Consider the following 57,671-nt stretch of genomic DNA (forward strand, 5'->3'; position numbering starts at 1 on the left):
ATGGCGCCAGTCAGCGCACCACCGACAATACAGCAGGGCAGTACGCGCATCGGATCGCGCGCCGCGAACGGAATCGCCCCTTCAGAAATAAAGCACAGCCCCAGCACCAGCGCGGCCTTTCCGCCTTCCTGCTGGCCCTTATTGAACTTCCGCCGCGCCACCAGCGTTGCCAGTCCCATTGCCAGCGGAGGCACCATACCGGCCGCCATGATCGCCGCCATCGGGGCATAGGTTTGTGAGCTGAGCAGCCCCACGCCGAAGGCATAGGCCACTTTGTTCACCGGGCCGCCCATGTCGGTACACATCATGCCGCCGAGGATCGCCCCCAGCAGAACCGCATTCGCTGTGCCCATGTTTTGCAGCCAGTGGGTCAGGCCTTCCATGATTTTCGCGACCGGCGTACCCACCACGTAAATCATCAGCAGGCCGGTAATCAGGCTGGCCACCAGCGGAATGATCAGGATAGGCTTCAGCGCCTCCATACTCTGCGGCAGCTTCACCTTACTACTGAGGAACTTCGCCGCATAACCGGCAATAAAGCCGGCGATGATGCCCCCGAGGAAGCCGGCGTTAATGCTGGTCGCCAGCATCCCGCCGATCAGGCCCGGCGTCAGGCCCGGACGGTCAGCAATCGAGAAGGCGATAAAGCCTGCCAGCACCGGCACCATCAGCGCAAAGGCGCTACCGCCACCGATCTGCATCAGCGCGGCGGCCAGCGTGCCCTTCTCTTTAAACGCTTCAATGCCGAAGGCAAAGGAGAGCGCAATGGTCAGACCACCGGCGACCACCATCGGCAGCATGTAGGAGACCCCGGTCAGCAGGTGACGATAGGCGCCGGCGCCGCCCTGCTTGCTTTCGCTGGCGGTGTCGCTGCTGGATGCGCTGCGGCTCTCCGGCTGCCAGGGTCTGGCGTCGGCAACCGCCTTATCCAGCTCCTGCGCGGTCTTCTTCAGCGCCAGACCGGTAGAAGTACGGTACATCGGCTTCCCGGCAAACTTCGCCAGATCAACTTCGATATCCGCCGCCACGATCACCAGGTCGGCCGCGGCGATCTCTTCCGCCGTGATGGCGTTACCGGCGCCCACCGATCCGCGGGTTTCAACTTTTACCCACCAGCCGCGTTTTTTCGCTTCGGTTTCAATCGCCTCAGCGGCCATAAACGTATGGGCCACGCCGGTCGGGCAGGCGGTGACCGCAACAATACGTTTGGCACCGGTCGCGGCCGGGGCCGCCGGGACCGCGCTGGCGGCCGGGGCGGTCCAGAGCGCAGCCTGCGCCTGTGCCTGTTCGAGGAAGCGGTGCGGTTCCCGCAGCGCAAGGGCTATCTCGCCCTGCCACAGCGTTTTACCGCTCAGCTCCGCCGGAATATGCTGTCCGGCTACCGCTACCCGCTCGGCGTCGGCGACGCTGTCGGTAACGGTGATGCCCGCCTGGGCTGCGGCGGCGCGCAGCTGGGTAAGCGCCAGGGCCTGGGTTGCCGGCCCGAGCGACGAATCAACGATCAGCAGCGTTTTCATTCTACCTCTCCTGCTGTTAATGAACGGGTTTCAGGTCGACGCGCGCCATCATCGCGGCCAACTGAGTACGATCGGTTACGCCAACATTGCTCTGGCTGACCGCCAGCGCGGCCACGGCGGTGGCCAGGCGTAGCGTATGCTCACTGGATTCACGCATCAGCAGACCGTAAATCAGTCCACCGACCATGGAATCACCGGCGCCTACGGTACTGACAACCTCACAGGCCGGGGGTTTCGCCAGCCACTCACCGGAGGCATTGACCCACAGGGCTCCTTCGGCACCGAGGGAGATCACCACGTGCGCGATACCCTGCTCGCGCAGTTGATGCGCCGCGGCAATCACCGCCTCCAGCGTCGGCAGCGGATGGCCAGCCCAGATTTCCAGTTCGCGCCGGTTAGGCTTCACCAGCCAGGGCGCAGCTTTTAATCCGGCGACCAGCGCCTCGCGGCTGCTGTCGAAAATGATGCACGGGCACTGGCTACGCAGCTGGGTCATCCACGCGGTGAAGGCCTCCGGCGCCACGCCGCTCGGCAGACTGCCGCTGACGCAGACCATATCAAACTGCCCCAGCCAGCTGAGAGAGTCGGCGCTGAAGCGCTCCCACTCCTGCTCGCTAACCTGAAAACCGGAGAAATTCAGGTCGGTCACTTCGCCATCTTTCTCTGTCAGCTTGACGTTAATCCGGGTGCGTCCCGGCACGACCTGAAAGCGGTTAGCGATGCCCAGCTCGCTGAACAGCTGCTGAAACCCCTCCTGGTTATCGCGGCCAAGAAAGCCGCCGACGGTGACGTCAATGCCGAGATCTTTCAGCACCTTCGCCACATTAATTCCCTTGCCCGCGGCGTGCAGGCCGGTGGTTTTCACCAGATTCACTTCGCCGCGCTCAATGTCCGGGGTATAGCCCACCAGATCGTAAGCCGGGTTCAGGGTGATGGTGGCGACGCGTCTGCTCATGCTGCCCCCTCACCGAGGCCGGCATTAATGGCCTCACCGATGGCATCCAGCGCCTGCTGCGCATCACTGCCGCTGGCGGTGAAACGCAGCCGGTGGCCTTTTTTCACCCCCAGCGCCACCACTTTCATCAGGCTGCGGCCGTTGGCCGGCTTACCGCTACCATCGAGGTTGGTGACAGTGATTTCACTCTGGAATTGTTTAATCACCGTCACCAGCGCGGTGCCCGGGCGGGCGTGCAGGCCGTGCTCATTGCGGATAGTGTATTCGGCAGTCAGCACGTCAGCGGACTCGGCCACTTCGCTGGTCAACAGCGCCAGCACCCCGGAGGCATCGGCGCTAAGCAGGCGTTTGGCCTGGCTGGTCATCAGCAACCCGCTGAGGTAGTTCAGGACGCTCTCCGGCTGAGAATCGATCATCGCGACGGTTATCAGCAGGGCGGCCTGCTCGCCGTCCACGGTGAAGGGCACCGCGGCGCGGCTGACCGCCACGGCGTTGCCAAGATTGCCGTTGGCGCTATCGCTCAGCCAAACGCCCTGCCCCAGATTGAGAGGAGGCTGGCCCACTACGCTGCTGACGAACTGACCATCCACCGCGCCCGCCTGCTGCAGGCGGCCGGCGTTAATCGCCTGCAGAGTCAGCAGATCGCTGGCCGGCACATCCACGGTGATCAGTGACGCGTCAAACTGCAGTTCGGCAGCCTGCTTTTCGCCCATCAGCAGGCTGCGCAGCGTGTCGGCAGAGGAGGTGGTCTTGAGCTGTTCGGCCACGCCGTCATCGCTCAGCACGTGGGTCAGCTGACGCAGCAGCGCGAGGTGTTCGTCCGATTTCGCGGCAATGCCGATCACCACGTAAGCGGTTTGGTCTTCGCCCCAGGCAACGCCCTGCGGGAACTGAAACACCTGAACCCCGGTGTTCAGCACCAGGTCACGGGTATCGGTGGTACCGTGGGGAATGGCAATACCATTGCCCAGATAGGTGGAGGTTTGCTGCTCGCGGGCGAGCATGCCGTTGACGTACCCTTCGGCAACGTTGCCGGCGGCGGTCAGCGCCGCGGCCACCTCACGGATGGCCGACGTCTTATCGCTGGCCTGACTATTCAGGTGAATAGCATTGAGATCAAGCTGGAACATAATTCTCCTCTCCGCTGATATGAATCGTTTCAGCGTGATCGCGCATGCGCTCGCGCGATGCGCGGCGTGCCGCCTGTCAGGAGAACGCTGAAACGTTTCAAGTATTGTGACTGACTCACCGTCAATCTGACAAGTTTTGTCCGGTCTGGCATCACAAATCTTTGACCTCACGCACACTTGCGTCGCCAGAACGGCGATTTTTCCGCCGCTAAGCTGAACGCGCTGACGCGGCGGAAAGACGCAGGCGCTGATGCGATACGGGCCCTGAGAGAGGATAAAAAGTGCGTTTTTCACCTCGTAACCGGCCCTTTGCCGCGCGGGTGGCTGCCAGGCCAGCGCTATCCGGCGTACACTGCCCTCTTTTTACGCATCCCGGATAACCATGTCTCTGCCGCTGGCGCAATGGCGCCGCCTCGATCGCCCCTCGCTGGCCTTTCTGCTGGTCGCCTTTTTTTCCGGCGTCGCCGGCTCGCTACAAATCCCCACCCTCAGCCTGTTTCTCAGCAGCGAGGTGCAGGTGCGCCCGCTGCTGGTCGGCCTGTTTTTTACCGTTAATGCGCTGATGGGTATTGCCGTGAGCCAGCTGCTGGCGCGCGGTTCGGATCGCCGCGGCGATCGCAAGCGCCTGATCTTTTTCTGTCTGCTGCTGGCGATGCTGGCCAGTCTGCTGTTCGCCTTTAACCGCGACTATCTGGTGCTCCTGCTGCCGGGCGTGCTGCTCGCCAGCCTCGGCAGCGCCGCCACGCCGCAGCTGTTTGCCCTCGCGCGCGAACACGCGGACGGCCGCGGCCGCGGCAACGTGATGTTCAGCTCAGTGCTGCGCGCGCAGATCTCGCTGGCGTGGGTCATTGGCCCACCGCTGGCGTTTGCGATCGCCATGCGTTTCGGCTTCACCGCCCTCTACCTGCTGGCGGCGGTCACTTTTTTGCTCTGCGCGCTGCTGGTCGCCGCCGGCCTGCCGTCAATGCCGAAAACGCCGCTGCCCTCCACGCCGCCGCTGCAGGCCCCGCGCCATCAGCGCCGCGCCGTGCTGCGTCTGTTTATCAGCTGCGTGCTGATGTGGTCCTGTAACGGCCTCTACCTGATTGTGATGCCGCTGTACGTAACCCAGCAGCTGCAGCTGCCGGAGAAGCTGGCCGGCCTGATGATTGGCCTCGCGGCCGGGCTGGAAATTCCGGTGATGCTGATCGCCGGCGCGCTGGCCGCCCGGGTGGGTCTGCGGCGACTGATGCGCACGGCGGTGGCCAGCGGGATCCTGTTCTACGCCGGGATGCTGCTTACCGATACGGTTTTGCCGCTGCTGCTGCTGCAGCTGCTCAATGCGGTATTTATCGGCATTCTGGCCGGGATTGGTATGATCTATTTTCAGGACTTCATGCCGGGTCAGGCCGGGGCCGCTACGACGCTGTTTAGCAATACCAGCCGGCTGGGTTGGGTGGTGTCCGGCTCGCTGGCCGGCAGCGTCGCCGAAGTAGGGGGCTATCACGCCACCTTCTGGCTGGCGCTGGCGATGAGCGTGGCCACCCTGTTTTTCCTGTGGCGGCTAAAAGAACCGTCGCCGCCCTCTCCTTCTGCGCTTTCCTGAGGGCGGGCGCCTCAGGGTGCCGTGAGCTGCTCAAGCTGCAGCAGCCAGACCATGGCCTGCTCGCGGTGCGCACCGCACATCTCAGCCGAAGGTTGCAGGCTGGCGCAGACCGCCGGACGCGACGGATGCCCAAACAGCAGGCAGCGGCTGTCGTCGCCCAGCTGAACGCAACGGGTATTGGCCGGCTTGCCCTGTGGCATGCCCGGTATGGCGGAAGAGATTGACGGTGCGGTGCAACAGGCACCGCACCCGCTGCGGCATTCCATTGGATGCCCCCGAATGAGAGAAACTGGCACACAGGCTAACAGCATTTTATCTCTTCTGCTTGCCACAATTTTCACGGACGAGTAACGTGTCGCCACACGGTTGCCGCGAGGGGAAATACGCATGCCAAAAGCGAACGAGATTAAGAAGGGTATGGCCATCAGTTATAACGGTAAGTTATTGATGGTTAAAGATATTGACATTCAGAGCCCGAGTGCTCGCGGAGCGGCCACGCTGTACAAAATGCGCTTTACCGACGTGCGCACCGGGATGAAGGTAGAAGAGCGTTTTAAAGGCGATGATCTGCTCGAGACGGTCCAGTTGAGCCGTCGGGCAGTGACGTTCTCTTACCTTGACGGCGATGAGTACGTCTTTATGGATGAGGAAGATTATACCCCTTACAGCTTTAAAGCGGCGCAGATTGAAGAGGAACTGCTGTTTATTCCTGAAGGCGGTATTCCAGGTATGCAGGTGCTGACCATGGAGGGACAGGTGCTGGCGCTGGAACTGCCGCAAACCGTGGATATGGAGATTGTCGATACCGCCCCCGGAATCAAGGGCGCGTCGGCCAGCGCGCGAACCAAGCCGGCGGGCATGAGCACCGGGCTGGTCATTCAAGTACCGGAATACCTGAGCAGCGGCGACCGTATTCGTATTCACGTGCCGGAGCGCCGCTACATGGGCCGCGCCGAGTAATTCCCAAGGCGGGCCGGTGATGTCCTGCCCGGTCCACGCGTCAGCGGTAGTTGACGGTAAGGACGCCGAGGCGCTGCTGCGCATCCAGCCAGCGCAGGCGGGCATCGCCAATCGACAGCGGAAGGGTCTGGGCCGTGCGCGCATCGAGCAGCAGCGTTTTGCTGACCGGTGTGCCCTGGTGATAGCAGGTGGAAATCAGCTGCTGTTGCCGTGACTGAAACTCGCAGGGGGATTCCACCACGGTGCCGACAAAAGTAATGGTGCCGGATGCCGCGGGGGCCGCACGGTGCTCTGCGGCGCTGAAGGTCGTCCATGAGGTAAGAAGCACCCCCAACATCGCCGGGAAATATGCCTTCATCTGAACCTCACTGAGCAAATCTTACGGATGTAATCGATGCGTTACTTATCGACGGATTACTCTTACACTTTAGTTCAATCATTTCAGTTATCGCGGAATAGACGATGACCTACGTCAACCTGGTGACCGGTTTTCTTGGCAGCGGTAAGACCACCACGCTGCGCCACCTGCTGGCCCACAAGCCTGCCGGAGCGCGCTGGGGGGTGCTGGTTAATGAGTTCGGTGAGGTGGGTATTGATGGCGCACTGCTGGCAGAACAGGGGGCGGTGCTGAAAGAGATCCCAGGCGGCTGCATGTGCTGCGTGAACGGCCTGCCCATGCAGGTAGGGCTGAATATGCTGCTAAAACAGCACCGTCTCGATCGCTTGCTGATCGAGCCGAGCGGCCTGGGGCATCCTAAACAGATTCTGGCGATGCTAAACGCGGAGAGCTATCGCCCCTGGCTGACGCCCCAGGCCGCACTCTGCGTGCTGGATGCCCGCCAGCTGAGCGATCCGCGGACGGTGAACAATGAAAACTTTCGCGATCAGCTGGCCTGCGCCGATATCCTGATTGCCAATAAGCAGGATTGCGCCGATGCGGCCGCACGCCGGGCGCTGGCGCACTGGTATCAGCACGCCGGCGAGGGCCGCCTGCTGGTGGAAACTGCGCACGGCGCGATCGATGCGCAACTGCTGATGCAGCCGCGGCGCCGGCAGCGGCCGCTGCCAACCCCGGTGCACCATCACGCGCCGCCGGATGGCCTGCCCTCGGTGCTGCGCGCCCTGCAGCTGGGTGCACAGCAGCCCTGGCGTCGCGCCCGCAGCGAAGGACAGGGCTACGTCTCCTGCGGTTGGATCTTTGAACCGGATACCCTGTTTGATCGCGCCGCCGTGCTGGCATGGATCCGCGCGGCTCCGGTCGGTCGGGCTAAAGGCGTACTGCGCACGCCGGAAGGGATGCTGATGGTCAATCGCCAGGGCGACGACCTGAACGTGGAACTCCGTCAGGCGGCAGCGGAAGAGAGCCGTATCGCGCTGATTCATCACGGCGAGGCGCCGTGGAACCGCCTGCAGGCGGAGCTGTTGAAACTTCGTTTAACTCACCTGGCGTAGACTACGCCGTTATTTTTTTTTGCTGGATAGATTATGACGCGCACACGACTGCCACTGATCCTCTTTTGTAATGCGTTGGGCCTGGCCCTGTTCCTTTCCTGGTATCTGCCCGCCAGGCACGGCTTCTGGTTCACCATCGACTCCGGCATCTTTTTCTGGTTTAACCACCACATTGTGACCAATAAAGCGCTGCTGTGGCTGGTGGCGATCACCAACTATCGCGCTTTTGACAGCATCTCGCTGGTGGCAATGGGAGCGCTCTACTACAGCTTTTGGCGCAAAGAGACCCCGCAGGGGCGCCGCCGCATGCTGGTGATAGGCTTCGTGATGCTGCTGACCGCCGTGGTCCTGAACCAGCTGGCGCATCTGCTTCCGGTTAGCCACCCCAGCCCGACGCTGACCTTTGAGAACGTGCATCGGGTGGCCGACCTCACCGGCATCAAAGCAAAAGACGCCTCGGCCAACAGTTTCCCCGGCGATCACGGTATGATGCTGCTGATCTTCGCCTGCTTTATGTGGCGCTATTTTGGCGGTCGGGCATTTGCCATTGCGCTGGTGATTGCCGTGTGCTTTGCCCTGCCGCGCGTGATGATTGGTGCCCACTGGTTTACCGATATTGCCGTCGGCTCGCTGTCGGTCGTGCTCATTGGTAACAGCTGGTGGCTATTAACGCCGGCCAGCGATCGGGTCATTGACGGGCTCAATCGCGCCCTGCCCGGTCCGTATAAACCAGACTGAATCCAACGCCGACCTGAGGGTCGGCTTTTTTATGGGGTATTTCAGGTAACGACGGCAAAATAATTAGGCAGCTTATCAATAGCCCATCAAGAAAAAAATACGATGGCCCGGTGAGCAATAACGGCAGCATGCCGACCGCCGCCGATTGCGACGCTCCCGTGCCTGCCCCGTGCCCGCTGAATCGCCCGTCGCGAACCCGCAGCCATCCCGTCGTGATACCCCGCTGATTCACATCAAAAAAAGCAATAAAAAAGCAGAAAAAAACCCTACCCAAGCGCCAGCGAATCCGGTAACCTCGTTTCCAGCCCCTGTTTCAGGCCAACAATTACCATTAATTGCCAGATTACCGTGCGCATTCACACAATTTAGCAATTAAAAAATTGTTTCCCGTCAGGTGTGCCATTACTCTCATTGCGTTTTGCTCAATCATAACGACAGCGTCGTTAAGGACCTCAAGGGATAACAAACAACATGGTCAGGTCTCAACCAATACTGAGATACATCCTGCGGGCACTCCCCGCCGTCGCCCTGGCGACACTGCTTTCGGCCTGTAGCACCACCGGCAACCGCGAAGCGCACACTGAGACCCATGCAGTAAACCACCAGAATGGTTTTTTACTTCAAGCGTCTCAGGATGAATTTGAACAGATGGTACAAAACGTGGATATTAAATCCCGTTTAATGGAGCAGTACGCGGACTGGAAAGGCGTTCGCTATCGCCTTGGTGGCACCACCAAGCGCGGCATCGACTGCTCCGCTTTTGTGCAGAACACCTTCCGTGAGCAGTTTGGTCTTGATCTACCGCGTTCAACGTCAGAGCAGCAGGACAGCGGCCGCAGTATTCAGCGCAGTAAGCTGCGTCCCGGCGATCTGGTTCTGTTTCGCGCCGGTTCGACCGGTCGCCACGTGGGCATTTACCTCGGCAATGATAACTTTGTCCATGCCTCAACCAGCAGCGGCGTGATGATTTCTAATCTGAACGAAAGCTACTGGAAAAATCGCTATCGCGAAGCGCGTCGCGTTCTGAGCCGCACGCAAAGCTAACCCTTTTCCCTGGGGTCCGCACTACGAGAGTCAAAAAAACGCTGCCGCGGCAGCGTTTTTTTTTGTCCGTTGGTCCGCCGGAAATAAAAGCGTTTCGCTATCAGAAATAGAGAGACAGCGCAGGCTGACAGGGTATATGCTGCCGTCACCTTGACCTTATCTGGCCTGTTCCGCCTCCGGCAACGCGCAGGAGAATCAGTGATGCCGCTTGCTCATATCTTTGCAAAAACCGTCGTTCACCCACGCCGCCGGCTGTGGCTGAGCCTCGGGGCAGGCAGCCTGTTTATGATCCTGTTTCTGCTCATTGCAACGCTGTTCACCTGGCAAAAACGGCAGCACAGTAATGAAGCGCTGGCCGCCAATACCCGTCACTACCTCGAAGGGATCCTTAACGACGTCATGCTGCTGGTGCAACCGATGCAGTCCTGGACCGCGGGCGACTGCGCGTCGGTGCTGCCACAGCTGACCGAGCGCGGCGCCCTTGCACCAAATGTCCGCGCCATTCTTCTGGTACGCGACGAAAAGGCCTTCTGCTCCTCCGCCACCGGCCATTTTCAGCTCGACATCGCCGCGATTGCGCCCGGCCTGAACTGGCAGCTGCCGCGGGACATGTCGCTGATTCCCGGTACGCCGCTGCTGCCGCAGCGGCCGGCGCTGGTGCTCTGGTCGCGGCACCCCAGCGTACCGGGCCAGGGGGTACTGACTACCCTGAATATCAATTTACAGCCCTGGCTACTGCTGGTCTCACAGCAGCATGAGGTGACCGGCATCGCCCTGAGCACGCCGTACAGCGCGATGGGTACCTGGCAAAACGGCATTATGCCGCTGGCGGCGCTGCCCGATAATGCGCTCTATCACACTGCCATCCGCGGGTATCCGCTGACGCTGTGGCTGTATGGCGAGCACCTGACTACCCGCGATCTGCTACTGCTGCTGCTGGGGGGCGTCCTGCTGTTTGTGCTGGTTACCCTCAGCACCTGGCTATTGCTCAGCCAGCGGCTGCGCCCCGGACGTGAGATCCTGATGGGGATCAAGCGGGATGAATTCCACGTTGAGTATCAGCCGGTCATCGACGCCCGCAGCGGCCAGCTGATTGGCGTGGAAGCGCTGATGCGCTGGACCCATCCCGAACAGGGGCGCATCCCTGCGGATGCCTTTATTGCGTTCGCTGAGGGCCAGCGGCTCATTGCCCCCCTGACTCGCCATCTGTTTAGGCTGATCGCCCGCGATGCGCCGTTGCTGAGTCAGCACCTGCCGCCGGGCTGTAAGCTGGGTGTGAATCTGTCGCCGCTACACCTCAACGACGACGACTTTAAACTGGACGTGCGCCAGTGGCTGGGGACGATGCCGGCCGGACGCTTTACCTATATGTTCGAAGTGACCGAACGCATCATGGTTGGCGGAGACCATATGGTGGCGCTGTTTGACTGGCTGCACCAGCAGGGCATTGAAATCGCTATTGATGATTTCGGCACCGGTCACAGCGCGCTGATCTATCTGGCGAAGTTCCATTTTGATTATCTGAAGATCGATCGCGGCTTTGTGCAAAGCATCGGCCATGAAACGGTAACCTCCCCGGTGCTGGATGCGGTGCTGAACCTGGCGAAAAAGCTGCGGTTACACACCGTGGCCGAAGGCGTCGAAACCGCCGACCAGGCGAGCTGGCTGGTGGCGCACGGTGTCACTTATCTGCAGGGCTATTATTACGCGCGTCCGATGTCACCCACGGCGCTGGCCGAGTGGCTGGCACGTCAGCCAGCGAAGGATGTCAGCAACGGTAAATCGCATTAATTGCGCGCCGCGAAGCTGATACACTGGCTCACGAACGGCGGGGTCTGCCCTGCCAGAGTTGATTCAGGGAGATAACGCCGCCATGAAAGCCCGCTTCATATTCCTGCTGTTCCTGCTAATGGGCCAGGCGCACGGCGAAACGGTTCGCGAGGGCACCGCCTTTGCCCAGCTTGGCACGCCCAAATACGCCCCCGGCTTTACCCACTTTGACTACGTTAATCCGGCGGCCCCCAAGGGGGGCAGCATCGTGCTGTCGGCGATCGGCACCTGGGACAGCTTTAACCGCTTCGCCTCGCGCGGGGTACCCGGCGCGGCAACCGACACCCTGTACGATAGCCTGTTTACCGGTGCAGAGGACGAGGTTGGCAGCTATTATCCGCTGATTGCCGAGTCCGCACGCTATCGTGACGATTTCCGCTGGATGGAAGTCAGGATCAACCCGCAGGCGCGCTTTCACGACGGTTCGCCGATTACCGCCAGCGATGTCGCCTTCACCTTTGGCCTGTTTATGCGCGAAGGCGTGCCGCAGTTTCGGGTGTTCTATAAGGGCGTCACCGTGACCGCGATTGACCGCTTAACCGTGCGGATCGCGCTACCGCAGGCAAATAAAGATATGCTGCTCGGGCTGCTGACGCTGCCGGTGATGCCGGAATCGTTCTGGAAAGATCATCGCCTTGATGCCCCACTCTCCGCGCCGCCGCCCGGAAGTGGCCCCTACCGCATTACCGCCTGGAAACCCGGCCAGTCGATAACCTACAGCCGGGTGACGGATTACTGGGCCGCCGCACTGCCGGTTAACCGCGGGCGTTACAATTTCGACACCATGCGCTACGACTATTACCTTGACGATAACGTCGCGTTTGAAGCCTTCAAGGCCGGCGCTTTCGATTTGCGCAGTGAGGGGTCAGCGAAAAAATGGGCCACTCAGTACCGCGGAAAGGCGTTTGATGCCGGGTACATCGTGAAGGACGCCCAGCCGAATACCGTCACCACCGACACCCGCTGGCTGGCATTTAACGTCGAAAAGCCCCTGTTTCAGGACCGCCGCGTGCGTGAAGCGCTGGCGCAGGTCTTCGACTTTAACTGGATGAACAGGGTGCTGTTCTATCAGGCCTATAAACAGCCTGACAGCTACTTCCAGAATACCCGTTATGCCGCCCGCGGCCTGCCCGATGCGGCCGAGCGGGCACTGCTGGAACCGTTTAAAGATCGGCTGCCGCCGGCGCTGTTTCACGCGCCCTTTACCCTACCCCACTCCGACGGCAGCGGCTACGATCGCCAAAATCTGCTGCGCGCCACCGCGCTCCTTGGGCAGGCGGGCTGGGTCGTGAAAAATCAGCGCCTGGTCCATGCCACCACCGGCCAGCCGTTCCGCTTCGAGCTGCTGTTAATGAGCGGTGCCGCCAGCGAATGGGTGCTGCCGTACCAGCATAATCTCCGCCGGCTGGGCATTGAGATGCAGCTGCGCCAGGTGGACAGCTCGCAGTATTTGAAGCGGCTGCGCAGCGGTGATTACGATATGATCCCTACCCCTTATCAGGCGACGCCCTTCCCCAGCGCGGACCTGCCGATCCGCTGGCAGTCGCAGTACATTGACTCCAGCTACAATCGCCCGCGGGTGAAAAGTCCGGTGCTGGACGCACTGCTTGATCAAATCGTTGCCCGCCAGGATGACGAACAGGCGCTGCTGCCGCTCGGACGGGCGCTCGATCGGGTGCTACTGTGGAACCATTACCAGATTCCCATGTGGTATAACGCCGATGAGCGTACCGCCTGGTGGAACAAGTTTTCCCGACCGGCGGAGAGGCCCCGCTACGCGCTGGGACTGAGCAGCTGGTGGTACGACGCCGGGAAAGCGGCGACGCTGCCGGCACAGCGACGCTAAGGAGAGAGAGAGTGGGCGCCTATTTGATTCGACGACTGCTGCTGGTGATCCCCACCCTGCTGGCGATCATTACCCTGAACTTTTTTATCGTGCAGATTGCCCCGGGGGGGCCGGTAGATCAGGCCATCGCCAACATCGAATTCGGCCAGCAAACCGGCCTGCCGGGGGGCGGCGAGGCGGCTTCGCCGCGCGCGTCGCTGAACGGCCAACCCGGCGACAATCAGTATCGCGGCGGCCGCGGACTCGATCCGGAGGTGATTGCCGAGATCACTCACCGCTTCGGCTTTGATAAACCGCTGCACGAACGCTATTTCCGCATGCTATGGGACTATCTGCGGCTGGATTTTGGCGACAGCCTGTTTCGCAGCGCTTCGGTGCTTGACCTGATTAAAGAGCGCCTGCCGGTGTCGATCACCATCGGGCTGTGGAGCACGCTGATTATCTATCTGGTGTCGATCCCGCTGGGGATCCGCAAAGCGGTGCGTAACGGCAGCGCCTTTGATGTATGGAGCAGCGGGCTGATTATCATTGGCTATGCTATCCCGTCGTTTCTGTTTGCCATCATGCTGATTGTCCTGTTCGCCGGCGGCAGCTATTTCGATCTGTTTCCTTTGCGCGGACTGACCTCGTCGCAGTTTGATAGCCTGCCGTGGTATGGCAAAATCGGCGACTATCTGTGGCATATTACCCTGCCGGTGCTGGCAACGGTGATTGGCGGCTTTGCCACCCTGACGATGCTGACAAAAAACGCCTTTCTGGATGAAATTCGTAAGCAGTACGTGGTCACCGCCCGCGCCAAGGGGCTGGGGGAGCAGCAGATCCTCTATCGCCACGTGTTTCGCAACGCCATGCTGCTGGTAATAGCCGGCTTTCCCGCCACCTTTATCAGCATGTTCTTTACCGGTTCGCTGCTGATCGAGGTGATCTTCTCCCTTAACGGACTGGGGCTGCTGGGTTACGATGCCACCCTGCAGCGCGATTATCCGGTGATGTTTGGCACCCTCTATATCTTCACGCTGGTCGGGCTGCTGCTGAATATCCTCAGCGATATCACCTACACGCTGGTGGATCCGCGCATTGATTTCGAGAATCGCTCATGAGTCGTTTAAGTCCCCTCAATCAGGCGCGCTGGGCGCGATTTCGTCATAACCGCCGCGGCTACTGGTCGCTGTGGCTGTTTGCCCTTCTGTTTCTCCTTAGCCTGTTCGCCGAGCTACTGGCGAACGACAAGCCGCTGCTGATTCACTACCAGCAGCGCTTCTGGTTTCCGCTGGTGGTCAACTACAGCGAAGCGGACTTTGGCGGCCCGCTGCACACCGCCGCCGACTATCAGGATCCGTGGCTGAAAGCGCGGCTGGAGCGGGACGGCTGGGTGCTGTGGGCACCGATCCGCTTTGGCGATAACAGCATTAACTTTGCCAGCCAGCAACCCTTTCCCTCGCCGCCCTCGGCGCAAAACTGGCTCGGTACCGACGCGAACGGCGGCGACGTACTGGCGCGGGTACTGTACGGCGCGCGCATCTCGCTCCTGTTTGGCTTCGCGCTGACGCTGGCTTCCAGCGCGATCGGCATCACCGCCGGCGCGGTACAGGGCTACTTTGGCGGCCGGGTGGATTTGTGGGGCCAGCGCTTTATTGAAGTCTGGTCGGGAATGCCGACCCTGTTTTTGATTATTCTGCTCTCCAGCGTGATTCAGCCCAGCTTCTGGTGGCTGCTGGGCATCACCGTGCTGTTTGGCTGGATGGCGCTGGTCGGCGTGGTGCGGGCGGAATTCTTACGCACGCGCAACTTTGACTATATCCGCGCCGCGCAGGCGCTGGGGGTGAGCGACAGCCGCATTATGCTACGCCATATGCTGCCCAACGCGATGGTGGCCACCCTGACGTATGTGCCGTTTATCCTCTGTGGATCGGTGACGACCCTAACCTCGCTGGATTTTCTGGGATTTGGTCTGCCGCTCGGCTCGCCGTCGCTCGGTGAGCTGCTGCTGCAGGGGAAAAATAATTTGCAGGCGCCGTGGCTGGGGCTGACGGCCTTTTTCTCTCTGGCAACGCTGCTGACGCTGCTGATTTTCATTGGCGAAGCGGTGCGCGACGCCTTCGACCCTTCCAAGGCGCATTAATATGACGCAACCTTTGCTCTCTCTCGATGCCCTGAGCCTCGCTTTCCGCCAGGGCCGCAGCGAACGCCGGGTCGTTGACGCCCTCTCCTTTCAGCTGCACGCGGGCGAAACGCTGGCGCTGGTCGGCGAGTCGGGATCCGGCAAAAGCGTCACCGCGCTGTCAGTGATGCGCCTGCTGCCGACGCCGCCGGTGGTCTACCCCGGTGGGCGTATTCTGTTTGACGGCCTGGATGTGCTTACCGCCGACGAACCCACGCTGCGCGGTCTGCGCGGCAACCGCATGGCGATGATTTTCCAGGAGCCGATGGTGTCCCTCAATCCGCTGCACACGCTGGAAAAACAGCTGGCGGAGGTGCTGTCGCTACACCGCGGCCTGCGCCGGGAGGCCGCCCGTGGCGAAATTCTTGACTGTCTCGATCGCGTGGGGATCCGCCAGCCGCTGCAGCGGCTGAACGACTATCCGCATCAGCTGTCCGGCGGTGAGCGGCAGCGGGTGATGATTGCGATGGCGCTGCTGACCCGGCCCGAGCTGCTGATTGCCGATGAGCCGACGACCGCGCTGGACGTCTCGGTACAGGCGCAGATTCTGACCCTGCTGCAGGAGCTGAAGCGGGAGCTGAATATGTCGCTGCTGTTTATTACTCACAACCTGACGATTGTTCGCCGACTGGCGGATCAGGTGGTGGTGATGCGCAAGGGGCGCGCGGTGGAGCAGAACGCCGCCGCCGCGCTGTTTACCGCGCCGCAGCACCCTTACACGCGCGAGCTGCTGCATGCCAATCCGGAGGGGCGCCCGCTGCCGGTGAGCGCCGCGCCCCCGCTGCTGCGGGTGACGGATCTCCGGGTCGCCTTCCCGATCCGCCGCGGCCTGCTGCGGCGCACCGTCGACAGCGTGCAGGCGCTAAAGTCCCTCAGCTTTTCGTTGCGTCCGGGGGAGAGCCTCGGCCTGGTGGGCGAGTCAGGATCCGGTAAAAGCACCGCCGGGCTGGCGCTACTGCGGCTGATTGCTTCGCAGGGGGAAATTTGGTTCGCCGATCGCCCGCTGCATACCCTTAACCGCCGCCAGATGCTGCCGCTGCGGCGGCAGATTCAGGTGGTGTTTCAGGATCCCAACGCTTCGCTCAATCCCCGGTTGACGGTGGCGCAGATCGTCGCGGAGGGGCTGGAGGTGCATCATCCACAGCTAAACCGCGCCGCGCGCGACGCCCGGGTGATAGCCGCACTGGAGGAAGTGGGTCTGCCGGCGGAGAGCCGCCACCGCTATCCGGCGGAGTTCTCGGGCGGACAGCGCCAGCGCATCGCCATTGCCCGCGCGCTGATCCTTGAGCCACAGCTGGTTATTCTTGATGAACCCACCTCATCGCTGGATCGCTCGGTGCAGAAGCAGATCCTGAATCTGCTCAGGCGTCTGCAGCAGGAGCGCCAGCTGGCGTGGCTATTTATCAGCCACGACCTCGAGGTGGTGCGCGCACTGTGCCATCAGGTGGTGGTACTGCGCCGGGGCGAGGTGGTTGAACAGGGTGAGACCGAAGCGGTGTTCAGCGCTCCGCAGCAGGCTTACACCCGCCAGCTGCTGAGCTTCCGTTAAGCGCTTCATCGCGTCCGCCGCAGATGCTTTCGGCGATTGCCACGCCGAGATTTTTTAACCGACAGTTGGCGGCGCTCTCGTCGCTGCGGTGCACAAACAGGCACGGCTGCCCCAGCCACTCCGCCACAAAACAGGCGATCTGGATCTCGCTCAGGGTCTGCTGCAGGCCCTGCATGACCTCCCAGGCCAGCGCGCCCTCCAGCCCCAGCAGCTGTAGTCCGATGTAGTCATCGCCGCTGGCGGAAGCCAGGGCCAGCACCGGAAAGCCGGGACGATCGGCCGATACCCGCCAGGTTTGCGGTAAGCGTTGTACGACGGAAAGATGCAAAAGTGTCACCTGCGAAATTGTTAATAACAGCATGCAATAAGTTCACATTATAGCAACAATTTCACAAAAAACTCGCCCTGCCGACAGCGGGGGTTCAGCCCGCGCTTTTTCGCGGGCGGCTGGCATACAGCGCGAGCAGAATCGACGCGGTCGCGCAGAGGGTAATCGACCAGACCATCGGCCAGGCGCTGTGCGCCTCTGCGCTCGCCAGTAGCGCCCCCACCAGCGCGCCGATGCCAAAGCGCAGCGTACCGGCCAGCGAAGAGGCGGTGCCGGCCATGTGGGGAAACTCATCGAGGATCACCGCCATCGCATTGGAGGAGACCATCGCCACGCAGCCAATGAACAGCGCCACGCCAAACACCAGCGGCAGAAACCCGAGGTTAAATGCGCTGACGATAAGTAGCCAGATCCCCATGGAAAACTGAATCGCCAGCGCCAGGCGGAACATATTCAGCGGGCCTACGCGGCGCACAACGCGGCTGTTGATCAGCGTGACGATGAACAGAAACACCACGTTCAGCGCAAAATAGTAGCCAAACTGCTGCGGCGGTATGTGATTCAACTCGATATAGACAAACGGCCCGGCGTTCAGAAACGAGAACAGTCCGGCAAACGAAAAGCCGCTGGCCAGCATATAGCTCAGCACCCGCTGGTGGCGAAACAGGGTGGCGAAGTTACCGACGGTGGTGCGCAGATGAAAGCGCTGTCGCCGGCTGGCCGGCAGCGTTTCGCGAATTTGCGTCACCACCAGCAGCGTGGTCACCACCGCGGCGGCGGCAATGGTCCAGAAAATGGCATGCCAGCTGAAGGCCAGCAGCAGCCAGCCGCCGAGGATCGGCGCCAGCAGCGGCGCGACCGTGGTCACCAGCATTACAAATGACATCATGCGCGAAAACTCCTCTTTCGAGTAGCTGTCGCGCATCACCGCGTTAATCACCACGCTGCCCGCCGCCGCCGCCAGCCCGTGCAGAAAGCGCAGCTGAATCAGCTGATCGATACTCTGCGCCAGGGCGCAGCCGCCGGCGGCCACCGCAAAGATAAGCGTGCCAACGGCAATGACCGGCTTGCGGCCGATGCTATCGGCCAGCGGCCCGTACAGCAGCTGGCCGAGCGCAAAACCGAGAATATAGGTGTTGAGGGTCATCTGCACCCGCCCGGCGCTGACGCTAAACTCGCGGGCGATGTCCGGAAACGCCGGCAAATACATATCGATAGACAGCGGCATCAGCATCGCCAGCAGGCCAAGGATAACCACCAGCCCCAGCGACGAATTTTTTTCCTGACTCACATCCCCTCTCTCCGGCCCGCCCTGGCGCGCCCGTTAGTTTCCTAAAAGCCGGCAATTTCCGCGGCAGTCAGCGGACGGTATTCGCCCGGCTCCAGCGTCTCGTCCAGTACCACATCCCCGATGCGTTCACGGTGCAGCGCGGTCACGTGGTTGCCCACGGCGGCAAACATGCGCTTCACCTGGTGATAGCGGCCTTCGCTGAGGGTGATACGCACCTGCTGCGGCGAGAGGATCGCCAGACTGGCGGGTTGGGTCAGGTTTTTTTCGTTATGCAGCTGGATGCCGGCGGCGAACTGCGCGGCGACGTCGTCGGCAATCGGCTCGGCGAGGGTCACCAGGTAGGTTTTTTCACAGTGGTGGCGCGGTGACGTAATGCGGTGCGACCACTGGCCGTCATCGGTCATCAGCACCAGTCCGGTGGTATCGATATCCAGCCGTCCGGCGGCGTGCAGCTTGTACGCCACCGGCTCTTCGAGGAAATAGAGTACGGTCGGATGTAGCGGATCGTCCGTCGAGCAGACGTAGCCCTGCGGCTTATTCAGCATAAAGTAGCGCGGGCCGGTCTGCATCTGCAGCAGATTACCGTCATACGCTACCTGACTGTCGGCGGTCAGCTTAACGGCGCCGTCGCGGACGATCTCGCCGTCAACGGTGACGCGTTTTGCCCGCAGTTCCCGCGCGGCAATCGCCCGGCTGATCTCTAATTGTTGGGAGAGAAACTTATCAAGTCGCATGAATGGTGTCTGGCCTGTTGTGTTAACTGTTGCACGGACGCGATGCGTCCGGAGGATGATGCAAGACTGGGGTTGCAGAAGCCGTCAGTATAGCGTCTGTTGCCCGCCGGGCACAGTCTGCTTTTCCGCTGTCCATCATTTTCATGGCATACTGCCCTTTTTGTTAAGCGGTATTGCGGATGTCCTGGAGCCTGCGCCCCTATCAACAGGAAGCGGTGGATGCCACCCTCAACTGGTTTCGCCGCTCGCATGAGCCGGCGGTGATCGTCCTGCCCACCGGGGCGGGCAAAAGCCTGGTTATCGCCGAACTGGCGCGGCTGGCCCGCGGTCGGGTGCTGGTGCTGGCCCACGTTAAGGAGCTGGTCGAGCAGAACCATGCGAAATATGAGGCCTGGGGGCTGTCGGCCGATATTTTCGCTGCCGGGCTGGCGCGCCGCGACGCCGCGCGTCAGGTCGTGTTTGGCAGTGTGCAATCGGTCGCGCGCAACCTTGAGGCCTTCGACGACGCCTTTTCGCTGCTGATCGTCGATGAGTGTCACCGCATCGGCGATGATGAGCAGAGTCAATATCAGCAAATTTTGCAGCATCTGCGGCGGCGTAATCCCCGCCTGTGCCTGCTTGGCCTCACCGCCACCCCCTACCGCCTGGGGCGCGGATGGATATATCAGTATCACTACCACGGCATGGTACGCGGCGATGCGCAGACGCTGTTTCGCGAATGCATTTACGAACTGCCGCTGCGCTACATGATCAAGCACGGCTTCCTGGTACCGCCACAGCGACTGGATATGCCGGTGGTACACTATGACTTTTCGCGCCTGCAGCCGCAGAGCAGCGGACTGTTCAACGAGAGCGAGCTGAATGCTGCACTGCGTCAACAGGCGCGGGTAACGCCGCACATTATTCAACAAATCCTCACCCTGTCCGAAGGGCGTCGCGGGATCATGATTTTTGCCGCCACCGTCGAACACGCTCGCGAAGTGCTGGGGCGGCTGCCGGCCGATCGCGCCGCGCTGATCAGCGCCGACACCCCGGGTCCCGAGCGCGATGCGCTGATTCATGCATTTAAAGCGCAGCAGCTGCGTTATCTGGTTAACGTTGCGGTACTCACCACCGGCTTTGACGCACCGCACGTCGACGTGATTGCCATCCTGCGCCCGACCGAGTCGGTCAGCCTCTATCAGCAAATCGTCGGCCGCGGCCTGCGGCTCTATCCGGGTAAAACGGACTGTCTGGTGCTTGATTATGCCGGTAACGGCCACGATCTGTTCACCCCGGAGGTAGGGGCGCCAAAGGGCAACAGCGATAATCAGCCGGTACAGGTTTTCTGCCCCGCCTGCGGCTTCGCCAATCTGTTCTGGGGCAAAGCCACGGAAGAGGGACTGGTACTGGAGCACTTTGGACGCCGCTGTCAGGGCATTATCCACCGCGACGACGACGATCGGGCGCAGTGTGATTACCGCTTCCGCTTTAAATCCTGCCCGCATTGCGACGCCGTAAATGACATTGCCGCCCGCCGCTGCCACGCCTGCGACGCGGTGCTGGTGGATCCGGATGACATGCTGAAAGCGGCGCTGAAGCTGAAAGACGCGCGGGTGCTGCGCTGCGGCGGCATGACGCTGGAAGCCGGGGGAGACGCCAAAGGCGAGTGGCTGAAAGCCACCTATTTCGATGAAGAAGGACTCAGCGTCAGCGAACGCTTTCGCCTGGCCACCCCGGCCCAGCGCAAAGTCTTTGAACTGCTGTTTATGCGCCCACATCAGCGCGCTCCGGGCGTCGATCTTGGCTGGCAGCGCGCGGCGGACGTGGTGGCGCTGCAGCCGCTGCTGCGCCATCCCGACTTCGTGGTGGCGCGTAATAAGGGGCACTTCTGGCAGGTCCGCGAAAAAGTATTTGATTACCAGGGACGCTATCGCCGCGCCCATGAATTGCGTTGACCGGCAAAGCCCGCTATAATCCCGCCCGCTTTTGCACCCGCAAAAGCAGCACTATTTAACCTGTAGCTGGGTCGCCTGTTACAGGCCATTGACTTTAAGAGAAATGACAATGTTCACTATCAATGCAGAAGCACGTAAAGAGCAGGGTAAGGGTGCGAGCCGCCGCCTGCGCGCAGCGAACAAATTCCCCGCGATCATCTACGGTGGTAACGACGCTGCGGTTTCTATCGAACTGGATCACGACTACGTGATGAACATGCAGGTTAAGCCTGAGTTCTACACCGACGTGCTGACTCTGGTTGTCGACGGTAAAGAAACCAAAGTAAAAGTTCAGGCTGTTCAGCGTCATCCGTTCAAGCCGAAACTGCACCACATCGACTTCGTTCGCGCGTAATTGCCGAACCGGGTTGAGAAGAAACGCCGCCTTTGCGGCGTTTTTTTTTGGCTTATTTTCCGCTGGTGCGGCGCTGCAGCTGGTCACGCAGGTTTGGCGGCGTGCCCTTGATGGTCAGGGTGTCAGTCGCGGGATCCCAGAAAATGCGCTCGCCCAACAGCAGCGCATCAAAATTCAGGGTCAGGCCACCGCCGCTGCCGGCAAATTTGGTCAGCTGACGCAGGGTACTGCGGTCCGCCGGAAAGTGCTCTTCCAGCGCATAGCCCTGATCGCGGGTAAACGCTTCCAGGCTTTTCTCACCGAGCGGCGCCAGCTCGCTGGAGAGCTCCGCCAGCGCGATCTCTTCACCGGCCTGCAGCTGCTCGTTGCAGTAGCTGTAGACTTGCTGGCGATACTGCTGACGCTCCTGCTTGTCGGCCCCGGACTCGGCACAGTAGTCCTCTACCGCCTGCAGCAGGCCTTTATTCTGCGCTTTGGTGTCCAGCCCGACGCTGGCGCCCAGGAAGTCCATAAAGAAGTCGGCCACTTTGCGCCCGACGCGGCCGCGCAGAAAGGTCAGATAGCGGGTAGATGTCGGCAGGGTTTCCCACTCGGTGAGATCGATACGCGCCACGATATCGGCGTGGTGCAGATCAAGGTACTGCGTGGCGCTGATATCCAGCTCATCATTGACCCGCATACTCTGCTGACTACTCAGCACCGCCACCAGCAGGTACTCCACCGCGAGGTAGCGATAGTGGGCAAACAGCACAATGCCCCCTTCAGCAAACGGGTATTTCGCCAGCTCATCGCGCAGGCGCCCGGTAGCAGCGCGGCTGAACGCCAGAAAATCGTCCTGCCCCTGACGATGATGCTTCAGCGCCTCCGCCAGTTCGCTGTCGTCGTTAAACAGACCATAGGCTTTATTTTTAGCGCTGTAGACGCGGTGCAGTTCGGCCATCATCTCACTGACGGCGGCCGTTTCCGGCAAAAGGGACTCGCGCAGGACCAGCTCCAGCGTCTGTTCGTCGCGTTTGATCAGCTGGTGCAAGGCTATCTGGTGGATATCCAGGCTCATGATTCACTCTCCTGTTGGCTCAGGGGGCGTATTCAATCACTCCCGGAGATGGCTTTCAACGCGTTTTCTGCACACCGCAGCGGCGCGGCGCGGGCGCTACCTCGGCCCCCACCTTGCGGACGCGGCCTTTTTTTGGCTATAAAAATGCAGATAAACGCGCGGTGATACGTTAAGATAGCGCCCTTTAATATCCAGATAATGTGTTCTTATGCCACAATCATCCCGTTACAGCGACGCACGCGTCGAAGCTCTGCTTACCGAGCTGGCCAGCGTGCTGGAAAAAGATAATGCCCCGACCGATCTCTCGCTGATGGTGCTGGGCAACATGGTGACTAACGTCATCAACAACCAGATATCCCCTGCTCAACGCACCACGCTGGCGCGTTCATTTGCTGAGGCGCTGCAAGCCTCGGTGCGTGAAGACAGCGCCCATTAAATACTGAGGGTGATGCGATCCCGCTATGGTCAATAACCGGCAGCGATACCGAGAAAAAGTCTCCCAGATGATCAGCTGGGGGCACTGGTTCGCCCTGTTTAATATCCTGCTGACCCTGGCACTCGGCAGTCGTTATCTGTTCGTCTCTGACTGGCCAGGATCGCTGGCCGGACGCATCTACGCTTACACCAGCTGGGTCGGCCACTTCAGCTTCATTGCATTTGCCGCCTATCTGCTTATCATCTTTCCGCTGACCTTTGTGGTGATGTCGCAGCGGCTGCTGCGCTTTCTGTCGGCGATTGTCGCCACCGCCGGCCTGACCCTGCTGCTGGTGGACAGCGCGGTGTTCAGCCGCTTCCACCTGCACCTTAATCCGGTGGTGTGGGAGCTGGTGGTTAACCCCGATCAGAGCGAGCTGGCGCGCGACTGGCAGCTGATGTTTATCAGCATCCCGGTGCTGTTCCTGGTGGAGATGCTGTTTGCCACCTGGAGCTGGCAGAAGCTGCGCAGCCTCAATCGCCGTCGCTTCGGTAAGCCGCTGGCGGCGCTGTTTATCGTGGCCTTTTTTACCAGCCACCTGATGTATATCTGGGCGGACGCCAATTTCTATCGGCCAATTACTATGCAGCGGGCTAACCTGCCGCTCTCCTATCCGATGACCGCGCGCCGCTTCCTCGAACGTCACGGCCTGCTCGATGCGCAGGCCTATCAGCGCCGGCTGGTGGAGCAAGGTAATCCGGAGGCGCTGTCGGTGGCCTATCCGCTGAACGACATCACATTCCGCGACGGCGGCACCCGCAATAATCTGCTGGTGGTCACCGTCGACGGGCTGAACGCCAGCAGCCTGCCGACCGCGCTGCCAAATCTGCAGCGCTTTGCCGAGAGCAACGTCAATTTCCGCCAGCATTTCAGTGCCAGCAATCAGGATGAGGCGGGGCTGTTCGGGCTGTTTTACGGTATCTCACCGAGCTTTATGGACGGCGTTCTCGCGTCGCGCATTCCGTCGGCGCTGTTCAGCTCGCTCAGTCAGCAGGGCTACCAGTTTGGCCTGTTCTCGACCGAGGGCTTCAGCGCGCCGCTGTATCGCCAGGCCCTGCTGGCCGACTTCTCGCTGCCCGCCAGCGAACAGCAGAGCAATGCTGACACCACTGCCCAGTTCCAGCGCTGGCTGGAGGCGCAAAAGCGCGGCCAGACGCCGTGGTTCTCGTGGCTGTCGCTGAGCGCCGGCGACGACCTGGGGGATAATCTGAAAACCGTCCAGCGCCGCTACCAGCGCAGCGCAGCGGATGTGGATGCCCAAATTCAGCGCGTGCTGGATACGCTGCGTGAGCGCGATCTGTTGGACAACACCGTGGTGGTTATCACCGCCCGCCGCGGCGTGGTGCTGGACCGGCTGGATCCCTCCCCCGGCGACCGCGCACAGCTGCAGGTTCCGCTGGTTATCCACTGGCCGAATACGCCGGCACAAACCATCACCCGCCTGACCGACCATCAGGACGTCATGACCACTCTGATGCAGCGCCTGCTGCACGTGCGCAACGCCCCGGCGGATTACTCGCAGGGCGAAGATCTGTTTGCCGCGCAGCGCCGCCACAACTGGGTCGCCGGCACGGAGGAGAACCAGCTGGTGGTCACTACCCCGACCACCACCCTGATGCTGGACAATAACGGCGGCTACCGCGCCTGGGACGCTGCAGGCCAGGCGTTGAAGGATCATAAGCCGCAGCTTACGCTGCTGCTGCAGGTACTGACCGAACAGAAACGCTTTATCGCCAACTAGCGGGCGCCCGCCGCCCGCGAATTGCTTAAATCTAGAGCGGTCAACACGTTAGGGGCTTGCAATCGCGCGAAGAAACGGTAGTATTACCCCCCACAAGTCGGCACGTAGCGCAGCCTGGTAGCGCACTGTCATGGGGTGTCAGGGGTCGGAGGTTCAAATCCTCTCGTGCCGACCAAATTATCCCAAACTAAAAAGGGCTAATCGCAAGATTAGCCCTTTTTAGTTGTGCACGGCGGCGTACTACTGCTATCACCTTGCGCCGCCCTGTTTCTAATACCCTGCGCATTCTGCCGGCTCGGCACCATAGCACTCCGTGCACGCTTGCCACTCTGTCAAACGCGCCCGGGAGTGTGGGTAACGGAAGCCGCAGCGGGCGTTACGCTGTCTGTTGAGTCACCCCTCGGTCGAACGGAGCGTATGCCAGCGCGCCGCAGGCGGCCAGCACTGGCGGCATGACGTGCACCACGTCTGGTATCTGTCGCAGCAGCGTCAGCGCGCCGCTGCCCCCTCAGGGAGCGCGGGCTGGCGTCGATACCGACAAGCCGGCTAAGGCTCTCGTTGAGCAAGAAAGAGGGTGGCCGGACCGGATACTCACGTGCGACGGACAGGCAAAAGTCCCGCCGCGGTGGCCGGCATTTTTCATCGCCGGCTGCATTTTTCTACGATTGTCCTGTTCAGCACGTCATTATCGGGCGCTCCCATACGATCTTCCCGATGCAGAGATCACGCCCGGTCTTCCCCTTGCGGGCTAAGCCTGCCTCCCGGAGCGACATAAAAATCGTGCGCCTTCTGCGCATCTTCATCACCCCGATGATTCCAGCGGGATCCCACGCTTTGAGAAATGAGTACCTGACGTACTGATTTTATATGCTTTATATCAACGTGACGATCCGGTGAATGACACCGCGTGACCTGTTTCCGTTCAGTCAGGGGATAATGCCTTGCTCATTGATAGGGGTCATCTACACCACAACTGCCCGTCCAGCCGTTGTGCAATAAGGAGCACCGCTGTTACCCGGATGTTCAATACCGGCAGGTGTAACGCCTCACTGTTAGAGACTTTCCGGGCATGAGCGGAAGACGTTCGGCCTGGACGGTTGATGTGAGATAGCCCTCAGCCCTGAAGGCATGTCGCTGGCGACCTGCAGGTTTGGTCGCGCGGCGCCCCCGGGAGCGGCCCGTCGGATCGGGTGGCTGCCCCCCGGGCAGGGGATCCCCCTGCCAGAAACGTCCCGACCCACTGTTCGCCACGGCCTGCGCCGCGCCGCCGGGTGACGCCACCCGCACTCCGGGCGCGCAGCACCGCGTCTTGCTCACACGACCAACGACCCGCGCTCTTTCCCCCGTCATCCGCGTTTAGCAGCGGTCATCCGGGCCTCAGGGGCGCCATCATCAGGATGCCTGCCTGCATATCCCCTCTTTTCACCTCCGGCTGACCGTTCTCTTCCGCGAGGCATCGCCGGCATTGGCCGCCCGGTGCCCCCTTTTATCGCTCTGCCGGCGGCGAGCTACTGCGCGACATAGCCACCGTCAACCAGCAGGCTGGTACCGGAGATATAGCTGGCGGCATCGCTGGCGAGAAAGGCCACCGCGCTGGCAACCTCTTCCGCCCGGCCCAGTCGTCCCAGGGGATGCAGCGCAATCAGCCGCTGCCGTTCACTGTCGCTGAGCCCCTTCAGCAGCGGCGTATCAATGTAGCCCGGGCATACCGCGTTGACCCGGATCCCGTGTTTGGCGTAGTCCAGCGCCAGCGTTTGCGTCAGCAGTTTTACCCCGCCCTTTGAGGCGCTGTAGGCGGTAACGCCGGCGCGACCGACCCAGGAGTGAATGGAGCCGGTGTTGACGATCGCCCCTCCCCTGCCCTGGTCTAACCAGTAAGCAATCGCGTATTTATTAAGCAAAAATACCCCACTGAGATTCACCGCCAGCGTCTGCTGCCAGTCGAGGTAGCTGAGCGCGGTCGCCGGACCGTCTCTCGCTATGCCAGCGTTGGCACAGACCACATCCAGCCCGCCAAATGCCTCCACGGCAAACGCAATAACCCGCTGGTTATCCTGCTCGCGGGTGGCATCGAGCGGGAAAAACCGCGCCTGCCCACCGCCCTGACGCAGCGCTGCCGCGACGGCCTCGCCTTTCTCTTCGCTGACATCGGCGATCACCACCGCCGCCCCCAGCTGACAACACTGCCGCGCAATCGCTTCGCCGATGCCGCTGGCCGCTCCGGTGATGATAACCACCTTACCGCATAATGAGATCATGGCTGTTTCTCCCGTCCTTGTGAGGGCATCAGGCCGGCCAGTGGCCGGTCGTCGCCGATGGCCTGGTATAGCAGCCCGCCGCGTCGCTCACCAGCCGGCAGACACATTTGCATAAGGTTTACTACGCGCTGAGGCGATTGCCCACAGCAGGACACTTTTTAACGTTACTTATTTGATTAAACAGTAAATGTAATCGGAATTCGGGCGTCAGCGGCTGGCCTGAGGTCAACGCCGCGCTGACAAGAGGAGGGCGTCGGCCGCCATGATCACCGTCCACACGGCGGGCGATCGTCGTCGCGGCGCGAGCGGGCCCGCGTGGGACGGGCCATGATCCGCAGCGTGGCGCGAGCGGATATCCGCTATCTGAACAGGGTCTTTGCGCCGCCAGCGACAGCCGGACCGCCGCCCGCGCGGTACGCGCTATACCAAGCCGGGCGGCGCCTTTACGCTGTCCGCTCCGCCGCCGCCGTGACGACACCCGGCGGCGGCGGAACGGGACGCGTTAGCCCTGCCCGTTTTCATCCCCCGTCCGCTCAGCGGCGGCAGTTTGACACCGTTTTGTCGCCGGCCTCCTCTTCCAGACGCCGGCGCCGGAGGGTGTCATCGGCTCTGTCACCACCACGTCACCGCACGCCGGCATGCTACAGACTCAACGGCGGCGGCGGTCGCGTCCAATACCCGTTATTCAGGCCAGTGCTTCGCTTCACGCCGGGACGCTGCGGCTGCCGGGCGTCGTGAGCAAGGTGGCGCTGGCGTTCAGCGCCGGCAGCGAAGCGTTTTTGCCGCGGCTGCGCCCTTGGCGCAAAGCTTATCCGCAGCGAACGATTATTCAGCGTCTCGCGCAAAGGCTTATGATTCCCCCGCCTGCGCAATCCGCGCCGCGTCCAACGACGCGGCGCACGCCGGCGTTGGGCAAACTCAGGGGTGCCCCACCGGCTCCCCGGTGCGGGACACCGCATCGCGGCTGGCCTGTTCCCGCGCCTCGCCGCGCAACTCGCTGAGCTGGCCGGCGCGCATCTCCAGCAGCCGATCCGCTTGGGCAAAATAGTGGTCGTCGTGGCTGATCGCCAGTACGGTTTTCCCTTCCGCTGAGAGCCAGGGCAGGATCTCATGATAAAACACCCGACGGAAATGCGGATCCTGATCCGCCGCCCATTCGTCGAGCAGCAAAATGTCGCGGCCTTCACAGGCGGCCAGCAGCAGCGCCAGTCGCTTACTCTGTCCTTTTGATAGCGAGAGCGACAGCACCTGGTTGCCCGCCAGCCGCAGTCGCGTCGCCATCTGCAGGCGCTGAAGCCAGGCGTCGACCCGCGCCGGATCCGCCGGCGCCCCCTGCGCATCAATCAGCCGGTCAAACAGGTGCACATCGGTAAACACCGCGGAAAACAGGCTGCGGTAATCCGGCATCATCGCCGCCGTCACCGGCTGGCCATCCAGCAAGATCTCCCCGCTGTGCGGGGTATATAAGCCGGTCAGCAGCAGCGCGAGGGTCGATTTACCACTGCCGTTGCCGCCAATCAGAAAAACCCGCTCGCCGCGCCGCAGGGTCAGATTGATCGGTCCGACGCGAAAGCCGCCGTCGGAGTAGTCAAAGCAGAGATTGCGCAGCTCCAGCGTGTGCCAGTCGGCGGGGGCCTGCACCGGCGCGAATCCCGGCTGCCACGGCGCCAGATCGAACGCCTCCAGCTTGCGGTACGCCACCTGGGCGCTGAGCAGGGTCGGCAGCGCACCCACCGCCGCCAGCAGCGGGGTGCGCAGAAACAGCAGGGTCAGCGAGTAGGTTGCCGCCACCGCCGTATCGGCCCAGCCGAGGCCGTTGGCCATCCAGAAAGCCATGCCAATGGCGCCGAGCATCATGATATTTGACCAGTTTACCGCGCTGAGGTGAAAGGTGTCGGCGCGCACAATGTGGTGGCGGTATTCGCGAGCATTGGCCTGATAGACCTGCTGGTAGATTTGCGCCGCGCGCGTGCGGTTGAGGGTCAGCTCCTTACGCCCTTCGATCAGTGTCTGATAATCCGCGTACAGGCGGGATTCCGCCTCGCGGGTATCGGCAAGGTGGCGATAAACCCGCGACACCAGCAGCCAGCTGCCGACCAGCGTCACCGCGACCCACAGGGCGGTGATCAGCATCATTTTCGGCGACAGCCATGCCAGGTAAACGGCGGAGGCCAGCGTCAGGATCACCCCCTGCAGCAGCTCCGGCAGGCGCACAAACGCCACGGTAATATTGCGCACATCGCTGGTCACCCCGGCCAGCAGCTCGGCGTTGCCTATCTGCTCCAACCGCTCCAGGCGGGTATCCAGCATTCGCTTAATGAACTCGCCGCGCAGGCGCCAGACAAAGTGATGGCCGAGCAGCGTCAGCGCCAGCTGGCCCGCCAGCGTGACCGCCATCAGCACCAGCAGCAGCGCGATAAAACCGGGCAGTACGCCGCCGGCTCCCCCGGTGGCCACAATCAGCTTTTGATTGATGAACGCAATCAGGCCAATACCCAGCCCGGCCCCCAGCAGATTGAGCAGCAGCACGGCCAGAAAAGCGCCGCGATACTGACGATACACCACCCCTAATAACGCCATAACCCGGCTCCTCAGCAAATCAGCAGCAGGCAGTTTACTGGCGGCACCGGCGAGTGCAACCGTTATTGAGCAGGGGTTAGCGCACCTTACGGAAGGTTAAATTGAAGCGGTACTCACCGGTCAGCGGATGGCGATCGGGTTTCAGCGGCAGAATACCGTGATAGCGCAGGCGCGACGGGCCGCCCCACACCACCACGTCACCGTGCTCCAGCAGCAGACGCTGACAGGCGGCTTCGCGGGTCAACCCGCCAAACAGAAATACCGCCGGCAGGCCCAGCGATACCGAAACGATTGGCTGGCGCAGATCGCGCTCGTCTTTGTCCTGATGCAGGGTCAGTTTTGCGCCCGGTGCGTAGCGGTTAATCAGGCAGGCATCGGGGGTGAAGTCGGCAAAGCCCGCATCGTCAGCGGCCTCGCGCGCCAGCTGGCGAAACAGCGCGGGCATCGGCGGCCAGCGGCGCCCGTTGGCCGCATCGGCGGACTCGTAGCGGTAGCCGTGGCTGTCGCTGCCCCAGCCCAGTTCGCCGCAGTTGGTCATCGCCACCGACATCACGTGGCCACCAGGGGTGATGCGGTGCCAGAAGGGGTTGGCGGCGGCTATCTCATCAATCGCCTGTAAAAACGCGGCCCCCCGATCGCGCACCCGCCGGCGGAACACCACCGCTCCCTCGGCGAGCGGCTCCTGCCAGGGCGCTTCGCCGGCAAACAGATCGAGCATGATTCACCTGCTAATTACTGGATGGATCCCCAGTGTAGCAACTAGTTCTCGATCAGAAAAGCGGCAAACTGCGGCGACATCCAGCTCTCAAAGCGATCGCCCCGTTTGCTGATCAGATAGACCGCCAGCTTCTCGCGCAGCGCCACCGCCTTCGCCTGCTCAAGGCCGAGAACCATCAGTCCGGTATCCCAGCCGTCGGCCTCCAGCGCGGTGGTGGCAATCACCGTCGCCGACACCAGTTTATGGGTTATCGGACGACCGGTACGCGGATCGATAACGTGCGAAATGCGCTGCCCGTCCAGTTCATAATAGTTGCGGTAGCTGCCGGAGGTGCTGATGCCGTGCCCCTGCAGATCAATCCGCGCCTGCACGGCATTTTCGCGATCGGTCGGTTTCTGAATTGCTACCCGCCACGGACGGCCGCCACTGTTACTGCCGCGCGTCAGCACCGCACCGCCCACCGATACCAGATAGTTTGTGAGCCCCTCCTGCTCCATCAGTCGCGCAAGATGGTCGGTGGCAAAGCCCTCTCCCACCGTAGAGAGATCGACCGACAGGGCCGGCAGCGTTTTTTGCAGATACTGTCCGTCGTCGCGCTGTATCACCCGCAAATACTGCAGGCCGGTGTCGGCTTTCGCCGCGGCAATTGCCTGCGGGTCCGGCGTTGTCGGCGGTGCCTTAACCGGACCAAACCCCCACAGGTTTACCAGCTGACCCAGCGTAATGTCCATCGCTCCGTCGGTTTTGCGGCCAATACGCAGCGACAGGGTGATGATATCCGCCATGTTCTCGCTGACCCGCTGCGGTTCGCTGCCGCGATACTGATTAAAGCGCGACAGCGCCGAATCGGCTTTCCAGGTCGACAGCTCCTGGTCATCGGCATCCAGCTGCTGCTGAATTTTTTGCCGCAGCGCCGCGGCGCGCGCGGCGTCAATACCGGCGACGTTAACCCGCCAGACGGTGCCCATGGTTTTCCCCTCCAGCACCTGCGCGGGCGGCGGGGCGCCGTCGCAGGCGGTGAGAAGAATAAGGGCCAGCGCGATGCTGGTGCGACAGAGGATGTTTCCCATACGGTGTTCCTGTGGCTGTGGTAAAAGCCGCCATTGTACGCCCTCATCCGATTCTGAATTGTCGCTGAGCGCCTTGACCACAAAGCTTACCCGCGCGAGGATCGGCCGCCTGTCAATGCGTACGCTGAATGAGGCTCCTGATGATGCAAAATATCCTGCTGATCCTGCTGCTAAGCGCGCTGGTCATTTTCTGCGGCTACAAGTACCTGCGCGGCCAGCGCCGTCGCGGCCTGCCCCGCCCGCCACATCGCAGATAACACCCGCTGCTGCATAACGGTGCAGCGGCGCCGCTTTTCGGGGAGCCACTGCGTGCGATTAGCTGGTCGCGCCGGCGCGGGCGGCGCGTTATCAACCTGGCACAACTCCTGCTTGGTATCACCTCACCCAAGCCCTTCAGGAGACTCGCCATGATCCTTAGCCATGATACCCTTAGCCGGTTACACCAACTATTAATCAAATATTCGGCGTTTACGCTCGCCGGTACCGCTATGGAAGGGGCGCGGCTTGACGTCGAGCGCTGGCAGGAAAGAGAGGAGCCGGCGGCGGAGAGCGATCCCGCCGCGCAGCCATAAAAAAGGCGTGCGATGACTCCGCACGCCCACTACCCGCCGCGCTGGCCGGTTAGAACTGGTACACCAGCCCCAGCGCAACGATGTCGTCGGTATTGATGCCGGCGGCATCGGTGAACGTACTCTTATCCATCAGGTTGATTTGGTAATCGACATAGGTGGACATATTTTTGTTGAAATAGTAAGTCGCGCCAACATCAACGTACTTTTTCAGATTCTGGCTGCCGTAGCCTTCAATGTCGTGACCGCGGGATGAGATGAACGCCAGCGACGGACGCAGGCCGAAGTCGAGCTGATATTGCGCAACCAGCTCCCAGTTATCCGCCTTGTTAGCATAGCCATACGCGGTCGCGGAGGCGTCGCCGAAGCGGGTTGCGTTGTAAGAACGGGTGTACATCGCTGCCAGGTAGAGATTGTTGGCGTCGTATTTCAGGCCGCCGGTGTAAGCCTGCGCTTTGTCACCGCGCCCGAGGATTGCCGCGCTGCCCGGCGTCTGGCCGTTTTGCGCACGGGTACGGTCGGACTGGAACATCGCGGCGCCAATGCCGAGGCCCTGGCCTAAATCGTAGGTGGTACTCATGCCCCAGCCATCGCCGTTCTCACCCAGCACGCTGCGACCTCCGGGCGATTCGGTCGGGTTATCATTCTTGCCCTGATACTGTAGCGCGACGTTCAGGCCATCCACCAGGCCAAAGAAGTTGCTGTTGCGGTAGGTGGCCATGCCGCTGCCGCGTTGAAACAGGAAGTTATCGGCGCCGTAGGTGTCACCACCGAACTCCGGCAGCACGTCAGTCCAGGCACCGATGTCGTAGGCAACCCCGTAATTACGGCCGTAATCGAACGAGCTGCCTTCGCCAAAGCGTAACCCGGCATAGCCGACGCGGGTGTAGTTGTCAGCCGAACCCTGCGCTTCAGCATTGTTCAGCGCCACCTGATATTCCCACTCGCCGTAGCCGGTCAGCTGGCTGGAGATTTGCGTTTCTCCTTTGAGCCCGAAGCGCATGTACGACTGATCGCCGTCGCTACCATCATTGTCAGAAAAATAGTGCAAACCGTCCACTTTTCCAAACAGATCAAGTTTGTTGCCGTCTTTGTTGTAAATTTCTGCAGCACCGGCGGATCCGGCGGCCAGCAGTGCGGGAATGCACAGGGAGAGAATGCGTTTTTTCATGGTTTACCCTCTTTTTTATATGCCACTGCCACTAACTTGTAAAACTAAGTCAGTTTACGCATGTTATGTCGGGTCAGGAAATAATCTATCAAGAAAATGCTACCAAATACATGAAGATGTTTCATTATAGAGCCCAGGTATGGCAAAACGTAAACTTTGCGCAGAAGACAATCAGATAAAGCTGATAAACAGACAATTTTTTCCCACAAAAATCAGTTATAAACTATTAAAATCAATTTGTTATGAAGATCACCCACTCTAAGCACTGAAAGTTAAACGCCCATGCGGTCGGATCAATAAAATACGCCTCGCTATCATCATTTTATTTCACTATTACCGTCATTCACCCCGAATGCATTTGACACCCTTTATTTTTTCTTGCCGAACCTTGCGTTCGGCTTTTCTTTGTCTGCTCCCCGGCGATGCCAGCAACCGGTTAGCGCTCGCGCAGCGACTCCTTCACCTTATTCAGCGGCTTGAGCAGGTAGTCCAGTACCGATTTCTGTCCGGTTTTGATGTCGACGCTCGCCACCATCCCCGGTACGATCGGAAAACGGCGCCCCGCTTTATTGGTCAGTTCTGCGGTGTCGGTGCGCACGTAGACCCGGTAGTAGTACTGATCGCGCTTCACTTCATCCTGCAGCGTATCCGGCGATACGGTTTCCACCACGCCGGGCAGATTGCCGTAAATCGCCGTATCGTAAGCGGTAATTTTTACCGTTGCCGCCAGTCCGGGACGGATCCAGGCAATATCGCGGGGATTGATCCGCGTTTCAATCAGCAGCTGATCTTCCAGCGGCACGATTTCCATCAGTTTGCCGCCCGGTTGCAGCACTCCCCCCACCGTTGTTACCTGAATGTCTTTTACAATCCCACGCACCGGCGAGTAGAGGGTGGCGCGGGTGAGCTGATCTTCTTTGCCGGTCAGCACCTGCAGCTGGGCGTCCAGGTCCGCGTTGTTTTTAACCTGCTCCTCCCGGGCGCGCACCGCATACTGGTTTCGCGCTTCATCAATTTTGCCGCGCAGCTCGCTGACCTGGCGCTTGAGGCGGATCACCTCGACTTCGCCGGCGGCGCCTTTGGCCACCAGCGGCTGGGTCATCCGCAGTTCGTCCTGTACCAGCCGCAGCGCATCGCTGAGGTTTTTCACCGTTTCGGTTAGATCGCGACGGCGGGATTGATACAGTTGGGTTTCGCGCGCCACCAGCTCTGGCGAAGTCAGGGTGTCCGCACTGAAGCGCAGCGGCGCACCGGTCAGCTCCGCCTTCAGGCGTTCGGCGGAGGCGCGCAGCGTGCGCACCCGCGCCGCGGCTTCCCCGGCGTTAGACTGAAAACGGGTGGGGTCGAGCCGGGCCAACACCTGCCCCTTTTCCACGATATCGCCCTCCTTCACGTTCAGCTGCTGTACGACCCCACCATCGAGCGACTCGATCACCTGCGCCCGGGTGAGCGGCGTCACCTTGCCGGTGCCAACGGTGACCTCGTCGAGCACCGCAAACGAGGCCCAGAGCACGAAGATCCCCAGCGCGGCGGCGCACAGCCAGATAATGGCCGAGCCGCGCCGCTCGTCGCTTTTGAGCTGCTTATCGATAATCAGATTCATGCCGCATCTCCCCGTGCTGCGCTGGCCGTCGCGCCCGGGCGGACGCTGGCGGCGCGCAGGATCTCATCGCGTGGACCATCGGCCAGTACCCGACCGTTGTCCATGACCACTACCCTATCCACCAGCTTCAGCAGCGCCGGACGGTGGGTTACCAGCACCAGCGTGCGCCCGGTAAGCCATTCGCGCAGCCGCGCAATCACCTGCTCCTCCAGCTGCTCATCCATCGCGGCGGTGGGTTCATCCAACAGAACCACCTGAGGCTGGCGCAGAATCAGCCGGCTGAGCAGCACCATCTGGCGCTGTCCGCCAGAGAGGCCGCGCCCGCCTTCGTTGATGATTTGATCGAGGCTGGCGGCATCCTGCTTCACCAGCGAAATGGCCCCGCTGACCCGCAGCGCTTCCAGCATTTCGGCTTCGCTGGCGTGGGGATTACCGAGCATCAGATTCTGTCGCAGGCTGCCGAAGAATAGCCGCGAGTCTTGCGATAGCCAGCCGAGCTGGCGGCGTAAATCCACCGGGTCGATCTGTTTGATATCCACGCCGTCAACGATCACCTTGCCCTGCTGAGCGGTGGCCTGTCCGGCCAGCAGCTTTAGCAGCGTCGATTTACCGGCCCCGACCCGACCGAGGATCGCTACCCGCTCACCGGGTTTGATCGTCAGGCGCGCGACGCTGAGCACGTTTTTACGCTGCTCTTCATCGTAGGTGTACTGGGCGTTCAGGATCTCGTAGTGACCGGCGAGGGTCGGACAGTGCGCAATGTCGTCGCTGTCCGGACGGTCCAGCGGCCGCTTCAGCAGCTCATCCAGTCCGTTCATCGCGGTTTTCGCATGCTGCCAGCGGGAGAAGACCATCGTCAGCTGCATCAGCGGCGCCAGCGTGCGTGAAGAGAGCAGACTGCTGGCCACCAGCGTACCGGTGGTGATATCGCCGGCCAGCACCAGGTAGGTGCCAAAGACCAGCATTCCGGCGTAGGTTAATTGCTGCACGGTCGAGGCCCAGCCGCTGAGGCGCGCGCCCCACAGCCGCTGCTTCATGCCAATCGCCGCGCTGACCTCGTGGTTTTGCTCCCACTGCCGCTGAAAATAGGGCTCGGCCTGCAGCGCCTTGATGTCTTCCACCCCTTCGATAGTTTCTACCAGCACCGCATTACGCAGCGCCCCTTCACGCATCCCCTCTTTCGCCAGTTTGGCCATCGGGATCTGCACCAGCAGACCGGGGATAACAATCAGCGGGATCGCCACCAGCGGCACAATCACCAGCGGTCCACCAATAAAGGCCATGATAAACAGAAACAGCAGCACAAACGGCATATCAGCCGCGGCCCCGACGGTCGTCGAAGTGAGCAGCTCGCGCACCTGGTCAATTTCGCGCAGCTGCGAGATAAAAGAGCCGGTCGATTTCGGCCGCGCCTCGTTGCGAATATTCATCGCCCGGGCAAACAGCATCGCGGAGATGTTCAGGTCAATGCGCTTGCCCATTAAATCGGAGACCTGGGTGCGCATCAGCCGAATCAGGAACTCAATGGCCGCGGCGAACAGCACGCCGAAGAACAGCACCCACAGGGTCGATTCTGACTGGGCGGGGATCACCCGGTCATACACCTGCATCGAGAAGAGAATGCCGGCCAGCGCCAGCACGTTGCTGACCACCGACGCAAGCGAGATCTCGGCAATCCGTCGCCCCATGCCTTTAAAGTTGTGCCAGAACCAGTGCTGACGCCACGGCTGAACAAATGCGTCAATACGCGCATCGCGACCGCGCGCCGCCACCCCGGCGACGCCGACCTGCAGCTGGCTCTGCGCCAGCAGCTCGCCCAAATCGCCCTCGCGGACCACGTCGCCACCCTCGCTCAGCCAGTAGCGTACCCGCTCCTCCTCCAGCACCTCTTCAACTACGGCCAGCCCGCCCTCCTGCAGGCAGAGCAGCACCGGCACGATTTCCGGCCGCCAGCGCAGCTGAGTGTGCGCAGTGAACGTCAGGTGCAGTCCCAGCAGACCGGCCAGCCGCTCCAGCTGTTTCGGCTGGCTGAGATGTTCAAACCAGCGCATCTGCTGACGCAGATTTTTCGCATCGGCCGGTTTCCCCAGCCGCGCCGCGATCCGCAGCATGGCGTCAATGGCGTTGTCTGTTGTTCCGCGTTCCGGTTTCATTGCGCCCCTTATCCACTGATTAAAGCGAAGGCAGCGTTTGTCCGCTGCTGGCTTCGCGATCGATACCCAGCATATCCAGCAGATTGTCGACTGCCGCCGCATAGCGCACGGTGGCGTCCCAGCCGTCGTACTGCGACATCACCCGCATACTCTGCGCCTGAAACACGTCCTGCTCGACGCTAAGCAGGTCGTTCAGGCTGCGCTTATTCAGCCGGTACTCGTCGGCGTACACGCTACGGGTGTGCTCGGCACTGGCCAGCTGCGCATCGCCGGCCTGTTCGCGCTGCTGAGCGCCAATCATGTCGGCGTAGGCGGTCGAAGCCCGCTGGTTAATATCGAGTTTAGATTGCTGAATAGCCGCTTCGGCGGCCTCCCGATCCCCCTCGGCGGCGCGGGTTTTGGCATTGACCAGACCGCCCTGATACAGCGGTGCTTCCACCTGCAGCTGCAGCTGATCGTCCCAGTAGGCGCGCTGATCGTTTTCATAGCGGGTGCGGGCCGCCTGCACGCGCAGCGTCGGCCAGTGATTGGAGGCTGCCTGGCGTACCCGCTCGCGCGCCGCCAGCTGTTTCGCCTGCGCGCTGCGTACCGCCGCGCTACTCTCGTAGGCGATGCGCTCGAGGGTTATCTGCTGATTGAGCAGGCTTTTCGGTAAATCCGGCAGGTTATCGGCCACCACGCCGGTCAGCACCGTTAGCTGTGCCTGCGATGACCGCTGCTGAGCGCGGTACTGCTCCAGGGTCGCCTGCATGGCGGCCTGCCGCGTCTGCGCCTGGAGCACGTCTGACTGCGAGCTGAGCCCGGCATCGGCGCGCAGGCGAGCGATCCCTTCAACCCGCTGCAGTGAAGCAATATTTTCACGCGCGGACACCACCAGCGCCTGATAGCGTTTGACTTCCAGATAGGCGCGCAGCGTGTCCTGCGCCACCGTGGTCATGGTGTCATACAGATTGAAGCGATAGGCATCGCCCAGGAAGCGCTGCTCATCAATGGCCCCGCCGGTGCGGCCGAAATCGTACAGCAGCTGGCTGAGTGAGATGCCACCGGAAGCGCTGTTATTCAGGCTGCCAGAAGAGTCTGTTTGCTGAGAGCGACCGCCGCTGGCCTGCAGAGAAATTTGCGGATACCACGCGCTTTTAGCCGCATCGAGGTCGGCATCACCGACGCGGATTTGCGCGGCGGCTTCGCTGATTTTCGGGTTGCGGGCAAACGCACGCAGAATCGCTTCGCGCAGCGACAGCGCCGCGACCTGCTCCTCCGTAGGCGCCGCACGCCAGTTAAATTCGGCGGTTGGCGCTTCGGGCGCCGCCACGGTTGTGCCACTGATCAGCGCGCAGCTGGCGCCGAAATAAAAGGTGATGACCGCTTTTCTCATTGTGTTTCCCTGTCTACTGAAATGGCATCGGTGCGGTTTTCACCTGACTGACACCGCGGGGACGCCCCGCCCCCGCGGCCTTGTCTGTTACACGATGTGGACCTGTAACGTATGCTGAACCAATACGTCTCCTAAAGTATTATCGCTGCTCAGCGAGCTGTTGTGATAAATATCAAACACCTGGCCATCAACCGATCGCTGACCGACCGCTGCCCAGACGCCACCATCAGTATTGGCCAGCGTCACCTGGCTGCCGTCCGCGCCTTTAATCAGCAAATCCTCCTCGGGTGAGTCGGTCAGCGTCAGCGCCTGCTGCAGATCCAGTTTGACGCCGTTGGTGCCTGAGGTGCCGAGATCCAGTATCTCGATGCCTTCCACCTTCAGCCCCAGCGCGGTGAGATCCAGCTGCAGATACTCGCCGTTAAGCAGCAGCGTATCCACGCCCGCCCCACCGTCAATGTGGCTCACGTCCAGCGCGTTGACGGCAATCAGATCATCACCGCTACCGCCGGCGGCGCTGTCGCCGCTGCTCTGCGTGCCGTCCGCCAGCGTGACGGTCAGCCCGCCAATGCTGAAGCGTTCTTCCCCGGCGGATGCGTCGTCGTCCACCGCCGCGGCGCCCGGTACATCACTGTCGGTAAGCCGCGTCGAGGCGGCCTCAGGGCTGGCCGACGCGGTGTTCAGCGTCTCACCATCGCTGCGGCTGGCCGACTCAGTGCCGTCCGGCGCCGCGCCGCTGGCCTGCGGCGTGAGATCGTCGGTACGGCGGGCGGTGTCACTCCCGGCGTCGCTGCCGATCGTTTCACTGGCGGCAAACAGCGACAGCGTCTCATCGCTGCTGGCCGCTGCGCTGAGCGCCAGAGGCAGCAGCGAACCAAGCAGCAGGGTCGCCGTAACCGAGTAAGGATTACCGGCCACGTCCGTAGCCGAGACGGTGGCCACCGAGCTGGAGGTCAACGCACTGAGCAGCCCGGCGCCGGTAAATTTGGTGCTGTAGCGGCCCACGCTGTCCACTGTCGCCTGCTGGGTCGTGCCGTTGATCGTGACGTTTACCTTGGTGCCCTGCGCCAGATTGAGGGTGCTGCCGCTGACGGTCAGGCCAGTGAACAGGACATTGAGCAGGCTGACCACCGGATCGACGCCAATCAGCGGCGTATTCTGCACAACGGAGGTGAAGCTGCTGTTGTTGACCGCCGTATTGCCCACCGCATCAGCCACGGTGACCGTCAGCGGATGGGCACCGTCCGGCAGGGCCTTCAGCACCGCCGACGGAATCGTCAGGCTCCAGCTGCCGTTATTGCCCACCGCCGTAGTGAGGACCGTGCCCGCCACGTTGACCGTGACCGTGCCGCCCGCCGCGTTGCTGGCGCTGCCGCTCAGGGTGCTGCCGCTGTTGGCTTCGCTCAGATTCAGGTAGCCATCGCCGCCGAAAACTGAAGCGGTGTTGACTGACACCGTCGGTACGGTATCAAGCCCGACCCGCACGCTGCTGCTGCCGCTGCCGCTGTTGCCCGCCAGGTTGGTGAGCGTGGCGCTGACCGGGTTACTGCCGTCCGCCAGCGTTGCCAGGCTGGCCGGCGGGACGCTGACGCTCCAGCTGCCGTCAGCAGCCACCCGCGTCGTCAGGCTCAGGTCGCCAACTTTTACCGTAACCGTAGATCCCTCGGCGTTGGTGGCCGTCCCGCGGATGGTCTGACTGACCAGCGCATCGGCCACGTTGAGCAGGCCGTCGCCAAACACCGAGCTGATGGTCAACGTCGGCGGCGTCTGAGCGATAACATTCAGGCTTCCGCTGTCGGTGGCGGTGTTGCCCACGCTGTCGCTGACCGACACGGTCACCGTCTGCGTTCCGTTCGCCAGCGCGGCCAGTTCCCCCTTGCCAATGCTCAGCGTCCAGCTGCCGTTGTTCGCCACCGGCGTGGTATAACTCTTACCGCCCAGCTGCACGGTAACGAGACTGCCTGCGCTGACGTTGGTGGTGGTGCCGCTGATGTTTTGCGCCGTAGCCAGATCGGCAGCGCTGAGCACGCCGTCGCCAAACACCGGCGCAACCTCAATGGTCGGCACTTTACTGGCGCCAATGATCAGACCCGCCGTCGCACTGGCGGTATTACCGACCGCATCGGTGACCGACACGCCAACCGTCAGATTACCGTCGAGCAGCGTGCCCAGCAGATCGGGCTGCACCAGCGCGCTGAACTTGCCGTCGGCATCGGTGGTGGCGGTTAGCGTGCTGTTACCGAGCGAAATCCGCACCTGCGTGCCCGCCGCCGCATTTTTCACGCTGCCGCTGATGGTCTGCGCCGTCAGCAGATCCAGTATGCTGAGGAGGCCATCGCCGAAAATCGGGTTCAGGGTGACGCTGGGCAGATTACGCAGGCCGACCAGCAGCCCCGCCCCGGCGGTGCTGGTATTACCAGCCCCGTCGGTGACGCTGACGCCCACCGTCAGATTGCCGTCGGCCAGCCCCTGCAGGACGCCAGGGTTCACCGCCAGGTTGAAGCGTCCGGTGTCATCTACCGTGGTCAGCAGGGTTTGGCCACCGAGCGTCACGGCCACCGCTGAACCGGCCGCAACGCCGCTGACGGTACCGCTAATCAGCTGGGTGCTCAGGGCGTCAACCGCGTTGAGCAGGCCATCGCCGAACAGTGGATCCAGCTCAATGCGCGGCGCCGTCAGGCTAACCGTCAGACCAAGGCGGGCGCTGGCTTCGTTGCCGGCCACGTCGGTCACGCTGGCGCTAACCGTCAGGTTACCGCTGGTCAGGGTGCCCAGAATATCCGGTGTCACCTTCGCGCTAAAGATGCCGTCGTTGCCAACGGTGGCCTCGACGGTGCTGTCACCGATAGCAATCTTGACCAGCGTGCCGACCGCGGCATTTTTCACCACGCCGCTGATGGTTTGATCAAACAGCAGATCGGCAATATTCAGGATACCGTCGCCGAAAATCGGGTTCAGGCTGATTTCCGGCAGCTGGTTAAAGATACCGACGTTAACCGTCCCGCTGGCCACGTTGCCCGCCGGATCGACAACGCCAATCACCGCGGTCAGCGGCCCGCTCAGCAGCTGCTGCAGGTCGGCGGCCGGGATCGGCAAGCTCCACTGGCCGCCCTCCTGCACCGTGGTCAGGTAGGATTTCGTTCCCAGTACCAGTGATACCGTCGAGCCGACGGCGGCACTGACCGTACCGCTGACCGTCTGATCGCGGCTCGCCTCGGCGACGTTGAGCAGGCCATCGCCGAACAGATCGAGGATCTGCGGCACCACCGGCAGGACGTTAATGATCGACACCAGCGTTTCACTGGTCGAGGTAGTGTTACCGTAGTCATCGGTCAGGGTCAGATCAATGTCCAGAGTGCCGTCGCTCAGCAGCTGCAGTACGCTGGGCGGCACCACAATCGCCCACTTGCCGTCCTGACCCACCCGCGCGGTCAGCTCCGTGCCCCCGAGGGTTACCGACACCGTGGCGCCAATGCCGTTCAGTCCGCTGGCCACGCCGCTGATGGTCTGCGCCAGCACGGTATCCAGCGCATTCAGCGTGCCATCACCAAACAGCGAGTCAACGGTCAGGTTCAGCAGGTCATTGACCACTTTATTGACCGTCAGCGTCGCCTCGGTCTGGTTACCGGCCGCGTCGCTAACCCGCAGGCCAAATACCAGCGCACCATCGGTCAGGCTGCCGAGCACCTCCGGGGTCAGCTCAAGGCTGAAGCTGCCGTTTTCGTTGACGATCGCCGTGGCAATCGGCGCGCCGTCGCCCAGATACAGCCCGATGGTCTGACCCGCCGCGCCGCTCACCGTACCGGTCAGCAGCTGCGTCAACAGGATATCCGCCGCATTGAGCAGGTTATCGCCAAGCAGCGCATTCACCTCAATCAGCGGTGCCACGGTATCTACCGTTATCGGCAGCGGCGGTGCCGTGCCAACGTTGCCGGCCGCATCGGTGAGCGTGGCGGTAATGCTCTGGGGGCCCTGGCCCAGCGCCTGTAAATCAGCCGGGCTCACGGTCGTCGACCAGCTGCCGTTACCCTGCACTATCGCCGTATAGGCTTTGCCGCCCAGACTGATACTTACCGTGCGTCCGACGTCTGCCAGCGAGGCCGTTCCGCTAATGGTCTGCCCCAGCGCTCCCGTGGCTTCAGCACCGTTGAGGACGTTGTCACCGGCAAAGGGGTTGATGGTCACCGTCGGGACGATCAGATCGACCAGCAGCGGCACGGTGATCGTGACCGTATCGCCCGACAGCGAGTCGTAGGTCACCACCACGTTATACTGTCCCTCCGGCAGCGTAACTTCCGGTAACGTCCAGTTTCCAGAGAGGGGATCCAGCGTTGCCAGTAGCGCCGGCTGGCCATTGATTGCGACAAGTAACTCTCCGATCAACGGCCCGTCGCCGATAACCCTGCCCGACAGGGTCTGCAGGGCTCCCTCGGCCGCGTTGACGATGTTATCGTCGGCGATCGGGTCAAGGGTGACCAACGGCGTGGCGGGCGGCACCAGATTCAGCGGCACCGACAGCGGGGTGCTGACCGGATTGCCGGCGGCATCGCTGACGCTGGCGGTAATCAGCCCGCTATCACCAGTGCCGAGCAGGGCCAGCTGCGTCGGCGTCAGGTTGACGCTCCAGCTGCCGTCCGCTTTCACTTCCGCCAGAATCGGCGTGGTGCTGTCGCCAAGGGTAATGGACACGCTGCGTCCGGCCTCAACGCCGGTGGTGCTACCGCTCAGCACCTGTACATTCAGGCTCTCCAGGTAGTCAAGGGTCCCGTCGCCGGCAAAGGTATCCAGCGTCAACGTCGGCGCCTGGGTATCCACCGTCACGCTGCCGCTAATGCTGCCGCTGTTGCCCGCGGCATCAGTCGCTACCACGCGGATGGACTGTACCCCCTGCCCCAGAGCGCCCAGCACCGCGCTATCCAGCGCCAGCGTCCAGTTGCCGCTGCTGTCGACGGAGGCCGCAATGGGATCGCCGCCGCCAATACTGACCAACACCGTCTGGTCAGGGCCGGTTTCTCCGGTGCTACCGCTCAGGCTGGCGCCGTTTGTTGCCTCCACAATATTGAGGAAGCCGTCGTCAAATGGCGCATTCAGCGTCGGCCGAGGCAGGGTAAAGTCGTTGGTAAAGTCGAGGCTCTGCGCGGCGGTGTTCCCCACGCCGTCGGTGACGCTGATGGTAATGCTGTGACCGCCGTCCACCAGCCCTTTCAGCGCGCCGGCGGGCAGATTGACCGTCCAGTTGCCCTGCGTATCAACCGCGGCGATGTACTGGATGCCGCCGACGTCAATCGTCAGCGTCACATTCTGGTTATCGCCGGCCACGCCGGTAGTGCCGGCCACGCCGGTAGTGCCGGTGATACTTTGCGCGGCATTCGCCTCGGCCAGATTCAGCACGCCGTTGCCAAACGGCAGATCGATGGTCGGCTGCGGCTGCGTCAGCTGGGAAATAAAGGCCAGCTCGGCCTCATCGCTGTTGCCGGCGCGATCGATCGCGGTGACCGCAAGGGTGTGCTCTCCGTTAGCCAGGCCGGTCAGCAAGCCAGCCGGTAGCGATACGCTCCAGTTGCCCTGCGCATCGGTCACCGCTTCGATTGGCTCACCGCCGTCAATGGAGACGCGCACCGCCTGACCCGCGCCCAGCGCGCCGGTTTTGCCGCTCAGCAGCTGCCCCGCCCCCGCTTCCGCGATGTTCAGCAGGCCATCGCCAAACGGCAGGTTGATGCTCACCTCGGGCAAATCGTTGATCAGCACGGTCAGACTGCTGGATACCGCGTCGCGGTTACCCACCGCATCGCTGGCCGTCACCACAACAGGCCATACGCCGTCCGGCAGAGTCGTAAGCAGCGCCGGAGGGATGTCCAGGCTCCAGGCACCGGTATCGCCGTCGACGTTGGCGTCATACGCGGTGCCATTGATGTTGACCACTACGCGCTGCCCCGCGCCGGTAATGCCGGTGCTGCCGGTCAGCGTGCCGCCCGCCAGTGACTCTGCCACATTCAGAAAACCGTCGGTAAACGGCGTATCAATGGTCACCGTGGGCAGCGTATTGATGATCGCCGTGAACGGCAGCGTCTCGCTGTCGCTGTTGCCGGCGCGATCGCTCACCGTCACGCTCAGGGTCTGACTGCCGTCGGTTAGCGCCTGCAGCTGGTCAGCGGTCAGGGTGGCACGCCAGATGCCCTGATCATTGATGGTCGCCGCCACGGCGATGCCATTAAGCGTGACGCTAATGGTCTGCCCGGCGCCGGTAATGCCGCTGGTGCCGGTGACCTGTTGCGCAATCCCGGCTTCCAGCTGATTCAGAGCCCCGTCGCCAAACGGCTGATTGATCGTCACGTTTGGCAAGACCCCGGCCAAGACTTCAACGCTGGCGCTCGCGCTGGCCGGATTGCCTGCCGCGTCGCTGGCGCTGACCTGCAGTTGCAGGGGACCATTGCCGAGGTCGGCTAACGCCCCGGCGGGCAGGATCACCTGCCAGCCGCCGCCCGCCAGCACCTCACCGTTAAAGGTTTTATCACCCAGCGTGACGGCGATCGCGGTTCCCACCTCCAGATTGGTCGCCAGACCGCTCAGCCGCTGTTCAGCCAGCAGTTCAGCGGCATTCAGCAGGCCATCGCCAAACGGCAGTTCGAGAGTCAGCGTCGGCAGTGCGTTAATCGCCACCTGGAAATCAATCGACTGGCTGGTGCCGTTGCCGTTGCCGTCGGTAACCGAGACCCCCAGGCTCACACTGCCGTCACTGAGCACCTGCAGATCGCCGGCCGGAATCGTCAGACTCCAGAAACCCTGCGCGTTCGCCATTGCCTGGTAACTCTGATTATTAAGCGTGACGGTGACGGTCAGATTGCCATCGGTTGTACCGCTGATCAGCAGCCCTGCCAGTGCCTCCGCCAGATTCAGAATACCGTCGCCGCCTAAACCGACGGTGACGTCCAGCAGCGGACCCTGCGTATCCACCACAAAGTCTTTACTGGCGCTGGAGGGATTGCCGGCAGCATCGCTGGCGCTGACGCTGACGGTGTTGCTGCCCTGATCCAGCGCCTGAACATCGGCGGAAGGGAGTGCGACCTGCCAGTCGCCGTCCTGATCAATCTGCGTCGCGTAGGTTTTACCATTGAGGCTGACCGTCACCGTATCACCCGGCTGCAGATTTTTACTGCTGCCCCGGATCGCAATCCCGCTGTCGGCCTCCTGCGCATTAACCACATCATCCCCGGTGATTGGCGCAATGGTCAGCAGCGGCTGCGTCTCGGGCCCGGCGACGACGGTTATCTGCTGCGTATCCGTGGCCGGGTTGCCGGCGGCATTGCTGACCGAGGCGCTGACCGTCTGCGCCCCATCCGCCAGCGCGCCGACATCGCCGGCGCCCACGGTAAGCTGCCAGGAGCCCTGGTCACCCACCTCCGCCACATACGTTTTGCCGTTCAGCACTACCGTAACCTGGCGTCCGGCTTCGACGCCGGTCGTGGTACCGGAGATAATCAGCGGCTGTCCCGCTTCCGCCCGGTTGATCACGTTATCTTCCGCGAGGGGATCAATCGTCAGGGTGGCCTGGCTACCCGGGCCGGCGGCGACGTTCAGCGTGGTGCTGTCAGTGCCGGTGTTGCCGGCGCGATCGGTCAGGCTGACGCTCAGCGGGTAGCTGCCATCCATCAGCCCCTGCACCACCTCTGGCGGCAGATCAATCTGCCAGCTGCCGTCATTTTGTACCTGCCCCTGGTAGGTCTGGTCGCCAAAGGTCAGCACGACTGTCCCACCCACCTCGCTCAGCGAGGCGGTCCCGCTGACGCTCAGCGGCTGCAAACTTTCCGCCGTGTTCAGAATATCGTCACCGGCAATGGGAGCCAGCATCACGGTGGGGGCGGTCACATCGACCGTGACGGCGCGGGTTAACGAACCGGTATTCCCCACCCCATCGCTGACGCTGACGCGGATCGCTACGCTGCCTTCCGGCAGCGCCTGCAGCACTTCCGGCGGCACGCTAAGGCGCCAGTTACCCTGACCGTCGACCTGCGCCTGATACGTATTCTCCCCGAGCGTGATGCTGACCGATTGGCCTTCACCGACGACACCCGTCGTGCCGGAGAGGATCTGCGCCACGCCGCTTTCGGCCAGGCTGAGGAAGCCATCGTCAAACGGCAGGTCGAGCGTAGGCTGCAGCACCAGGGTGGTCAGCGTAAAGCCGGCGCTTCCTTTTGCGGCATTTCCCGCCAGATCGCTGACGCTGACCGACAGCTGATAGGTGCCGTCGACCAGACCGGCCAACACTCCGGCCGGCAGCTGTACGGACCAGTCGCCGTTTTCATTCACCGGTCCTGTGTACAACTCGCCGTTAAATTCGATGACCACCCCCTCCGTACCAGCCTGCGCCCCGTTGGTGCTGCCCGTGATCAACAGCGGCAGCTGCGACTCTTCGCCATTCACCACGCCATCGCCGCTGACCGGATCGATAATCAGCGTGGGGGCAATAGTATCCACCAGTACCGGCGCGTTCAGCGTATCGCTGTTACCCGCCGCGTCCCGCACCTGCACCACGATGGTGGCTTCGCCATCGGGTAGGCTACTCAACACGCCAGCAGGCAGAAGCACCTGCCAGAAACCATCGCCGTTGACCGTGCCGGTAAAGGTCTGACCGTTGAGGATAACGGTGACGCTCTGGCCGTCGCCCGTCACGCCGGTACTGCCGCTAAGGACCTGCTCAATGTCGCGCTCGGCAAGATTGAGAAGGCCATTAAAAAACGGCGTATCCAGCTGCGCAGCGGGCAGCGTATTGATCACCACGATCAGCGTGGTGCTGGCGCTGACCGGCCCGCTGTTGCCCTGTACGGTAGCGGTAATGGTCTGACTGCCATCGTTCAGCCCCAGCAGTGACGCGGACGGTACCTGCGTGCTCCAGCGTCCATCTGCCTGCACCTCAGCGCTCAGGGTTTGACCGTTAAATACGACGGTGACAATCTCCCCGGCCGCAACGTTGGCCGTGCTCCCGCTGAGGATCAGATCGGCTGCCGCTTCAGACGCATTCAGGTAGCCATCACCGCTGGTAATATCGATGGCCACCGCGCGGGGTGTGTTATCCACCGCAAAGGTTTTGTCTGCCGTTGCGACATTGCCCGCCAGGTCGCTGACGCTAACGTTAAAAGTGGCCTCGCCGTTTTGCAGCGCCTGCAGGGCCGCGGCCGGTACCGTCACGCGCCAGCTGCCGCTGTCCTGCACTACGCCGGTGTAACTTTGCTCGCCCAGCGTGACCGTCACCAGCTGCCCCGCGGAGACGTTCAGCGTCATACCGGTGAGCGGCTGATCGCTTTGTTGTTCGGCGCCATCCAGCACATTACCGCTGGTAAAGTCATCAACGCGCAGCTGCGGCAGGTTTGCCGCATCACCGATAATCGTCAAAGGCGTATCGGCTTTATTCATATTTCCCACCGCATTAGTGCCGGTGACCCGAACAGTATATTCATCATCCGGTAATGACCGCAGTACCTCCGGCGGTATCGTCACGCTTCAGCTCCCGTTTTCGCCGACGACAGTGGTAAAAACGGTGTTATCTAAGGACACGCTGATGGTTAAATTCGGTTCGCCCTTGCCGGTAATGACCAGAGGCTGTTGTTTTTCGTCGGCGTTAATAAACCCGTCGGAGACCGGATCGATAGACAGTGCAGGAGTTGACGTATTGACAGACAGCGGCGCTGAAATGGTGGCCTGGTTACCCGCCGCATTGATCACGCTTACGCTCACCGCCACCGGCCCCTCACCCAGAACATCCAGCGCAGGCAGAGGCACGCTGACCAACCACTCGCCCTGTTCATTGACCACGGTGGTGTAGGTTTTATCGCCCAGCATCAGGCTGACCCGATCGCCTGCACTGCCGGAACCTTTCACTTCCAGCGGCACAAATTTTTCCTGGAAGTTGATAACGCCGTCGCCGGCAATCGGCTGGACGGCAAAGACCGGCGGCGCGGTATCCACCACCAGCGGCGCATCCTGCTGCGTTATGTTGCCGGCAGCATCCCGGGCCACCACGCTCAGGGTGTAGCTGCCGTCCGCCAGCGCGTTCAGATCCGCCGCCGGTACGTCCAGCGTCCACTGACCGCCCTCCGCGACGGTGGCGGTGTAGGTTTTACCGTTCAGCGTGACGCTCACCTGGCTAGCGGTCTCGCCGGTGCCGCTCACCGTAAGCGGACGGCCCTGCTCGTTGGCGTTCAATATACCGTCGCCGGCAACCGCATTCAGCGTCAGGAGCGGGGCCTGCGTATCCACCGTCACCGACAGGGTCTGGCTGGCGCGGTTACCCGCCGCATCCTGCACCGCGACGGTGACCGGATAGGTTCCATCGCTGAGCGCCACCAGATCGCCGGCGGGGAGGGTCAGCGACCACTGGCCGTTATCGCCAACGGTGGCGGTATAAGTCTGATCGCCCAGCGTGACGGTTACCCGATCGCCCGCGCTGCCGCTGCCGCTAACCGCGAGCGGCGCGCCCTGCTCGGCGGCATTGATAATGCCGTCGCCGGCAATGGGATTGACAGTGAAATCGCTAGCGGTGGTGTCAACCCGCAGATTAACGTTTTGCTCGGTAGTGTTGCCGGCAGCATCCCGGGCCACCACGCTCAGAGAGTAGCTGCCGTCTGCCAGCGCGCTCAGATCCGCCGCCGGTACGTCCAGCGTCCACTGACCGCCCTCCGCGACGGTGGCGGTGTAGGTTTTACCGTTCAGCGTGACGCTCACCTGGCTAGCGGCCTCGCCGGTGCCGCTCACCGTAAGCGGACTGCCCTGCTCGTTGGCGTTCAATATACCGTCGCCGGCAACCGCATTCAGCGTCAGGAGCGGGGCCTGCGTATCCACCGTCACCGACAGGGTCTGGCTGGCGCGGTTACCCGCCGCATCCTGCACCGTGACGGTGACCGGATAGGTTCCATCGCTGAGCGCCGCCAGATCGCCGGCGGGGAGGGTCAGCGACCACTGGCCGTTATCGCCAACGGTGGCGGTATAAGTCTGATCGCCCAGCGTGACGGTTACCCGATCGCCCGCGCTGCCACTGCCGCTAACCGCGAGCGGCGCGCCCTGCTCGGCGGCGTTGATAATGCCGTCGCCGGCAATCGGCTGGACGGCAAAGACCGGCGGCGCGGTATCCACCACCAGCGGCGCATCCTGCTGCGTTATGTTGCCGGCAGCATCCCGGGCCACCACGCTCAGGGTGTAGCTGCCGTCCGCCAGCGCGCTCAGATCCGCCGCCGGTACGTCCAGCGTCCACTGGCCGCCCTCCGCGACGGTGGCGGTGTAGGTTTTGCCGTTCAGCGTGACGCTCACCTGGCTACCGGCCTCGCCGGTGCCGCTCACCGTGAGCGGACTGCCCTGTTCGGCTTCGCTCAGCACGCCATCAGCGGCAATCGGATTGACGCTCAGGCTTGGGGCCTGCGAATCCACAGTGACCACGGCGGGCGGCGTAAGGGTACTGCTGTTGCCCGCCGGATCGGTGACGGTGACGCCGATAGGCGTCGTGCCATCAGGCAGATTTTGCAGATCGCCCGCGGGCAGCGTGACGGACCAGTTGCCGTCATTATCAACGCTGCCGGTATACGACTGCTCGCCGACGGTGACTACCACCGTTTGCCCGGAACCTTTTACTCCGGTCGTTCCAGTCAGCGACTGGTCCTGCTGGCTTTCCCCGCTGTTGAGGATGCCGTCGCCGAACGGCGTATTCAGCGTCGCCTCAGGCAGCGTATTGATTATCACGATCAGCTGCCCGCTGGCGGTAACGGTCTGCCCGTTGCTGTCGGTCACGCGGGCCGTCAGCGTCTGGGTGCCATCGGCCAGACCGGTCAGCACCGCGGGCGGCAGGGTAGTTTGCCAGCGGCCATCGGCGCCGATCACCGCGGTAAAAGTCTGGCCGTTAAAGGTCAGGGTCACCGTACTGCCCGCGGCCACCCCCTGGGTCATACCGCTAACCACCACTCCTGAGCGCGCTTCCTGCGCGTTGAGGTATCCATCGCCGCTGAGCGGATTGAGGGTAATGCTGCCGGCGCCCGGATTGGCTGGATTACCGCCGTTATTATTGTCGTTGTTATCGCCGCCGCCGCCGCTGCTGGCCGCCACGGCAATACCGCCCAGGCCAAGCAGGCCAAGACCCGCTGCCGTCAGCGTGCTGCCGGAAATGTTGTTGTCGGCCAGTAGCAGAGGCTCGATGCCGCTCAGGGATTCATAGGTAGGCGTAAGGGGCGTGACCAGCGCCAGATCGCTGCCGTCGGCCACTGCCGGGAAAATCGCCTGTTCCGGTGGATGCTGCCCGTCATCGAACACCAGCTCACTGTGGTTCCCCTCCGGGTCATCAAAGAAGAACTGCTGATAGCGCACCACGCTGCCGTCGCGCATATGCAGGATCAAGTCATTACCCTGACGTTCAAACTCCACCACCATCGCGCGCGTGCCATTAATTTTAACGACGCTGGGTTCGGTTAACAGCACCGAACGCGATCCCCCCTCCTGGAATTGCGAGGTCAGCGTGCCGTTATTGCGAGAAATGATGTCGACGCGCCCTTGATTAAGCTGTGCCATGTAAGCCCCTTACACCCGTAGCCAGAGAGAAACACACGGCAGAAAGCTACAGATAATCTGCAGAATTCCAACAATGTGAAATGTGTGGATTCCGCGCGACGCGGAATGTTTTCACCCGGTGAGGCAAACCTGAATGACAAAAAAATCGGCATGAGCCTTGGCGACGGGCCTTTCTGGCCTCGTTTTAAGAAAGTTCTTAACAAGATATACGTAAAAAATTTTTCTAATGCATTGAGTAATCTTTACTGAATCAGTTAAATAATTTAATTGAAAATGTATGAATAGTTTATTTTTTGTGAAAAAAAAGAGGGCTCCGCATGGGCAGTTTAGGTTAAGTGACTGAAACTAATTTAAGAGTTTTTCCCTGCTGACTTAACGCACCACCGTCCCTGCCGGTGAGAAATCATCGCGGCCGCTGAGCGTGCGCAGAGAAAGATAACGAAACATTGTGATGAAACGTGATGGTGCTCCCCTTTCACCGCCATACCGGCCGTCCGATCCGTCCGCTATCCCGTTAGCGTCGCTCGCTGCGCATGCCTGACAGCAAGCCGTGTTAGGAGTGTTCTGGAAATGTGCGCCGCGGTCTGTTTTTGATTCACATCCGCCGCTGACTCCGATAAAAGAGGCTCACCGCCATTCTTATTCAGACTTATTCAGAATGGTCAGGTTTTGTGATAAAACAGTGAGTAAACGCACCTCAGCAGATAAAGGCATGCAAATCAACGTTACCGATCGCTTCACCTCCGCGCCGGCCCGGCAGATCGCGACCCGCGCGATTTTTTTTATCGCCGGTATGGGGATGTCCGCCTGGGCGCCGCTGGTGCCTTATGCCCGCGACCGCACCGAAGTGAATGATGCCTCGCTGGGCGCGCTGCTGCTGTTTCTCGGCGTCGGATCGCTACTGACCATGCCGATGACCGGCGCACTGGTGGCCCGCTACGGCTGTCGCCGGGTGATTGTCAGCAGCGTCATCACCCTGCTGGTGGCCCTGCCGCTGCTGGCCTGGCTGGCTACGCCGCTCACGCTGGCGCTGGCGCTGATGCTGTTTGGCGCCGCGCTTGGCCTGACCGATGTGGCGATGAACATTCAGGCCGTGGCGGTAGAAAAAGCCGCTGGCCGGCCAATGATGTCCGGCTTTCACGGGTTTTTCAGCCTGGGCGGCATCGCCGGCGCGGCGCTGGTAAGCACCTTGCTGTGGCTGGGCTTTACGCCGCTGACCGGTGTGCTGTCGGTGATGCTGATCATCGGGCTGCTCCTCGCCCTGAGCTGCACGCATCTGCTGAATGATAAACCGGCGCAGAGCGGCGATCCGCTGTTTGTGCTGCCGCGCGGATGGGTCCTGTTTCTCGGCCTGCTGACCTTTGTGCTGTTTCTCAGCGAGGGCGCGATCCTCGACTGGAGCGCGCTGTTCCTCAGCGAGCAGCGCCAGCTGGCTTCCACCGAGGCCGGGCTGGGCTATGCGCTGTTTTCCGTGACCATGACCGTGGGCCGCCTGACCGGCGATCGCGTGGTGGCCGCGCTTGGCCGCCCCCGCGTGCTGGCCGGCGGCAGCCTGCTGGCGGCGGTCGGTATGGCTCTGGCGGCGGGGGGTGACAGCGTCGCTTCCGCCCTGTTGGGCTTTATGCTGGTCGGCTTCGGCGCTGCAAACAGCGTACCGATTTTATTTACCGCGGCGGGCAACCAGCAGGCAATGCCGGCGAATCAGGCGATTGCGGCGATGACCACCGTCGGCTACACCGGTATACTGGCCGGTCCGGCGCTGATTGGCTTTATTTCGCACGCCGCTGGCTTGCAGGTGGCGTTCAGCCTGCTGGCCGCGTTACTTTTATTCGTTGCCGCCAGCGCGCGCAGCGTTACTCGTTAACTGCTAAACAGGCGATGATGTGTACAAGCTTCCTTTAACCTCAGGCAATGTGACGCGCTTCTTTCTGGTGTGCGCGCTGATGCTGGCGATCTTGCTGGGCCTGACGGTGCATTATGCGGTTAATGCCTGGCTGACCGAAAAGCGCTATGTGATGGCGGGCATTACGCACGCCATGCAGAAGCGCATTGATACCTGGCGCTTTGCCACCTGGCAGATCTACGAAAACGTTGCCGCTGCGCCTTCGGGCAGCGTCAGCAACAGCCTGCAGGAGACTCGCCTGCGGCCGGATGTCTATTATCTGGAAAAAAACCGCCGCAAAACCGAAGCGCTGATTTTTGGCTCCCACGATAGCAGTACGCTGGAGATGACCCAGCGCATCTCCGATTATCTGGATACCCTGTGGGGCGCCGAGAACAGCACCTGGTCGATGTATTTCCTTAACGGGATGGATAACAGCCTGATGCTGGTTTCCACCCTGCCGCTGAAAGATATGGCGGAGCGTTATAAGGAGAGCGCCATCAGCACCATCGTGGATGCCCGACGCAGCGAGATGCTGCAACAGGCCAACGCGCTGGATGAACGCGAGAGTTTCTCTCCCCTGCGGCGTTTTGCCTGGCAAAACGATCACTACTTTACCCTGCGGACAACCTTCAACCAGCCGGGCCACCTGGCGACCGTGCTGGCGTTCGACCTCCCGGTCAACGATCTGATCCCGCGGAATATGCCGCTGGAGAACTTCCAGCTGCGTCAGGATACCGCTTCTCCTGCGCAGGCGCGCAGCAGCGGTGATGAAGAGATCCGCAATACCCGCATTGCGCTGGCGAACCCTAACCTCGAGGTGATCGCCACCCTGAGCAACGCACCGCTGCAGCTGGTGTACCGCGTGCCGCTATCCAGTCTGGTGCTGGATACCCTGCGTAATCTGAGCTGGCCGCTGATCAGCTGGCTGGCGCTGCTGCTGCTGGGTTGCATCGGTCTGCTGCTGCTGCGCCGGCAGTCGCTGCGCCCCAGCGAGAATCAGAGCGCCGAACTGGACACGCTGCGGCTGCTCAACGAGGAGATCGTTGCCAGCCTGCCGGTGGGGTTGCTGGTGTATGACTTTGCCACTAACCGCACGCTGGTAAGTAATAAGATTGCCGAGCATCTGCTGCCGCACCTCAACCTGCAGAAGATCATTAACCTGTCCGATCAGCACCAGGGCATTTTACAGGCGACGGTGAATAATGAAGTGTATGAAATTCGCCACAGCCGCAGCACGGTATTTCCACATACCCAGCTGTTTGTGATTCGCGATCAGGATCGCGAACTGCTGGTGAACAAAAAATTGCAAAAGGCGCAGCAGATCCTGGATCGTAGCCACCAGACCCGGCAGCTGCTGCTGCAAAACCTGGGTCAGGCGCTGGCGCAGCCTGTGCGCGAGCTGACCCGCAGCTTGCAGGCGGGCGGAGCCAATGATGGCCAGCTGGAGCAGGCGCAGAGCGTGGCACGACTGGTCGATGACATCGTACTGCTGAATCAGCTGGAGACCCACGACTGGGTACCGGCCCCCGGACACTTCCTGCTGCAGGAGATCCTGAATCAGCAGGTGCGTGACATCCTGCCGCTGATGCGGCGAAAAGGTTTAACGCTGATGGTCAGTAGCGCGCTCCCAAGTGATGAGCCGCGCCTGGGCGATCCGCGCGCGGTGGCTAAACTGATCGGTTCCCTGCTGCACTACGCTATCACCACCACCACTTGGGGCAAAGTGTCGCTCACGGCGACGGCAAACGATGCGCAGCCGGATCGCGTGCAGATAGAGATTATCGATACCGGCGCCGGCCTGCGACGTGAAGAGATAGCCAATAGCGAGTTCCCGTTCCTCGGTGATACACAGGCTGACCGTTATGGCCAGGCTTCCGGCCTGACGTTTTTCCTCTGCAAGCAGCTCTGTAAACAGCTGGGCGGCCAGCTGGATATTTACGCCCGCGACGAGATAGGCACCCGCTACGCTTTGTCACTGCCGCTGCCGGTTGAAGCCAGGGCGGAGCGGGAAGATGAACCGCTGCTGGCCGACGTGACCATACTGATGGATATCACCGTGGATGACGTGCGGAAAATGGTTACCCAGCGTCTGGAAAGCTGGGGCGCGCAGTGCGTGAGCGCCGACGAACGCGCCGTCAGCCAGGCTCCGCAGTACGACCTGACCGTCACCGACGATCCTGACCGCCTGACACCCTGGTCGCTGCTGGTGTGTGATGACGAGGACGGGTTCCGGACAATCAGCGACAATCAGTACCGGGTGAATTTCAACCTGAGCGATGCGCTGCAGGACGCCATCCTGGCGCTGATTGAACAGCAATTATCGCAAGACATGCTGGAGGCGCCACAGGGTGACGCCAATAGCCCGACGTCGCTGCTGGCCGGCGGCTATTTTCAACTGTTTGTTGACACAGTACCGGACGATGTGAAGAGATTGTATACTGAACTGGCGAGCGGTGATTATCCCTCGCTTGCTCAGACTGCGCATCGCCTGAAAGGGGTGTTTGCCATGTTAAATCTGGTGCCTGGCAAGCAGTTGTGTGAAACGTTAGAACTGCACATCAACGCCTGTGACAATGTAAACATCCAGTCTATTACCAGTGAAATTGACATCTACGTCAACCAGCTGATGCAGCAAGGTAACCAATAATATGAATAACTTAAATGTAATTATTGCCGATGATCATCCGATTGTGCTGTTTGGCATTCGTAAGTCACTTGAGCAAATTGAATGGGTCAACGTGGTCGGTGAATTCGAAGACTCCACCGCGTTAATTAACAGCCTCGCCAAACTGGATGCCAACGTTCTGATTACCGATCTCTCGATGCCAGGCGAGAAATACGGCGATGGCATCACGCTGATCAAATACATTAAGCGCCACTATCCGGACCTGTCGATCATTGTGCTGACCATGAACAATAATCCGGCGATCCTCAGCGCCGTGCTGGATCTGGATATTGAAGGCATCGTGCTGAAACAGGGGGCGCCAACCGACCTGCCGAAAGCGCTGGCCGCGCTGCAGAAAGGCAAAAAGTATACGCCGGAAAGCGTGGCAAAACTGCTGGAAAAAATCAGCGCCGGCGGCTACGGCGACAAGCGACTGTCGCCGAAGGAGAGCGAAGTATTGCGCCTGTTTGCCGAAGGCTTCCTGGTGACGGAAATCGCCAAGAAGCTGAATCGCAGCATCAAAACCATCAGTAGCCAGAAGAAGTCGGCGATGATGAAGCTGGGCGTGGATAACGATATCGCCCTGCTGAACTACCTCTCGTCGGTGAGCATGAGCTCGGTTGCCGACAAGGAGTAAGCCGCCGCCCGGGTATGGCGATCCCTCGCCATACCCGCCTCAGACCGGACGCGCTTTGCGTACCCGCTCAGCGTAAAAGGCCAGCGTTTGCCGCAGCTGATCGAGGGTGACCGGTTTCGACAGACAATTATCCATGCCCGCCTCCATACAGCGCTGCTTCTCTTCCGCCAGCGCGTTTGCGGTGACCCCGATCACCGGGAACGTCTGGCCTAACTGACGCAGACGCTGCGTGAGACGATACCCGTCCATATTCGGCATATTGACGTCGCTCAGCACAATGTCGATCGCGCTGCGGCTCAGTACGTTCAGCGCGTCGACACCGTCCTGGGCGGTTTTCACCCGATAGCCCAGCGAACCCAACTGGTCGGAGAGCAGCATGCGGTTGATCGGATGATCGTCGACCACCAGCACGGTGATATCATCATTGTCGACCTGCGCCACCGCCGAGGGCGACGGCAGCGCATTGGCCATTTCTGGCAGGTCCACCGCCACGCGCCAGATGCGGCCCAGCAGCAGCGGCAGTTCATGCGGCGTCGCGGTGCTGTGCAGCCACAGCCCCCCGCCCTGCTCCTGCGGCGCTTCGCGGTGCAGGCCGTCAAAGCGGATCACCGCCCGTACCGGAGTGCTCGGCGTCCAGGACGCATCGCCGATCACAATGTCATCCTCCTCCGGACGATCGCCGGCCGCCAGGGGGCTGACCTGCAAACCGTGATGCTGCAGCAGCCGGCGAAGAAAATCCGCCAGCGCGCTGTTGCGCAGGGCCAGCCAGCAGCGCTTCTGTTCCAGCCCCTCCAACTGCGCGGGGGGAAGCGGTTGGCTGTTGTACATCGGGATACGCACAATAAACTGGCTGCCCATGCCCGGCTCCGAATCGACTTCGATATCGCCATCCATCATGGTGATCAGCTTTTCACAAATCGCCAGCCCCAGCCCGGTGCCCTGAAAGTTGCGCTGCACCCCGGTCCCCACCTGGAAGAAGGGATCGAACAGCCGGGTCAGCTCTTTCGCCGGGATGCCGACCCCGGTGTCGCGTACGCAGAACACCAGATAGCCCTCTTTAACCCGGGCGTGCAGAATAATGCAGCCGGTGTGGGTGAACTTAATGGCGTTGTTCAGCAGATTGGAAATCACCTGCTGCAGGCGCATCGGATCGCCTTCCAGCGACAGCGGCACTGCGTTTTCAATCAGGCAGTACAGGGTCAGCCGCTTCTTCACCACCAGCGACAGGTAGTTGGCGGTGATGTGGGTCAGCATTTCGCGCGGAGAGAACGCACGGGGCTCAATCTGCAGCTGTTCAGATTCAATTTTCGAGAAGTCGAGGATATCGCTGATGATCTTCAGCAGCAGGCTGGAGGAGTTGTTCATCGCGGTGACCAACGACTCCACCCCCGGCGGCATCTCGCGGGTTTGCAGCAGATCGAGGTTGCCAATGATGCCGTACAGCGGCGTGCGTAGTTCGTGGCTGACCGTAGCCAGAAACATCGACTTCGACTGGCTGGCCTGCTCGGCGGCCTGGGCCATCTCCTGCAGCGACTCCTCCATTTTTACGCGGGCGCTGACGTCCACCAGCACGCAGATTGCCACATTTTCATTGCGGTAGCGCGAGTGGACAAAGCTTATCTGCAGGTTGGTATTGCTGCCGGTCAGTACGTCGACAAAATTAACCTGCTGGCCACCGATGATTTCGGTTAGCCGCTGGCGATCCTCCTGGCTGAGC

38 protein-coding genes and 1 tRNA gene (2 of these 39 cut by a window edge) are annotated in these 57,671 nt (G+C 61.6%); 19 read left to right on the plus strand and 20 right to left on the minus strand.

The features are described from left to right. The 3 genes in view from fruA to fruB are tightly spaced (at most 16 nt apart) and all read right to left on the minus strand, a layout consistent with a single transcriptional unit that may run on beyond the window. Window positions 1-1,517, minus strand: the 5' portion of a protein-coding gene (gene fruA / locus BS626_RS04815; RefSeq protein WP_075181261.1) for a PTS fructose transporter subunit IIBC. Its footprint begins 184 nt before the window's first position; the window shows 1,517 of its 1,701 coding nt (coding positions 1-1,517); its start codon is at window positions 1,515-1,517; the stop codon falls past the left edge of the window. A gap of 16 nt (window positions 1,518-1,533) precedes the next feature. Further along, the gene (fruK, locus tag BS626_RS04820) at window positions 1,534-2,472 is read right to left on the minus strand and encodes a 1-phosphofructokinase (protein WP_075181262.1); all 939 of its coding nucleotides are present in this window, start codon (window positions 2,470-2,472) and stop codon (window positions 1,534-1,536) included. Then, window positions 2,469-3,602 (minus strand): fused PTS fructose transporter subunit IIA/HPr protein, encoded by a 1,134-nt coding sequence (gene fruB / locus BS626_RS04825; protein ID WP_075181263.1) that lies wholly within the window; start codon window positions 3,600-3,602, stop codon window positions 2,469-2,471. Before fruB ends, fruK begins: the two co-directional genes overlap by 4 nt. 382 nt (window positions 3,603-3,984) lie before the next feature. Between fruB and BS626_RS04830 the strand changes: the two genes are divergently transcribed. Then, window positions 3,985-5,187, plus strand: a complete 1,203-nt coding sequence (locus BS626_RS04830) for an MFS transporter (protein WP_075181264.1) — start codon at window positions 3,985-3,987, stop codon at window positions 5,185-5,187. An 11-nt stretch (window positions 5,188-5,198) separates the two neighbouring features. Here BS626_RS04830 and BS626_RS04835 read toward each other — a convergent pair whose 3' ends face one another. Next, window positions 5,199-5,453 (minus strand): YkgJ family cysteine cluster protein, encoded by a 255-nt coding sequence (locus BS626_RS04835; protein ID WP_075181265.1) that lies wholly within the window; start codon window positions 5,451-5,453, stop codon window positions 5,199-5,201. 121 nt (window positions 5,454-5,574) lie between these two features. On the opposite strand from BS626_RS04835, the gene yeiP reads away from it, so the two are divergent. After that, entirely contained in the window at window positions 5,575-6,147 is a 573-nt protein-coding gene (yeiP, locus tag BS626_RS04840; RefSeq protein WP_075181266.1) for an elongation factor P-like protein YeiP, read from the plus strand. Window positions 6,148-6,187: 40 nt separating this feature from the next. Here yeiP and BS626_RS04845 read toward each other — a convergent pair whose 3' ends face one another. Continuing rightward, on the minus strand, window positions 6,188-6,505 hold the full coding sequence (locus BS626_RS04845; RefSeq protein ID WP_075181267.1) for a hypothetical protein: 318 nt from the start codon (window positions 6,503-6,505) through the stop codon (window positions 6,188-6,190). A gap of 104 nt (window positions 6,506-6,609) precedes the next feature. On the opposite strand from BS626_RS04845, the gene BS626_RS04850 reads away from it, so the two are divergent. The 8 genes from BS626_RS04850 (at window position 6,610) to yejF (ending at window position 16,767) form a co-directional block, all read left to right on the plus strand. Continuing rightward, a complete protein-coding gene (locus BS626_RS04850; protein WP_075181268.1) occupies window positions 6,610-7,599 on the plus strand; it encodes a GTP-binding protein in 990 nt (329 codons plus the stop codon). Window positions 7,600-7,632: 33 nt separating this feature from the next. After that, window positions 7,633-8,337 carry a phosphatase PAP2 family protein gene (locus BS626_RS04855; protein WP_075181269.1) on the plus strand — a complete coding sequence of 235 codons (705 nt, stop codon included), beginning with the start codon at window positions 7,633-7,635 and terminating at the stop codon, window positions 8,335-8,337. Between the two features lie 471 nt (window positions 8,338-8,808). Further along, entirely contained in the window at window positions 8,809-9,381 is a 573-nt protein-coding gene (mepS, locus tag BS626_RS04860) for a bifunctional murein DD-endopeptidase/murein LD-carboxypeptidase (RefSeq protein WP_075181270.1), read from the plus strand. 201 nt (window positions 9,382-9,582) lie between these two features. Beyond that, window positions 9,583-11,172 (plus strand): cyclic di-GMP phosphodiesterase, encoded by a 1,590-nt coding sequence (locus BS626_RS04865; protein WP_075181271.1) that lies wholly within the window; start codon window positions 9,583-9,585, stop codon window positions 11,170-11,172. Between the two features lie 82 nt (window positions 11,173-11,254). Beyond that, a complete protein-coding gene (locus BS626_RS04870) occupies window positions 11,255-13,057 on the plus strand; it encodes an extracellular solute-binding protein (RefSeq protein ID WP_075181272.1) in 1,803 nt (600 codons plus the stop codon). An 11-nt stretch (window positions 13,058-13,068) separates the two neighbouring features. Next, the gene (locus BS626_RS04875; protein ID WP_075181273.1) at window positions 13,069-14,157 is read left to right on the plus strand and encodes a microcin C ABC transporter permease YejB; all 1,089 of its coding nucleotides are present in this window, start codon (window positions 13,069-13,071) and stop codon (window positions 14,155-14,157) included. After that, complete coding sequence (locus tag BS626_RS04880) at window positions 14,154-15,179, plus strand: microcin C ABC transporter permease (protein ID WP_075181274.1); 1,026 nt, start codon at window positions 14,154-14,156, stop codon at window positions 15,177-15,179. The genes BS626_RS04875 and BS626_RS04880 overlap by 4 nt, the downstream gene beginning before the upstream one ends. A gap of 1 nt (window position 15,180) precedes the next feature. Then, window positions 15,181-16,767, plus strand: coding sequence for a microcin C ABC transporter ATP-binding protein YejF (gene yejF, locus BS626_RS04885; RefSeq protein ID WP_075181275.1), 1,587 nt, complete (start codon window positions 15,181-15,183; stop codon window positions 16,765-16,767). Here the strand turns inward: yejF and BS626_RS04890 are convergent. The 3 genes from BS626_RS04890 to rsuA form a co-directional block, all read right to left on the minus strand. Then, on the minus strand, window positions 16,718-17,104 hold the full coding sequence (locus tag BS626_RS04890) for a hypothetical protein (RefSeq protein ID WP_240494271.1): 387 nt from the start codon (window positions 17,102-17,104) through the stop codon (window positions 16,718-16,720). The genes yejF and BS626_RS04890 overlap by 50 nt on opposite strands. 85 nt (window positions 17,105-17,189) lie before the next feature. Then, window positions 17,190-18,386: a Bcr/CflA family multidrug efflux MFS transporter gene (locus BS626_RS04895; RefSeq protein ID WP_075181277.1), complete on the minus strand. Its 1,197-nt coding sequence runs from the start codon at window positions 18,384-18,386 to the stop codon at window positions 17,190-17,192. Between the two features lie 41 nt (window positions 18,387-18,427). Next, entirely contained in the window at window positions 18,428-19,120 is a 693-nt protein-coding gene (gene rsuA, locus BS626_RS04900; RefSeq protein ID WP_075181278.1) for a 16S rRNA pseudouridine(516) synthase RsuA, read from the minus strand. Between the two features lie 179 nt (window positions 19,121-19,299). Here rsuA and BS626_RS04905 point away from each other — a divergent pair, with 179 nt between their 5' ends. Both BS626_RS04905 and rplY read left to right on the plus strand, forming a co-directional pair. Then, entirely contained in the window at window positions 19,300-21,057 is a 1,758-nt protein-coding gene (locus BS626_RS04905; protein ID WP_075181279.1) for a DEAD/DEAH box helicase, read from the plus strand. 109 nt (window positions 21,058-21,166) lie between these two features. Continuing rightward, window positions 21,167-21,451, plus strand: coding sequence for a 50S ribosomal protein L25 (gene rplY / locus BS626_RS04910; protein ID WP_075181280.1), 285 nt, complete (start codon window positions 21,167-21,169; stop codon window positions 21,449-21,451). A 52-nt stretch (window positions 21,452-21,503) separates the two neighbouring features. Here the strand turns inward: rplY and yejK are convergent, their stop codons facing one another. Continuing rightward, window positions 21,504-22,508, minus strand: a complete 1,005-nt coding sequence (yejK, locus tag BS626_RS04915; protein WP_075181281.1) for a nucleoid-associated protein YejK — start codon at window positions 22,506-22,508, stop codon at window positions 21,504-21,506. A gap of 208 nt (window positions 22,509-22,716) precedes the next feature. On the opposite strand from yejK, the gene BS626_RS04920 reads away from it, so the two are divergent. The 3 genes from BS626_RS04920 (at window position 22,717) to BS626_RS04930 (ending at window position 24,899) form a co-directional block, all read left to right on the plus strand. After that, entirely contained in the window at window positions 22,717-22,944 is a 228-nt protein-coding gene (locus BS626_RS04920; RefSeq protein WP_075181282.1) for a YejL family protein, read from the plus strand. A 25-nt stretch (window positions 22,945-22,969) separates the two neighbouring features. After that, complete coding sequence (gene yejM, locus BS626_RS04925; protein WP_075181283.1) at window positions 22,970-24,724, plus strand: LPS biosynthesis-modulating metalloenzyme YejM; 1,755 nt, start codon at window positions 22,970-22,972, stop codon at window positions 24,722-24,724. A 98-nt stretch (window positions 24,725-24,822) separates the two neighbouring features. Then, window positions 24,823-24,899 (plus strand) — tRNA-Pro (locus tag BS626_RS04930). Window positions 24,900-26,232: 1,333 nt separating this feature from the next. Here BS626_RS04930 and BS626_RS04935 read toward each other — a convergent pair. The 4 genes from BS626_RS04935 to apbE form a co-directional block, all read right to left on the minus strand. Further along, window positions 26,233-26,982, minus strand: coding sequence for an SDR family NAD(P)-dependent oxidoreductase (locus BS626_RS04935; protein WP_075181284.1), 750 nt, complete (start codon window positions 26,980-26,982; stop codon window positions 26,233-26,235). Between the two features lie 918 nt (window positions 26,983-27,900). Beyond that, window positions 27,901-29,562 carry a multidrug ABC transporter permease/ATP-binding protein gene (locus BS626_RS04940; protein WP_075181285.1) on the minus strand — a complete coding sequence of 554 codons (1,662 nt, stop codon included), beginning with the start codon at window positions 29,560-29,562 and terminating at the stop codon, window positions 27,901-27,903. 76 nt (window positions 29,563-29,638) lie between these two features. Next, entirely contained in the window at window positions 29,639-30,280 is a 642-nt protein-coding gene (alkB, locus tag BS626_RS04945; RefSeq protein WP_075181286.1) for a DNA oxidative demethylase AlkB, read from the minus strand. 41 nt (window positions 30,281-30,321) lie between these two features. Then, window positions 30,322-31,350 carry an FAD:protein FMN transferase ApbE gene (apbE, locus tag BS626_RS04950; protein WP_075181287.1) on the minus strand — a complete coding sequence of 343 codons (1,029 nt, stop codon included), beginning with the start codon at window positions 31,348-31,350 and terminating at the stop codon, window positions 30,322-30,324. A gap of 407 nt (window positions 31,351-31,757) precedes the next feature. Between apbE and BS626_RS18565 the strand changes: the two genes are divergently transcribed. After that, on the plus strand, window positions 31,758-31,922 hold the full coding sequence (locus tag BS626_RS18565; RefSeq protein ID WP_170870435.1) for a hypothetical protein: 165 nt from the start codon (window positions 31,758-31,760) through the stop codon (window positions 31,920-31,922). Window positions 31,923-31,971: 49 nt separating this feature from the next. On the opposite strand, the gene ompC is transcribed toward BS626_RS18565, so the two are convergent. The 6 genes from ompC to BS626_RS18090 all read right to left on the minus strand — a co-directional run bounded on the left by ompC (window position 31,972) and on the right by BS626_RS18090 (window position 50,767). Beyond that, window positions 31,972-33,090, minus strand: coding sequence for a porin OmpC (gene ompC / locus BS626_RS04955; RefSeq protein ID WP_075181288.1), 1,119 nt, complete (start codon window positions 33,088-33,090; stop codon window positions 31,972-31,974). Window positions 33,091-33,526: 436 nt separating this feature from the next. Beyond that, on the minus strand, window positions 33,527-34,693 hold the full coding sequence (locus tag BS626_RS04960) for an HlyD family efflux transporter periplasmic adaptor subunit (protein ID WP_075181289.1): 1,167 nt from the start codon (window positions 34,691-34,693) through the stop codon (window positions 33,527-33,529). After that, a complete protein-coding gene (locus BS626_RS04965) occupies window positions 34,690-36,846 on the minus strand; it encodes a type I secretion system permease/ATPase (protein ID WP_075181290.1) in 2,157 nt (718 codons plus the stop codon). Before BS626_RS04965 ends, BS626_RS04960 begins: the two co-directional genes overlap by 4 nt. A 19-nt stretch (window positions 36,847-36,865) precedes the next feature. Continuing rightward, entirely contained in the window at window positions 36,866-38,221 is a 1,356-nt protein-coding gene (locus tag BS626_RS04970) for a TolC family outer membrane protein (protein WP_075181291.1), read from the minus strand. Window positions 38,222-38,308: 87 nt separating this feature from the next. Further along, window positions 38,309-47,716 (minus strand): Ig-like domain-containing protein, encoded by a 9,408-nt coding sequence (locus BS626_RS04975; protein WP_083615899.1) that lies wholly within the window; start codon window positions 47,714-47,716, stop codon window positions 38,309-38,311. 3 nt (window positions 47,717-47,719) lie between these two features. After that, entirely contained in the window at window positions 47,720-50,767 is a 3,048-nt protein-coding gene (locus BS626_RS18090) for an Ig-like domain-containing protein (protein ID WP_083615900.1), read from the minus strand. A gap of 712 nt (window positions 50,768-51,479) precedes the next feature. Between BS626_RS18090 and BS626_RS04980 the strand changes: the two genes are divergently transcribed. The 3 genes from BS626_RS04980 to rcsB all read left to right on the plus strand — a co-directional run bounded on the left by BS626_RS04980 (window position 51,480) and on the right by rcsB (window position 55,954). Beyond that, window positions 51,480-52,631, plus strand: coding sequence for an MFS transporter (locus tag BS626_RS04980; RefSeq protein WP_075181292.1), 1,152 nt, complete (start codon window positions 51,480-51,482; stop codon window positions 52,629-52,631). A 79-nt stretch (window positions 52,632-52,710) separates the two neighbouring features. Beyond that, window positions 52,711-55,299 (plus strand): phosphotransferase RcsD, encoded by a 2,589-nt coding sequence (gene rcsD, locus BS626_RS04985; protein WP_240494272.1) that lies wholly within the window; start codon window positions 52,711-52,713, stop codon window positions 55,297-55,299. 1 nt (window position 55,300) lies between these two features. Further along, entirely contained in the window at window positions 55,301-55,954 is a 654-nt protein-coding gene (rcsB, locus tag BS626_RS04990; RefSeq protein ID WP_075181294.1) for a response regulator transcription factor RcsB, read from the plus strand. Window positions 55,955-55,993: 39 nt separating this feature from the next. Here the strand turns inward: rcsB and rcsC are convergent, their stop codons facing one another. Further along, window positions 55,994-57,671, minus strand: partial view of a two-component system sensor histidine kinase RcsC gene (gene rcsC / locus BS626_RS04995; protein ID WP_075181295.1) — the 3' portion only. 1,166 nt of this gene lie beyond the right edge of the window; the window shows 1,678 of its 2,844 coding nt (coding positions 1,167-2,844); its start codon lies off the right edge, out of view; its stop codon occupies window positions 55,994-55,996.

This window comes from Pantoea sp. 1.19 (assembly GCF_001922585.1).
In the GTDB taxonomy this organism is placed as follows: Bacteria; Pseudomonadota; Gammaproteobacteria; order Enterobacterales; family Enterobacteriaceae; genus 1-19.

Bases quoted from the DNA above. Each gene is read 5' to 3' on its own strand.
- mepS (WP_075181270.1), top strand. From the start codon at position 8,809: ATGGTCAGGTCTCAACCAATACTGAGATACATCCTGCGGGCACTCCCC.
- BS626_RS04835 (WP_075181265.1), bottom strand. From the start codon at position 5,453: ATGGAATGCCGCAGCGGGTGCGGTGCCTGTTGCACCGCACCGTCAATC.
- fruB (WP_075181263.1), bottom strand. From the start codon at position 3,602: ATGTTCCAGCTTGATCTCAATGCTATTCACCTGAATAGTCAGGCCAGC.
- BS626_RS04935 (WP_075181284.1), bottom strand. From the start codon at position 26,982: ATGATCTCATTATGCGGTAAGGTGGTTATCATCACCGGAGCGGCCAGC.
- BS626_RS04905 (WP_075181279.1), top strand. From the start codon at position 19,300: ATGTCCTGGAGCCTGCGCCCCTATCAACAGGAAGCGGTGGATGCCACC.
- yejM (WP_075181283.1), top strand. From the start codon at position 22,970: ATGGTCAATAACCGGCAGCGATACCGAGAAAAAGTCTCCCAGATGATC.
- fruK (WP_075181262.1), bottom strand. From the start codon at position 2,472: ATGAGCAGACGCGTCGCCACCATCACCCTGAACCCGGCTTACGATCTG.
- apbE (WP_075181287.1), bottom strand. From the start codon at position 31,350: ATGGGAAACATCCTCTGTCGCACCAGCATCGCGCTGGCCCTTATTCTT.
- BS626_RS04865 (WP_075181271.1), top strand. From the start codon at position 9,583: ATGCCGCTTGCTCATATCTTTGCAAAAACCGTCGTTCACCCACGCCGC.
- BS626_RS04880 (WP_075181274.1), top strand. From the start codon at position 14,154: ATGAGTCGTTTAAGTCCCCTCAATCAGGCGCGCTGGGCGCGATTTCGT.
- BS626_RS18565 (WP_170870435.1), top strand. From the start codon at position 31,758: ATGATCCTTAGCCATGATACCCTTAGCCGGTTACACCAACTATTAATC.
- BS626_RS04845 (WP_075181267.1), bottom strand. From the start codon at position 6,505: ATGAAGGCATATTTCCCGGCGATGTTGGGGGTGCTTCTTACCTCATGG.
- BS626_RS04830 (WP_075181264.1), top strand. From the start codon at position 3,985: ATGTCTCTGCCGCTGGCGCAATGGCGCCGCCTCGATCGCCCCTCGCTG.
- BS626_RS04965 (WP_075181290.1), bottom strand. From the start codon at position 36,846: ATGAAACCGGAACGCGGAACAACAGACAACGCCATTGACGCCATGCTG.
- rplY (WP_075181280.1), top strand. From the start codon at position 21,167: ATGTTCACTATCAATGCAGAAGCACGTAAAGAGCAGGGTAAGGGTGCG.
- BS626_RS04940 (WP_075181285.1), bottom strand. From the start codon at position 29,562: ATGGCGTTATTAGGGGTGGTGTATCGTCAGTATCGCGGCGCTTTTCTG.
- yejK (WP_075181281.1), bottom strand. From the start codon at position 22,508: ATGAGCCTGGATATCCACCAGATAGCCTTGCACCAGCTGATCAAACGC.
- BS626_RS04980 (WP_075181292.1), top strand. From the start codon at position 51,480: ATGCAAATCAACGTTACCGATCGCTTCACCTCCGCGCCGGCCCGGCAG.
- BS626_RS04870 (WP_075181272.1), top strand. From the start codon at position 11,255: ATGAAAGCCCGCTTCATATTCCTGCTGTTCCTGCTAATGGGCCAGGCG.
- BS626_RS04850 (WP_075181268.1), top strand. From the start codon at position 6,610: ATGACCTACGTCAACCTGGTGACCGGTTTTCTTGGCAGCGGTAAGACC.
- BS626_RS04960 (WP_075181289.1), bottom strand. From the start codon at position 34,693: ATGAATCTGATTATCGATAAGCAGCTCAAAAGCGACGAGCGGCGCGGC.
- BS626_RS04970 (WP_075181291.1), bottom strand. From the start codon at position 38,221: ATGAGAAAAGCGGTCATCACCTTTTATTTCGGCGCCAGCTGCGCGCTG.
- BS626_RS04855 (WP_075181269.1), top strand. From the start codon at position 7,633: ATGACGCGCACACGACTGCCACTGATCCTCTTTTGTAATGCGTTGGGC.
- BS626_RS18090 (WP_083615900.1), bottom strand. From the start codon at position 50,767: ATGGCACAGCTTAATCAAGGGCGCGTCGACATCATTTCTCGCAATAAC.
- rcsB (WP_075181294.1), top strand. From the start codon at position 55,301: ATGAATAACTTAAATGTAATTATTGCCGATGATCATCCGATTGTGCTG.
- alkB (WP_075181286.1), bottom strand. From the start codon at position 30,280: ATGCTCGATCTGTTTGCCGGCGAAGCGCCCTGGCAGGAGCCGCTCGCC.
- rcsD (WP_240494272.1), top strand. From the start codon at position 52,711: ATGCTGGCGATCTTGCTGGGCCTGACGGTGCATTATGCGGTTAATGCC.
- yeiP (WP_075181266.1), top strand. From the start codon at position 5,575: ATGCCAAAAGCGAACGAGATTAAGAAGGGTATGGCCATCAGTTATAAC.
- ompC (WP_075181288.1), bottom strand. From the start codon at position 33,090: ATGAAAAAACGCATTCTCTCCCTGTGCATTCCCGCACTGCTGGCCGCC.
- rsuA (WP_075181278.1), bottom strand. From the start codon at position 19,120: ATGCGACTTGATAAGTTTCTCTCCCAACAATTAGAGATCAGCCGGGCG.
- BS626_RS04920 (WP_075181282.1), top strand. From the start codon at position 22,717: ATGCCACAATCATCCCGTTACAGCGACGCACGCGTCGAAGCTCTGCTT.
- yejF (WP_075181275.1), top strand. From the start codon at position 15,181: ATGACGCAACCTTTGCTCTCTCTCGATGCCCTGAGCCTCGCTTTCCGC.